Genomic DNA, 44,241 nt, shown 5'->3' on the forward strand with positions numbered 1-44,241 from the left:
TCTCCGAGGTCGGCGACGTCCTCGTCGCTGAGCTTGCAGATGCTGGCCGTCTCGAGCAGGGCGTCGACGCGGCGGCGCACGTCGGCCACGTCCGGCGTGATCGGCAGGCGCACGTTCGGGTCGAGGCTGACGGGGACGCCGGCCGCCGCGGCCTGCTGGGCCAGCGCGAGGACGCGGTCGGCACCGGGCGCGAGGGCCGCTCCGATGGACCCGACGTGCAGCAGATCCTGCCCCTCGAGGGTCGGCAGCTCGGTGGGGTCCCACGCGATGTCGAACTCGTAGGTGGCGCGACCCTCGTCGTCGATGCGCGCCAGGGCGGTGGCCGTGGTCTCGCGGTGCGGCGGCAGGTTGCGCAGGTCGACGTCGGAGGCGTCGACGTGGTCGCGCAGCAGCTCGCCGTTCTCGTCCTCGCCCACCTGGGCGGCGAGCACGGCGGTGACGTCGAGCCGGGCCAGCCCGACGGCGATGTTGAGCGGGGAGCCGCCGGGGCGGGCGACCTCCGGCTCGTCGCCGCGTCGGGTCAGGTCGACCAGGGCCTCGCCGACGACGAGGGCGCGGGGTGCGGTGCTCATGGCTCAGCCCTCGTAGTCGACCGACGCGTACGCGCGCAGCTTGGTCAGCCGGTGCTCGCTGGTGATCTTGCGGAGCGTGCCGCTGCGCGAGCGCATGACGAGCGACTCGGTGAACGCCCGCTCGGGCGCGTACCGGACGCCCGTCATCAGCTCGCCGTCGGTGATGCCGGTCGCGACGAAGAAGCAGTCGTCGCCGGTGACGAGGTCGTCGGTGGTGAGCACGCGCGACAGGTCGTGCCCGGCGTCCTCGGCGCGACCGCGCTCGGCGTCGTCGGTGGGCCACAGCCGGCCCTGGATGACGCCGCCGACGCACTTCATGGCGCACGCCGCGATGATCCCCTCGGGCGTGCCGCCGATGCCCACCAGGAGGTCGACGCCGGTGCCCGGGCGGGCCGCGGTGATCGCGCCGGCGACGTCGCCGTCGGAGATGAACTTGACGCGGGCACCGGTGGCGCGGATGTCGGCGACGAGCCTGTCGTGCCGCGGGCGGTCGAGCACGCAGACGGTGACGTCGGAGACCTTGAGGCCCTTGGCCTTGGCCACGAGGGAGATGTTCTTCTCGATCGGCAGACGGATGTCGACCGCGTCGGCGGCCTCGGGCCCGGTGACGAGCTTCTCCATGTAGAACACCGCGGACGGGTCGTACATCGAGCCACGCGGGGCCACGGCCATCACGGCCACCGCGTTGGGCATCGACTTGGCCGCGAGCGTGGTGCCGTCGATCGGGTCGACGGCGACGTCGCACTCGGGACCGGTGCCGTCGCCGACCTCCTCGCCGTTGAACAGCATGGGCGCGTTGTCCTTCTCGCCCTCGCCGATGACCACGACGCCGCGCATGCCGACGGTGTTGATCAGCGAGCGCATCGCGTTCACGGCCACGCCGTCCGCGCCGTTCTTGTCGCCGCGGCCGACCCAGCGTCCCGCCGCGAGCGCCGCGGCCTCGGTGACCCGCACCAGGTCGAGCGCGAGGTTGCGGTCGGGCGCCTGCGAGGCGGGCGCCAGCGAGTCGGGGATCCCCGAGGAGTGGGACGGGTCGGGGCTCTGCGTCATGCGGGGTCCTCTCGGCGGTGGCGTCGGTCCACCCTAGGGCTTGGCCACGGTGCGCGGCACCACGCGTCCGAGCCGATCGGCCACCACGGCCCACACGTCGGGGTCGAGAACCATGCCGAGGTGGGTCGAGCCGACCTCGACGTGCTCGACCGCGGACGACCGCCTGTCGACGCAGGCGCGCCAGTCGACGACGCCGTCGCGCCGGCTGACGATGGCGGTCACGGGCGTCCGGACGGCGTCGTGGCGACCCGCGAGGTGCGGCGCGATCGTCGGCCCGCCGAGCACGGGCGAGCCGTAGGTGACCACAGCGCGGACGTCCGCGGGTCTCAGGCGCGCGACCTCGCGGGCGATCACCCCGCCCAGGCTCCACCCGACCAGGGCGACGGGGCGTCCGGACTCCCGGGCCAGACGAGCCACGGTCACGGCCAGCGCGTCGACGTCGCCGCCCACCGACCCGTGGTTGGTGCCGAGGCCCCACGGCCGGGCGTCGTGCCCGAGCGAGCGCAGGTAGGCGCGGATCGGTGCGCCGGACGCCTCCGGGGCGCGCCACCCGGGCACGTCGACGACCACACCTCCGTCGCCGCGCGGGGCCAGCGCCAGGCGGGGGGCGGCGGCGAGCACGCGCGCCACCTGGACGGCGGCCCGCACCTCGCCCCACCGCAGCTGCGACGACGGAGGCGCGTCCGATACCGCCACGCCGGCGGCGTCCAGGGGGCGGGCGCCGGACGTCAGGCCGACGGCGGCGAGCAGGGAGGTCATGCTCCGAGCCTGACACCGGCACCCACGGGACGCCGATCCTCACGCGTCGTAGACGGTGGTCTCGGTGGCCTTGACGCTCGCCCACACCGGCAGCCCGTCGGTGAGGCCGAGGTCGGCGACGGCGGCGTGGGTGACGTCGGAGAGCAGCCGGACCTCGCCGTCCACCTGCACCCGCACGGCGTCGCCGTGGGGCACGAGCGCGGTGACCGTGCCCTCCCAGACGTGACGGGCGCTGCTCACCGGCTTGGCCGGGTGCAGCGTCACGGCGCTGGGCCGGAACGTGCGGAACGAGTCGCCGTCACGCACCAGGTTCATCCCCATGAGCGAGGCGACGTGCGCGCTCCGGGGACGCTCGGCCACCTCGCGGGGCGGGCCGGCCTGGCTCACGGTGCCCGCGTCCAGGACGACGACACGGTCGGCCAGCACCAGCGCGTCGAGCGGGTCGTGGGTGACGAGCACCGTGACGCCGTCGTACGAGGCGAGGTGGCGCCGCAGGAAGGTGCGCACCGCGGCGGTGACAGCGACGTCGAGCGCGGCGGTGGGCTCGTCGAGCAGCAACAGGTCGGGCTCCTGGGCGAGCGCCCGGACGATCGCGACGCGCTGGCGCTGGCCGCCCGAGAGCTGGTCCGGCCGACGGTGCGCGAACTCCTCGAGCCCGGTGCGCTCGAGCCACGCGGACGCGGTGGCGCGCGCGTCCCGCTTGGAGGCGCCAGACTCGCGGGGACCGAACGCGACGTTGTCGCGGACGTCGAGGTGCGGGAACAGGAGCGGGTCCTGGAACACGACCCCCACCCGACGCTGTGCGGTGGGGACGCGCACGCGCTGCGCAGGGTCCTCGAGCACGCGGTCGCCGAGCCGGACGTGGCCGCCGGTCAGCGGGGTGAGCCCGCCGAGCGCGCGCAGGACGCTGCTCTTGCCGGCGCCGTTGGGTCCGAGCAGCGCCACGACCTCGCCCGCCTCGGCGGCGACCTCGGCGTCGAGCGCGAAGCTCCCTCGCGACAGGACGGCGTGCACGTCGAGGCCGGTCATCGCAGGCCTCCGGCGACCCAGCGCTCGCGCAGCAGCACCAGGATGAGCACGCTGATGCCCAGCAGCACCAGGCTGAGGAGGATCGCGACGTCCGGGTCGGACGACTGCAGCCGGCCGTAGATCTCGAGCGTCGTGGTGCGGGTGGTGCCCTGGAAGTTGCCCGCGAACGTGATGGTGGCGCCGAACTCGCCGAGCGCGCGGGCCCAGGCGAGCGCCGCCCCACCGGCCAGCCCGGGGGCGGCGAGCGGCACCGTCACGCGCCGGAACGTGCGCCACCGGCTGGCGCCGAGGCTCGCGGCGACCTCGTCGAAGCGGCGGTCGGCGGTGCGCAGCGCGCCCTCCACGCTGATCACCAGGAACGGCAGCGACACGAAGGTCTGGGCCAGGACCACCGCGGCCGTCGTGAAGGTGATGCGGACGCCGAGCACGTCCAGCAGCGGCTGCCCGACGATGCCGCGCACGCCGAACGCCGTCAACAGCGCGACGCCGCCCACCACCGGCGGCAGGATCAGCGGCACGGTGACGAACGCACGCACCAGCTTCTTGCCGCGGAACTCCACCCGCGCCAGCACCCAGGCCAGCGGAAGCCCGAGGACCACCACGACGACCGTCGAGGCGGTGGACGTGATCGCGCTCAACCGGAGCGCGTCGACCACCACGGGGTCGTCCAGCGAGCCGAGCCGGCTCCACGGGGCGCGGACCACCAGCCCGACCACGGGCAGCAGCAGCAGCGCGAGGGCGACGACCGAGGGGATGACCAGCACCGCGGGCACGCGGCCGAGCGCGGGCCCGTCCGGCGCCCGTCTACGCACCGGGAGCCCGGGTCACCGGTCGGCCTCGACCTCGACCGAGACGTTGGTGGACTTGACCACCGCGACGGCGACGACGCCGACGTCGAGCCCGAGGTCGTCGGCGGCCTCGCGGCTGATCAGCGAGACGACGCGGTAGGGGCCGCAGCACATCTCGACCTGCGCCATCACGTGGTCGCGCTTGACGTGGGTGACGATGCCGCGAAGGCGGTTGCGCGCGCTCACCTGGTGCGACCCGCCGCCCTCGCGGGGCAGGTCGGCCACCTGGACGGCCAGCTCGGCCAGCACGACCCCGTCGATCCCGGCCGCACCCTGCGGCGTGCGGGCGAGCGTGAACCGGCGCTGCTCGGCCCACCGGCGCACGGTGTCGTCGCTGACCCCGAGCAGGGACGCGGCCTCGGAGATCCGGTACACGGTCACGCCTGAATCGTAGCGGCGAGCCGCGGACGCGCCGCTCAGGACAGCTGAGGGTCCTCAGGTGCGTCGTCCTCCTCCTGCTGGACGATGCGCCGCAACCGGCGCGCACCGGCCCGTCGGACGCGGCGGTCGACCGTCCCGAGCGGACCCACCAGGCGCGGCCCGGCCCAGCGGTTCTCCAGCCGGCGCGCCTCGCGGGCGAGCGGCTGGGCGATGTACTCGCCGAGGATGGCGCCCGAGGCCAGGGCCACGGCCACGCTGCCCGCGGTGAGCAGCGAGAACAGCCCCGACGTGTCGTCCTGCCCGAGGAGCAGGAACAGGCCCTGGTAGATCGCCAGGCCGGGGAGCAGCGCGACGATGGCCGTCGTCACGACCACCAGCGGTGGCACCCGGATGCGGGACGCGAGGGCGTAGGCGACCAGCCCGACGCCGAGGGCGGCGATCGTGGAGCCGGCGGTCGGGCCGAGGCGGGCCTGCAGGGCGACCTGGTAGAGCAGCTGCGCGGCCAGGCCGATCGCGCCGCAGGGCAGCAGGGCCCGGAGCGGCACCTGGCAGACGGTGGCGAACGCGATGCTGGCCACCGCCGCGCCCACGAGCTGCATCGGCAGGGCGCCGAGCCCGACCAGGTCGCTGCGCACCTCGAGGTCGACCCCGAAGTTGTCGGCGATCGACAGGCCCATCGACACCCCGGCGATGACGCCGCCCGTCAGCAGCACGGCCTCGAAGCTGCGGGCGGCACCGGTGACGTAGTACCCGCTGAGCGCGTCCTGGATGGCGCCCACGAGCGAGATGCCGGCCAGCAGGATGACGATGCCCGACGCGATGACCAGGGACGGGTTGACCGGTGCGTCCGAGAGGTGGAGGACGACGGCGGCCGCCGTCGCGATCAGCGCCCCGGCGACCTGCTGGTAGAACGCCGGGATCCGTCGCCGCCCGAGCCGCCGGTTGACGTCGTCGATGAGCAGGGCCACGACGAACGTGCTGAGGACGACCAGCGCCCGTCCGCCGAGGAGCAGGGAGATGCCGGCGGCCATGACGCCGGTGGCGAGGGTGGACACCCAGCGCGGGTACGGGTTGGCGGTCGACTGCAGCTGCCAGACCGCGGCGCTGGCCTCGGCCCGGTCCATCCGCCCCGAGGCGAGCTCGCGGACCACGTGGTCGACCGCGGTGAGCGCGCCGAAGTCGAGGCCGCGGCGCTGCACCTGGCGCAGGTGCGTCTCGGGCGCGCTCTCGGGCGTCTCCTGGTAGGCCACGGCGAGCGTCGTGAAGTTGATGTCGACGACGCAGCCGCGCATGCCGCAGGCCTCGGTGACGGCCCGCATCGTCACCGCGACGTCCGGGGCCCCGGCGCCCGAGCCGAGCAGGATCTCGCCGATCCGGAGCGCGAGGTCGACGGTGAGGTAGACCTCGCCGTGGGCGTCGGCCATCGGGTGCTCCTGGCGGTGTGTGGCGGGCGGTGCGGCCGGACCTGATGGGCCGGTTCGGGGTCCGGGCGGGACAATGGGCGGTGTGAGTCAACCAGAGAGCGGCCCCAGCCGACGACCCAGCGCCAGGCGTGGTCTGAGCGACTCCCTGGGCGACATGGTCCGCTCGGTCGTGGTGCTCCTCGGGCTGGTGCTGGTCATCGTGTTCGTCGGCAACGTCCTGTTCAGCCGCGACGGCGGCGACCGCCCCACCGTGGACTGGCAGCAGCCCCTCGCGCAGGCCCGGGAGGCCTCGACGTTCCCCGTCTGGGCGCCGCCGTCGCTGCCGCAGGGATGGCGCGCCACGACCGTCTCGTACGACTCCGGGCCCAACGGTCGCTGGCACCTCGGCGTGCAGACCGACGACGACGACTACGTCGGCCTCGAGGTCTCCCCGGTGGGCGAGCGACGACTGATCGAGCGCTACTCCGGCAGCACCGACGAGGACGGCCCCGTGCAGGTCGGTGGCCAGACCTGGACCCGCTGGACCGGTGACGGCGAGAACTCGCTGGTGCGCACCGTCGACGGCACCACGATCCTGGTCACCGGCACCGCGTCCGCGGACGTCATCTCCTCCTACGCCGCCACGCTGACCACCGGCTGACGGCTAGTCGTCCTCGTCGTCCGACCTGGCCTGCGCCGCGGCGAGGCGGGCTCGCGCGCCGTCGAGCCAGCGCTGGCACAGCGCCGCCAGCTCCTCCCCGCGCTCCCACAGCGCCAGGGACTCCTCGAGGGTGGTGCCGCCCGTCTCGAGCCGGCGGACGACGTCGACCAGCTCGTCCCGGGCCTGCTCGTAGGGCAGGTCGGGCTGCTCGGCGGGCGTGTCAGTCGTCTTCGGCATCGGGCTCTCCGGGGCTGGCGGTGGGGGCGGTGACGGTGGCGACGGTCGTCACCGTGAGGTGGCCGTCGGTGACGCGGACGTCGAGCTCGGTGCCGGCGGCGACCTGGTCCACGGACGTGACCACGGTGCCGTCGGGCAGCTGCGCGACGGCGTAGCCGCGGCGCAGGGTCGACAGCGGTGACAGCCCGCGAACACGGGCCAGGTGGTGGCCGACCTCGTCGTGCGCGCGGTCGAGCCGGTGAGCCAGCGACCTGCGGGCGCGGTCACGGGCCTCGACGACCGACGCGGCGCGCTCGTCGACCATGCTCTGCGGCGCTGCGAGAACGGGTCGTCCGCGGACCGAGTCGAGCAGGTGCTCCTCGCGCCGCACGTGGGCTCGCACGGCCTGGCGGGCGCGGTGCCGCATCTCGTCCAGGCCGGCGAGCTCGTCGGCGACGGCGGGAACGACGGTCTTGGCGGCGTCGGTGGGCGTGGCGGCGCGGTGGTCGGCCACGAGGTCGAGGATGGGGACGTCGGGCTCGTGGCCGATCGCGCTCACCAACGGCGTGGTGAGGCGCGAGACGGCCCGCACCAGCGCCTCGTCCGAGAACGGCAGCAGGTCCTCCACCGACCCGCCGCCGCGGGCGACGACGATGACGTCGACGGCGGGGTCGGCGTCGAGGGAGCGGACGGCCTCGATCACCTGTGCCGCCGAGCTGGAGCCCTGCATGAGGGCGTGCCGGACGTCGAACTCGACGCCGGGCCAGCGTCGGCGCGCCACCTCGAGCACGTCGCGCTCGGCGGCGGAGTCCCGGCCCGTGACCAGGCCGATGCGGTGGGGGAGGAACGGCAGCGGGCGCTTGAGCGCGGGGTCGAACAGGCCCTCGGCGGCGAGCAGCTGACGCCGCTGCTCCAGGCGGGCGAGCAGCTCGCCGACGCCGACGGGTCGGATCTCGCGCGCGTCCAGCGACAGCGACCCGGTGCGCTCGTAGAACGAGACGCGGGCGTGGACGACCACGCGCGCGCCCTCGGTGATCGGCGGGTTGGCGGAGTCCAGGACGCTGCGGTGGCAGGTGAGCGAGACCGACATCTCGACGACGGGGTCACGGAGGGTGAGGAAGCAGCGCCCGGCTCGACGGTTGAGCTGGGCCACCTGGCCCTCGACCCAGATGGGGCCGAGACGCCCGAGGTAACCCGACAGCAGCTGGGTGACCTGGCGCAGCGGGGCGGGGGACTCCGCACTCGTCTCCAGGGCCACGGCACCACCCTAGGGCGCGCCCTTACGATGGGGACATGACCTCCGTACCGCTGGGCATGCCCTCCGTGGCGACCGACGGCGACCGCGACGTGCTGCTGGCAGCCCCCCGTGGCTACTGCGCCGGCGTCGACCGCGCCGTGATCACCGTCGAGAAGGCGCTCGACCTGTACGGCTCGCCGGTCTACGTGCGCAAGCAGATCGTGCACAACAAGCACGTGGTGCAGACGCTCGAGCGTCGAGGCGCGATCTTCGTCGAGGAGCTCGACGAGGTGCCGGCCGGTCAGACGGTCGTGTTCTCCGCCCACGGGGTGTCGCCCGCGGTGCACGAGCAGGCCGCCGACCGCGACCTCAAGACCATCGACGCGACCTGCCCGCTGGTGACCAAGGTGCACCACGAGGCGCGCCGGTTCGCCAAGGAGGGCAAGCAGATCCTCCTGATCGGGCACGCGGGCCACGAGGAGGTCGAGGGCACCGCCGGCGAGGCCCCCGAGCACATCACGCTCGTGGAGCGCCCGTCCGACGTCGAGCACCTGGAGTTCCCCGAGGGCACCGAGCTGTCGTGGCTCTCGCAGACCACGCTCAGCGTCGACGAGACGATGGAGACGGTCGACCGCCTGCGCGAGAAGTTCCCGCAGCTGCAGGACCCGCCCAGCGACGACATCTGCTACGCCACCCAGAACCGTCAGCTCGCGGTCAAGGAGATCGCGCGCACGTCCGACCTGGTGATCGTGGTGGGCTCGTCGAACTCCTCGAACTCGGTGCGCCTCGTGGAGGTCGCGCTCGAGGCCGGCGCCAAGGCGTCGTACCGCATCGACGACGTCAGCGAGATCGACGAGGCGTGGCTCGAGGGCGTCGAGAACGTCGGCGTCACGTCGGGCGCCTCGGTGCCCGAGGAGCTCGTCGAGGGCGTGCTGTCGTACCTGCGCGAGCGCGGCTACCCGGCCGCGACCGCCGTGCACACCGCGGAGGAGTCGCTGATCTTCGCGCTGCCGCCCGAGCTGCGCCGCGACATGAAGGCCGCCGGCCAGGTCTGAGCCGCCTCAGGCCGCCTCGGCGCGTTGGTCGGCGCCGGCCTCGGCCTGGGCCGCCCGGTTGGCGGTGACGATGCGCATCGCGACGATCGCGAGCACCGACAGGTGCCCGACGACCAGCGCGGTGGCATGGTCGACGACGCCGGCGATGACGCGCTGGAGGTGCCCCGCGGTGCCCGCCAGGCCCTCGACGTCGATCGCCTCGGGCTGGTAGACCGCGACCACCCAGATGGCGCCGACCATGAGCAGCGGCGGCATCACGCCGGGCGCGAAGAGCGAGCGGACGTCGGCGGCCATCGCGGCGGTGACGGTGACCATCACGAAGCCGATGCCGAAGACGACGCCCAGCGAGCCGGTGGTGGCGACGGTGAGCCAGGTGACGAGCGCCTGCCCGGCGAGGGCGCACGCGACGACGGTCCCCGTGGACAGGTCTCGCTCGGCGAGACCGGCCAGCGGGGATCGCTGGGTGAGAGTCTCCCAGTGCTCCACAGGGCGAACGTAGGTCACGACGCGCCCCTAGACCGCGCGCCGCGCCGCGGACGCCGGGCCCGACGCGTCGGCCTCGGTGACCTCGTCGGACAGCGTGGGTGGCAGGACGTCGGCGAGCTCGGGGGCGGTGAGCGGCCGGACCGTGCGCTCCACGGGCGCGATCGGGGCCAGCGGCTCGTCGGAGACGTCCAGCTCGGCGAGCCTGCGGGCCGACACCATGACCCGGCTCTCGATCGAGGCGACGGCGCTGTTGTAGCTGGACACGGCGCTGCCCAGGGAGCGGCCGACCTTGTCGAGGTGGGTGCCTGCTGTGCCCAGACGCTCGTACAGGTCGCGGGCGAGGCGGTGGATCTCGCGGGCGTTGTCGGCCAGACGGGCCTGCGTCCAGGCGTGGGCGACGGTGCGCAGCAGGGCGATCAGCGTGGTGGGCGTGGCGAGCACGACCTTCTGCGCCGCGGCGTGCTCGAGCAGCGCCCCGTCGGCCTCGAGCGCGGCGGACAGGAACGACTCGCCGGGGACGAACAGGACGACGAACTCGGGCGTGTGGTCGAGCCGTCGCCAGTACCCCTTGGCGGCGAGCTGGTCGACGTGGGTGCGCAGCTGGCGGGCGTGGCGCGTGAGCTGCGCGGCGCGCTCGGCCTCGGACGTGGCCTCGCCCGCGTCGAGGAACGCGTCGAGCGGCACCTTGGAGTCGACGACCACCTTCCGGTCGCCGGCGAGGTGCACCACCATGTCGGGCCGCAGCAGCGCCCCGTCGTCGCCCTCGAGCGTGGCCTGCTCGGTGAAGTCGCACCGGTCGACCAGGCCGGCGAGCTCGACCGCGCGCCGCAGGTGCATCTCGCCCCAGCGTCCGCGGACCTGCGGACGCCGCAGGGCCGTGGCCAGGGACGCCGTCTCGCGTCGCAGCCCCTCGCCGGTGGCGCGGACGGCCTCGACCTGCTCGCGGAGCTGGGCGTGCCACTCGATGCGGCTCGACTCCAGCTGCCGCAACCTGGCGTCGAAGCGGTCGAGGCTCTCGCGCACGGGCGCGACGGCCTGGCTGGTGGCGGTGGCCGACAGGCTCATCTGGTCGGCGAACAGGCCGGCGTCGCCGGACGGCGCACGCAGCAGCCTGGCGCCGAGGATCGCGCCGATCGCGAGCCCGGCCGCGAGGGCGAGCAGGGCGACGAGGAGGAGGGGAAGGACGTCCATGGCCCGACGGTGGCAGCCGGGTCCGACAGATTCGTCACGCCGGCCGCGGGAGAGGCGCCTGCCGCAACGGGTCCCGGCCTGGTTGGGTGGGGACGTGGCCCCGTTCCCGGACGTCCCACCGACGTCGTCGACGCGCGTCCGGCTGCGTCAGTTCACCGAGGCGGACGCGCCGCGCGTCCTCGACCTGCACAGCCGGATCGAGGTGGTGCGGTGGCTCGACGACCCGCCGTTCGACCTGCAGGTCTCGCTCGGCGACGCCGTCGCGTGGATCGACCGCGCCCACACCCTGCAGATCACCGACCCCCGCTGCGGGGTCTGGGCGGTCGAGGTGGTCGCGACGGGCGTCGTCGCCGGCACCGCGCTCCTGGCGCCGGTGCCGAACGACCCCGAGGAGCACCGGCAGATCGGCTGGCACCTGCACCCGGACTCCGTGGGGCACGGGTACGCCACCGACGCGGCGCTCGCCGTCCGCGACCACGCGTTCGCCTGCGGTCTCGACGAGGTGCTCGTGATGATGTACCCGCACAACGCGCCCTCGGCGTCGGTCGCGCGCCGGATCGGCCTGACCGAACACGGCGTGCGCCCCGACCCCTACTACTCGGGCGAGTCCCTCATGTTCTCCATGACGCGAGGCGAGCACGAGGCGCTGGTCGGGGGAGCGGGCACCCACCCGTAGGCTTGCCTCTCGTGGCACTCTCCATCGGCATCGTCGGGCTCCCCAACGCGGGCAAGTCCACCCTGTTCAACGCGCTCACCCGCAACGACGTCCTCGCGGCGAACTACCCGTTCGCGACGATCGAGCCCAACGTCGGCGTGGTCGGCGTCCCCGACTCGCGGCTCGGGGTCCTCGCCGAGCTGTTCGGGTCGGCCAAGGAGCTGCCCGCCACGGTGCAGTTCGTCGACATCGCGGGCATCGTCAAGGGCGCGTCGGAGGGCGAGGGCCTGGGCAACAAGTTCCTCTCGCACATCCGCGACTCCGACGCGATCTGCCAGGTGACCCGCGTGTTCCGCGACGAGGACGTCACCCACGTCGACGGCAAGGTCTCGCCCAAGGACGACATCGAGACCATCTCCACCGAGATGATCCTCGCCGACCTGCAGACCATCGAGAACGCGCTGCCCCGGCTCGAGAAGGACTCGCGCAAGGACAAGTCGCTCGTCGCCACCGTCACCGCGGTGCAGCAGGCCAAGGAGGTGCTCGACGGCGGCACCGGCGTCTTCGCCGCCGGCCTCGACCGCGAGCCGCTGCGCGACCTGCACCTGCTCAGCGCCAAGCCGCTAATCTACGTCTTCAACTGCGACAACGACGAGCTGTCGGACGAGTCGCTCAAGCAGCAGATGCGCGACCTCGTCGCGCCGGCCGAGGCGATCTTCCTCGACGCCAAGCTCGAGTCCGAGCTCGTCGAGCTCGAGGACGACGAGGCCCGCGAGATGCTCACCGAGATGGGTGTCGACGAGCCCGGCCTCGACGTCCTCGCCCGCGTCGGCTTCGACACCCTCGGCCTGCAGACCTACCTCACCGCGGGCCCCAAGGAGTCGCGCGCGTGGACGGTGAAGAAGGGTGCGACGGCCCCGCAGGCCGCGGGCGTCATCCACACCGACTTCGAGCGCGGCTTCATCAAGGCTGAGATCGTCTCCTTCGACGACCTCGTCGCCGCCGGCTCCATGGCCAAGGCCAAGGAGGCGGGCAAGGTCCGCATGGAGGGCAAGGACTACGTCATGGCCGACGGCGACGTGGTGGAGTTCCGCTTCAACGTCTGACGGTCGGGCGTCGCAGGGCTGTCCACCTCCCGGTGGCCGTCCTACGCTGAGCCATGGGCACCGAGCCGCAGGAGTTCAGGGGCCGCGACCTGCGCGGCGCCCGCTTCGTCGACTCCGACCTGTCCGGCGTGACGATGCGCGGCGTGGCGGTGGCCGGCATGGAGGTCGAGTCCCCCTGGCTGTTCGAGGCCGGGGAGCTCACGGTCAACGGGGTCAACGTCGTGGCGTACGTTGACGCCGAGCTCGACCGCCGGTTCCCCGGGCGGGAGCTGCGCGGCGCGACCACGCCCGACGGCATGCGCGAGGCGTGGGCGGCACTTCAGCGCACCTGGGCGGCGACGCTGGACCGGGCCGCGGGCCTGCCGGACGGGACCGTCGACGCGTCCGTCGGCGGCGAGTGGTCGTTCGCGCAGACCCTGCGCCACCTGGTGATGGCCACCGACATGTGGCTGGGACGTGGCGTGCTGCGGCTCGAGCAGCCGTTCCACCCCTTCGGGCTGGCCGACCACAGCATGGCCGAGGACGGCGAGGACATGTCGGTGTTCTCGGCCGACGTCCCGACCTGGTCCGAGGTGCTCGCCGCCCGCGCCGACCGGGTCGCGATGGTCCACGAGTTCCTCGAGACCGTCACCGCCGACGTGCTGGCCGAGGAGCGGCCCAACCCGCACGACCCGGCCCACCCCGAGACCGTCCGGCAGTGCCTCGGGACGATCCTCGAGGAGGAGTGGGAGCACCATCGCTACGCCGTGCGCGACCTCGACGCCCTGGAGTCGCGGCGCTGAGAGGCAGCCCGGACAGGTCCGGGCAAATGCCCCGACGTGGGAGCGGGCATCCCGAAACCGCGGTGAGATGTCTCAGATCACACCGCGCTCGGTCGATCAGGTCCCTGACACCAGAGGGGTCTGGTGCGGTGCGGGGACTCGAGGGGAGAGCGCCATGGCTCGAGGTACCCGCGTGGGACGACGGGCAGGCCGACTGTTCGCGCTCTACACGCTGGCGAGCCTGGTGCCGGTGCTCGTGCTCGGCGGGGTGCTCGTGCACGGGTACGAGGGCGACGGCGAGCGTCACGCACTCGAGCAGGGACGCGCGCAGGCCGAGGTCATCGAGCAGATGGCCGTCGGTCCGGCCCTGAAGGGCGCCGATCCCGCCCTCGACCTCTCCGAGGTGCAGCGGACCGCCCTCTGGTCGGCCACGGACCTCGCGGTCTTCCACGGGTCGGTGGCCCGCCTACGCGTCATCGGGTTCGACGGTCGCATCGCCTTCTCCGACGACGGCACCGCCACGGGTCGCTACGACACCACCTCGCCCGCCTTCACCCGCGCGCTGGAGGGGAGCCCGGTCGCCGAGCTGGTCGCCGGCACCGACGGCAACCCCACCACCATCGGCGTCCTGCAGCCCATCGTCACCGAGGCCACCGGGCAGGCCGTGGGCATCCTCGAGGTCCAGCTGCCGTACCAGGACATCGCCGCGACCGTCGCCGAGAACGAGCGGGCCGCCTTCGTCCGGCTCGGCCTCGGGCTCCTGGCGCTCTACCTCGTGCTCGCGGCGATCTCGTGGTGGACCACCCGCGCCCTGGCCCGCCGGGCCGCCGACCACGAGCACCTGGCCATGCACGACTCCCTGACCGGGCTGCCCAACCGCGCCAAGTTCCAGAGGCTCGCCGCGCACGCGCTCGACGCCAGCTCGCCGACCCGCAAGGGCGGGCTCGTCCTGATCGACCTCAACCGGTTCAAGGAGGTCAACGACACGATGGGCCACCACGCCGGCGACGAGCTGCTGCAGATCATCGGGCGTCGTCTGGCCGGGGCCTTCCGGTCCGACGACGTCGTCGCGCGACTGGGCGGAGACGAGTTCGCCGTCCTGCTGCGCACCGTCCGCGACGAGGACCAGGCCATGACCCTGCTGGAGCGCGCGAGGGAGCGGGTCCGCGCCGACATCGTCCTCGACGGCGTCACGGTGCAGATCGACGCCAGCCTCGGGCTGTGCCTGTTCCCCGACGACGCGGTGACCGTCGAGGAGCTGCTCCAACACGCCGACGCCGCCATGTACGAGGGCAAGCGGGGGCCGTCCAACGTCGTCCGCTACCAGTCGACCACGGCCCGTCCCGACAGCTCGTCGCTGATCCTGCAGCGCGAGATCGCCCAGGCGATCGCCGAGGACCAGCTGTTCCTGGAGTACCAGCCCAAGATCGAGCTCGGGACCGGCGGCGTCGTCGGCGTCGAGGCACTGGTGCGCTGGCAGCACCCGGTGCGGGGACGCGTCGGTCCGGACGCGTTCGTGCCGGTCGCCGAGCGGTCGCAGCAGATCGACCAGCTCACCCGGTGGGTCGTCGACGCGGCGCTGCGCGACTGCGCGTCGTGGCGCGCGCTGGGCGCGGACTGGACGGTCGCGGTCAACGTCTCGGCCCGCAACCTCGGGTCGCCGTCGTTCGTCGAGCAGGTGCTCGGCGCGCTCGCGGCGCACGACGTCCCGCCCGACCAGCTCGTCCTCGAGATCACCGAGACCGCGGTCCCGTTCGACAGCGCCGTGCTCCGCAGCGTCGTGGTGGCGCTGGAGGAGGCTCGTGTCAGGGTCTCGCTGGACGACTTCGGGGCCGGCGTGACGAACCTCGCCCAGCTCCGCACCGTGCCGTTCTCCGAGCTCAAGATCGACCGCCAGTTCGTCGACCGGCTCGACCAGGTCCCCGCCAACGCCGCGATCGTCTCGTCGCTGATCGAGATGGGCCACCGGGTGGGCTGCACCGTCGTCGCGGAGGGCGTCGAGACCGCCGAGGTGGCGGCCTGGCTCGCCGACCGGGGCTGCGACCTCGGCCAGGGGTACCACTGGATGCGTCCGCGTCCGTGGCGCGACGTGCTGGACGACGCTCCCCGGCCGGCGGCCGGTGCCGGCCTCGTCACGAGCGAGTCGTCGTGAGGCGCCGGACGGGCGTGCTGCTCGCGACGGTCGCCCTGGCGGTGGCGGCAGGGGTGAGCGGGTGCGGCGGACGCGCGACGAGCGCGCCGGCCGAGGAGGCCGGCGCACCCTCCGTCGACCAGGCCCTGCGCGGCCGGCTCCCGAGCGCGACCCGCGACCGCGGCGTCCTCGTCGTCGGCACCGACCCGTCCTACGCGCCCATGTCGTCCTTCGGCCGGGACGGCCGCACGATCGTGGGCATGGAGCCCGACCTCGCCGACGACCTCGGCGCCGTCCTCGGCCTCAAGGTGGAGGTCAGGCAGGTGCCGTTCGGCGAGGTGCTGCAGCAGGTGGACGACGGGACCATCGACCTCGGCCTCACCGCCATGACCGACACGCCCGAGCGGGCCCAGCAGGTGGACTTCGTCGACTACTTCACCGCCGGCACCGCCATCCTCGTGCAGCGCGGCAACCCCGGGAGGATCGAGTCGCTCGACGACCTGTGCGGGGAGCCCGTCGCCATCGAGAAGGCCACCGTCCAGGCCGACCTGCTCGAGCGGCAGCAGGCCGGCTGCGGCAGCCGGCCGATCCGCGTCACCGAGTTCCCGACCAACTCCGACGCGCTCCTGCGTCTGCGCACGGGACGCACCACGGCGGTCCTCACCGACCTCCCGCCCGCGGCGCTGCTGGCCAAGGACCGACGCACCCGCGCCTTCTACGAGCTCGCCACCCCCGAGCAGTACGAGCCCGGCCTCTACGGCATCGCGATCGCCAAGGACGACGCCGCGCTGCGGTCGGTGGTCGCCGACGCGCTCGGGCAGCTGATCGACGACGGCCACTACGCCCGCACCCTGCGCCGCTGGGGCCTGACCGCCGGCGCCGTCAAAGAGGTGCAGGTCAACTCCGGCCGTTGACAGATTCCCAGGTATACCTGGGAATCCGCGCCTGCCGCGGAGAACTTCCCGGGTACCGGGACAGGTTCCCGTGCCGAGTGGTGCCAGAGGTGCGGCGGCGCGCGGCCTAGCATCGCCCCGTGCCTCCACGCTCCCCGCTGCCGCAGCGTCACGGCCTGGGGGCGGCCTGGCTGCGGACGCCCGATCGCGACCGTCCGCGTCCGGACCCCTGGCCGACGATGGGCGCGTGGCTGCGCGACCGGCTGCCCGAGCGCGTCGACGTCGCCGGGATGCTCGCCGACGGGCGGTTCGTCTACGCCGACCTCCGCGTGGTGCGCGAGGACGACCCGTACGGCCCGCACACGTTCGTCTGGTTCCACCGCGACCTGCGCGAGGAGGTGGAGGTGCCCGGTGAGCTGCGGGTGGTGCACCGCGACGAGCGGATCGTCGTGGTCGACAAGCCGGCGTTCCTGGCCACCATCCCGCGCGGCAACCACGTGCGGCAGAGCGTCGTGGTGCGTCTGCGCGACGAGCTGGGTCTGCCCGAGCTGTCGCCGCTGCACCGCCTCGACCGCGTGACGTCGGGCCTGCTGATGCTGGCCACCGAGCGACGGTGGCGCGGGCCGTACCAGTCGATGTTCGAGCACCGCGTCGTCCGCAAGACGTACCGCGCGCTGGCGCCGTGGCGCGACGACCTGACGACGCCCGTCACCGTCCGCAACCACGTCCACAAGCCACGTGGGGTCTGGCAGGCCGAGGTGGTGCCGGACGCACCGGTCAACGCGGTGACCGACGTGGAGGTCGAGTCTCGGGTCGGCGACCTCGCCGTCTACCGCCTCACCCCGCACACCGGACGCACCCACCAGCTGCGCCTGCACCTGCACGGACTGGGTGTCCCCATCGTCGACGACCCGCTCTACCCCGAGGTCCTCGACGTCTCGGTCGACGACTTCAGCCGCCCGCTGCAGCTGCTCGCGAGCGAGCTCGCGTTCGCCGACCCCGTCGACGGCGCCGCGCGCGCGTTCGTCAGCACCCGGTCGCTCCCGCTCCCGCCCGCCTGAGCAACCTGCGGACACGGCGTCCGGACCGGTGGGATGCTGCTCCCATGTCGACGACCGTCGTGGTGCGGCTCGCCCTGGGGGCCCTCGTCGTCGCCGGGTCGGTGGCGGCGTGGGAGGTGTTCGTCTTCCTGCTCCTGCCCCTGACGGGTGTGCCCCTGATGATCGGTGGCGCGATGACGATCTGGGCGATGACCAAGGACCGCCCCGGCACCGCCCAGCGGTGGGCCCGACGCACGTCCTACGGGATCGCGACGGTCGGGGCCGTGGCCGCAGCGGTGTACTTCTGGGCGTGGGGCGTGGGCTTCGACTACGCCGACTCGTTCCGTGACGAGCCCCCGCACGTGGCGCTCGCCCTGAGCTGGTCCTACGGCGTGGCCGCGGTCGCGTTCGTCCTGCTCGCGCTGGTCGTCGTCGCCGTGATGCCCCTGCCCGGGCGGCGTCGGCGCGCGCTCACGTCCGGCTGACGGCACCGCCGCGCGCCGCGTCGAGCCGGTTGCCGAGCGAGGCGAGGCCGACGGCCAGCAGCGCGCCGCCGAGCAGGAGCACGACGGAGGTGGCGAGCACCGGCCCGTAGCCGCGGGCGGCGGCGTCGACGAACGGGTAGGGGTAGAAGTCGTCGGCGAGGGGTCCGCGCACGAGCGTGTAGACGAGGTACACCAGCGGGAGGGCGAGCCAGGTCAGCGCTGCGCGGACGTCAATCGGTCGGGTGCGCCGCGACACCAGGAAGTCCGCGACCATCACCACCGGCATCACCTGGTGCACGACCGTGTTCACCCACGGCGCCAGCACGCCGACTCCGACGTCACGCAGCAGCACGGCGAACACCAGTCCCGTGACGGCCATGCAGAACGCGACGGCGCCGCGGAACGCGTCCATCCACGGCGCCCGGGGCGCGACCACGGCGCCGACGACCAGCACCACCACCGAGAGCAGGTTCGACAGGTTGGTGAAGTAGCTCCAGAAGTTGCCCAGGGTGAAGCCCGGGGCGTCCCGAGAGTCCAGGTAGCAGGTCACCAGTGCCGCGACGGCCAGCGCGGCGAACGCGAGGCGCGCCACCCGCAGGGCGACGTCGACAGGTCTCATGGCGCGATCCTCCCACCGAGCGGCGCAAATCGGGCGTCGACTTCCGCGTCAGTCGGCTTCGACGTCGCCCGGTGACGACTCAGCCGGAAGTCAACGGGGGAGGGGCGGCTGGGGGAGGAGGGAGGGGGTGCCGGTCATCAGGGCGAGCAGCTGGTCGGCGGGCAGGGGGCGGGCGTAGAGGAAGCCCTGCGCGGTGTCGCACTGGTACTCGTGGAGGAGGTCGTGCTGCTGCTGGGTCTCGACGCCCTCGGCGACGACGCTGAGCCCGAGCGCCTGGCTCATGCTGAGCACGCCGCGGACGATCGCGCTGCAGCGCGGGTCGGTGCCGAGCCCCGACACGAAGCTGCGGTCGATCTTGAGGATGTCGGTGGGCAGCTCGGTGATGCGCATCAGGCTCGAGTAGCCGGTGCCGAGGTCGTCCAGGGCGATGCGGGCGCCGTCGCGGCGCAGGTCGTTGACGTCGGCCAGCAGCGAGTCGGCGATCAGCGGCGCGTGGGTCTCGGTGAGCTCGAGGACGATCTGGCTCATCGGGACGCCGGCGGCCACCTGCGCCGTGCGCAGCGCCTCGCTGAGGTGGCCGCTCTGCAGCTGCTTGCCCGAGATGTTGATGTGGACGACGGGAGCCTCGGGCCCGAGGGCGTCGAGCCACTGGCGGGCCATCCGCAACGAGAGCGCGAGCACCCGGGTGCCGGCCTCGGTCATCAGCGAGCTCGCCTCGAGGACGTCGAGGAACTCGGCCGGCGACTGCAGCCCGCGCTGCGGGTGGTTCCAGCGCAGGAGGGTCTCGACGGCGACGGTGCGCCCGGTGGCGATGTCGACCACCGGCTGGCCGAACAGCTCGAACTGCTCCTCGGCGAGGGCCCGCTCGAGCTCGGGCAGCAGACGGGCGGTGCGCGCGGCCCGCGCCTGCTCGGGCCACACCAGCGACTCGACGCGGTCGCGGCCGCTGTTCTTGGCGTTCGACATCGCGTGGTCGGCCTGGCGCAGGACGGCCTCGGGGTGCGAGTCGGGCTCGGCCAGGGCGACGCCGATGCTGGCCTGCACGACGACGGGCGTCCCGGCGACGTGGACGGGCTCGGCGAGCGCGGCGCGGACGCGGTCGGCCACCGCCTCGAGGTCGGTGCTGCCGTCCACGCCCTCGCAGACGACGGCGAACTCGTCACCGCCGAGGCGGGCGACGGTGTCGCTCTGGGCGACGCAGCCGGCGATGCGGCCGCCGACGCGGATCAGGAGGTCGTCGCCACCGGACATGCCGAGGGTCTCGTTCAGGCCCTTGAAGCCGTCGATGTCGAGGTAGAGGACGCCGACGCGCGTGGTGCCGCCGGACCGGATCGCGCGGCCCAGGCGGTCGACGAGAAGGGTGCGGTTGGGCAGCCCGGTCAGCTGGTCGTGGAGCGCCTGGCGGGTGAGCGCCTCCTCGGCGGCCTTGCGGGCGGTGATGTCCTCCACCAGGCACAGCAGTGTCACGCCGGCGCCGGACGGATCGGGCACCGTCGACATGGAGACCGACCCCCAGACCGTGTCGCCGGCGGCGTCGACGAACCGCATCTCGGTGCGCGCCGCGGACGAGCGGTCCTCGAGCTGGCCGGCGAGCAGGTACCCGAACGTCGCGTGGTCGCGCTCGTCGACGAGCTCGAGCGGCGTGGTGCCCACGAGCCGGTGCAGCGGCATCCCGGTGAACGCGGCGAGGTCGGCGTTGGCGCGGATGATCGGGCCGGCCGTGCCGTCCTGCACGCGTGACATCAGCATCGAGACCGGCGCGGTCTCGAACGCCGAGCGGAACCGCTCCTCGCTCTCGACGAGCCCGACGGCGAGCCGTGCCTGGGTGTCGCGCTGGAGCGCGAGGACGAGGGTCACCAGGGTGAGCACCGCGATGAACCCCTGCGCGAGCAGGCCCCGGGCGATCACGCTGTCGGCGATGAAGGGTCCGCGTCCGGCCATCGTCGTCAGGACGACCGCCAGCCCCGACACGAGCGCCGACGCGGCGGCCACACCGGTGCTGAACCGCAGGCCGAACCAGACGCACAGGGCGAGCACCGCGAACGAGATGGGCAGCGTGTCGTTGAGCGCGAAGACGGCGCCGTAGCCGATGACGAGCACCGCGCAGGCCGCCACGAACTCCCACCGCAGGTTGCCCGTCGGGACGTCGTCGCAGTCGACCCGCACCAGGCGCAGGGTGGTGGCGACGAGCACGAAGATGCTCACCGCGTTGCGCACCACCCACAGCGGGTACGCCGCGGGCGACTCCTGCGCGAACACCATCAGCAGCGTCGGGCCGACGACGCCGCTGACGATCGAGCCCGCCACGCTGCCGAGCAGCAGCGCCCACAGGTGGCGCGGCGACTCGAGCCGGTGAGCGCCCGACCCGCCGAGCCACACGAACACCACGACCGCCGACAGCGCCAGCACCGCGTTGGCGAGGGCGAAGACGAGCGCGACGCGGACGGGCGCGCCGTCGAGCACCGGGATCACCGTGGTCAGCACGACGATGCCGGCCAGCGCGCCGGCCATCGCGTAGTAGGAGCCCGACCGGTGCTCCCACAGGACCCACAGGAAGCCGACGCCCGCGGCGGGCCACACGAGCGCCAGCTGCGAGCCGTCCAGCAGGGTCATGCGCCCGAGGACGGCCGCGACCGCGAAGGCCACGGCGAACGCCGGCCCCACGAGGATCGCGCGGCCGGGATGCAGCGCTCGCGCGAGTCCCGAGAGGGTCGTCTTCACTGGTGCTCCTCAGCGCCGAAGGGCCAAGGGCCCGGAGTCAACGCTTGTAGGGCAGCCTGATGCTCGCGAAGACGGGATTGTGGTCCGACGGGATCGTACCGACGAACTTGCCCTTGCGGAGGCGAATCGCCTGAGACCACCGCGAGACCGACGTGCCGCGCGACACCCAGACGTAGTCGGCGTGCAGGTACTTGCGGGGCGGCTTGCGGCGCAGCTGGTTGTTCGAGCTGTACGAGGACTTGACCCGCTTGGCGGCCACGTCGTAGCTGTTCACGAAGCCGGACTGCTTGAGCACCTTGGTCGGCGCGTCGCTCGCGTGGTCGCGGTGGGTGTTGAAGTCGCCGGCGACGACGAGCGGCAGCCCCGCGGTGTTGACGGTCCTGGTCTTGGCGACGAGCGTCCTGGTCTGCGCCCGGCGGACGCGGTCACGGGCCGCGGTGTTGCCGTTGACCAGGTGGGCGTTCACCATCATGAACCGGCTGCCGGTGGCTCGGTCGGTCATCTCGCTCCACACCGCGTACTGCTTGCCGCCCAGCGACATCTCGCCGCTGCGGCCCGGCGTCAGGCGGGCGGGCTTGTAGAAGATGTAGCGACCGGTGGTGGAGAGCTGGCGCGTGCCGCGGTCGATCCGGGTCTTGACGATCGTGTAGGGGCCGAGCAGGTTGTCGAGGTCGCGGGCCGGGAACTTGAGCGACGACCCCTTGTGCGGACCGTTGGCCTCCTGGATCGCGAACGCGTCGGCGTTGCCGGTGCGCAGCAGCGAGGCCACCTTCGCGCGCCGCGGCTTCCACGAGCGGAGCGAGTCCTTCTGGACGTTGTAGGTCGCGACCTTGAGGCTCGAGGACGCGGCGCGCTGCTGCGGGACGGGAGCGGCCTGCCCCTGCGACGCGGCGCCGGTGAGGGCGAGCAGGGAGGTCGAGAGCAGGGCGGCGCTGACGAGCGCCGTCGCGCGGACGACCCGGTGGGTTCCGAGAGAGGAATACGACATGGGACGAGAATCTACGCCAATTGGAGTAGTAGCGCCGGACAACCACCTCATCTGGTCGACAGGTGAGACCCGGGCGACCCGTCGCCGGTGACGGCCTCGAGGTCGTCCGTGCCCTCGTCGTGGGTGCCCCTGGGGGCCAGCAGGACGGCGAACGCGGTGGTGATCGGCACCGCGAGCACCAGTCCGATCGCCCCCACCATCGTGCGCGCGATCTCGGCGCCGATCTCCTCGGTGCCGGCCATCTCGAGCAGCGACCGCTGGTAGGCCACGATCAGCAGCAGCACCGTCATCGCCGAGCCCGCGTAGGCGAACACCAGCGTGTAGACGCTGGAGGCGATGTGGTCGCGGCCGATGCGCATCGCCGACGCGAACACGCGCGCCGGGCTGAGGTCGGGGCGCGACGAGCGCAGCTCCCAGACCGCGCTGGCCTGCGTGACCGTGACGTCGTTGAGCACGCCGAGCCCGGCGACGACCATGCTGGCCGCGACCACGCCCGACAGGTCGATCTGGCCGGCGACGGCGAGCAGCGTCTGGTCGTCCTCGCTGCCCAGACCGGTCAGGTGGGCCCAGTTGGTGGCCGCCACGCCGAGCACCGCGGTGATCGCCAGACCGACGACGGTGCCGAACAGCGCGCTGGTGGTGCGGATCGAGACGCCGTGCGCCAGGTACAGCACGACGATCATGATCGCGGTGGACCCGACCACCGCCACCAGGAGCGGGTTCTCGCCGGCCAGCAGCGCGGGCAGGATGAACCGGACGAGCGCGAACAGCGTCACCGCGACGCCGAGCAGGGCGAACAGCCCGCGCCACCGGGCCACCACCACCACGAGCACCGCGAACGCGACCGCGAGCGCCGTGAGCGGCACGCCGCGCTGGAAGTCCAGGAACTCATAGGTCGTCTCGTCCGTGCCGGGCGGGCGCAGCGAGATGATCCGGACGTCGTCGCCGACGGAGAAGCCCTGGCTGTAGACCGCCGGCGTGACCTGCATGCGGGCGGTGCCGCCGTCGTCGAGCGAGGCCGTGACGTCGCCGCAGGCACCCTGCACGGCGGGCAGGCCGTCGGGGCCGACGGACCCGTCGCCGCAGTCGAGGTCCTTGACCCCCGTGACCGTGCCGGTGACGATCCGCACGCCCTGGCCCGAGTACGGGTTGGCCGTGGTCGCGACGTCGTCCCGGTCGGGCCACAGCGTGAAGACGCCCCACGCGGTCGCGAGGCTCAGCACGCCGACGACGACCGCGAGCACCGCTGCGAGCGTGCGGCGCGGGGGACCGGGCTCCGCCACGTCTCCGTGGGCGTGGGAGTGGGGCACGCGCCAAGACTAGGAGAGGCACCCCGGTGCGAGACTGTCGGGCGTGGACGTCGCCCTCACCCTCGTCATGCTCGTCGGCGTGGTGGTCGCCTTCGGGTCGGTCGCGCGCCGCATCGGCGTCGCCGCACCCCTGGTGCTCATCGTCGCGGGCCTGGCGATCTCGTACGCCTCGTTCCTGCCCGACGTGACCCTGACGCCCGACCTGGTGCTCATCGGGCTGCTGCCGCCGCTGCTGTACGCCGCGGCCATCCGCACCCCGCTGATCGACGTCCGTCGCGAGGTGCGCCCGATCCTGGGCCTCTCGGTCGGGCTCGTGCTCCTGACCACCGTCGTCGTCGCGCTCGTCGCCTGGTGGGTGCTGCCGATCCCGCTGGCGGCGGCGTTCGCGATCGGCGCCGTCGTGGCCCCTCCCGACGCGGTCGCGGCCACGTCCATCGCCCGCAAGGTGGGCATGCCGCGGCGGATGGTGACGATCCTGGAGGGCGAGAGCCTGCTCAACGACGCGACCGCCATCGTCACCCTGCGCGCGTCCATCGCCGCGATCGGCGGCGGCCTCACCGTGGCGAGCCTGGGCTGGCAGTTCGTGGTGTCGGGCGTGGGCGGCGTGCTCATCGGCGTCGTCGTCTCGGTCGTGGTCGGCCGCGTCCGCCGCCGGATCGACGACGACCTCACCGACGTCGCCGTCTCGTTCCTCACCCCGTGGGTGGCCTACCTGCCGGCCGAGGAGATCGGCGCGTCCGGCGTCCTCGCGGTCGTGGTCGCCGGCCTGGTGCTCGGCCACCGCGCGCCGCTGATCCAGTCGGCGTCGTCGCGGGTGTTCGAGCGCACGAACTGGGCCACCATCTCGTTCCTGCTCGAGAACACCGTGTTCGTGCTCATCGGCATGCAGGTGCGCACGATCGTGAAGGGGGTCGAGACGAGTGACGTCCCCTACGGCCAGGTGACGCTCGCCGCCGTGCTCGTGCTGCTGACGGTCGTGCTCGTGAGGTTCGTCGGCGTGTTCGCGATGATCTTCGGTCCGCGACTGGTGCCGGCGGTGCGCCGACGTGAGGACCCACCGGACTGGCGCCCGTCGGTCGTCGTCGGCTGGGCCGGCATGCGGGGGGTCGTGACGCTGGCCGCCGCGTTCCTGCTGCCCCAGGACACGCCCGACCGCGAGGTGCTGGTGATGCTCGCGTTCGTGGTGACGGTCGGGACGCTGATGCTGCAGGGGCTGACGCTGCCCCTGCTCGTGCGCGTGCTCGGCATCGAGGGGCCCGACAGCGCCGTCGACCGTCGTGAGGCCGCGGGCGTGCTGGTGCGGGCCACGCAGGCCGGGCTGGACCGCCTCGACGAGCTGGTCACCGAGGACGACGCGCCGGAGGTCGTCGACCGGCTGCGGGCGCAGGCCGCGCAGCGCGCCGAGCGGGCGTCCACCCGTCACACCGCGGACGGTCCGCCGCCCGGGGCGCGCGAGTACGTCCGGCTGCGCGCCGCGATGATCGAGGCCGAGCGCGCCGAGGTGCTGGCCGTCCGGCGCTCGGGCACGGTCGACCAGGCCGTCGTCGCCCACGTGCTCGACATGATCGACGCCGAGGAGACCGTGATCACCAGGCGACGCGGGTGAGACGAACGGTCGTGGGCGTCGCGGTCGTGCACCGCGGCCGCCTGCTCGCCGCCGAGCGGGCGACGGGCGGCTGGGAGCTGCCCGGCGGCAAGGTCGAGCCCGGCGAGAGCGACGCCGACGCCGCACGCCGCGAGCTGCACGAGGAGCTCGAGATCGAGCCGGCGGTGCTCGGTCCGCTGCCGCTCGAGGTGCCGATCTCGGACCACCTGCTGCTGCGCGTCCACGTCGCACGGCTCGACGACGACCTCGACGTCGAGCCCGTGCTCACCGAGCACGCCGACGTCCGGTGGGTCGACGCCGACGGGCTCGACGACGTCGGCTGGCTGCCCGCCGACGAGCCCTTCGTGCCGCTCCTGCGCGCGCTGCTCGACGGGGACCTCGCCGACCGCGCCACCGCGACCTTCGACGACGGCGACGACGCGCAGGGAGTCCTCCACGCCCTCGAGGCCGACGGCGTCGCGGCGACGCTGGCGCGGGAGACGTTCGCCGGCGAGGACGACTCCGAGGACCGTGCGTGGCTGCTGACGGTGCAGGGGGTGGGCGAGGCGGCCGCGCTGCGCGCGCAGGTCGAGACGGTGGAGAACGCCTGGATCGAGCCCCCGCACGACGCACCCGTCGTGGCGGCACCGCCGTTGCCGACGGCGCCGCGACGCCTCAAGCGCCCCGCGGCTCCTGCAGGGCGCGACGCAGGAAGTCCACCTGCAGCAGGCTGAGGTTCTCCGCGACGGTCTCGTCGGACGCCATGTGCGTGACGCCCGTGAGCGGCAGGACGCTGTGCGGACGGCCCGCGGCGAGCAGCGCCGAGGAGAGCCGCAGGGCGTGCGCCACGACGACGTTGTCGTCGACCATGCCGTGCACGATCATCAGCGGACGGTGCACGCCGTCGCGGTCGGCGGCGTCGGTGAGCAGCGAGTTGCGGTCGTAGACGTCGGGCTGCTCGTCGGGGTGGCCGAGGTAGCGCTCGGTGTAGAAGGTGTCGTAGAGCCGCCAGTCGGTGACGGGGGCTCCCGCGACGGCCGCGTGGAACACGTCGGGCCGGCGCAGCACCGCCAGCGCCGAGAGGTAGCCGCCGTACGACCAGCCGGCGATGCCGACGCGCGAGGTGTCGACGTCGTCGGGGAACCGCTCGGCGACGGCGGCGAGCGCGTCGACCTGGTCCTGCAGGGTGACGCCGGCGAAGTCGTCGCGGATGGTGCGCTCCCACGCGCGGCCGCGGGCGGGCGTGCCGCGGCCGTCGGACACGACGACGCAGAAGCCCTGGTCGGCGAGCCACTGCGGCTCGAGGAACATGCGTCCCGACGCCAGCACGCGCTGGGCGTGCGGCCCGCCGTAGGGGTCCATCAGCACCGGGAGCCGGGTCGAGCCGCGGGCGTGGTCGCGGGGGAACAGCACGGCGGTGCGCAGGGCGTGCTCGCCGGCGTGCACCATCTCGACGCGGGGAGCGTCGCCGGCCTCGGCCTGGCGCGAGGAGATCTCGGCCACCTGGGCGCCGCCGCGCAGCACCAGGGTGCGCGTGCGGGTGGAGTCGAGCGGCGACCGCGAGACGACCGTCGTGCCGCCGGAGGACGAGCCGCCGTGGACGGCGGTGCCCTCGCTGAGGCGGGTGCTGGTGCCGTCCCAGGCGATGCGCACCAGGTGCACCTCGGTGGGCTCGACCGAGCCCGACACCAGGACGCCGTCGTCGTCGGCGCCGAGGACGTCGCGCACGTGCAGGTCGGCGGGCCCGACGGGCTCGCCGTCGACGTGGACGCGGCGGACGTCGTCGTGCGGCTCGGCGGTGAGCAGCCGTCCGCCGGCCGCGAGCGTGGGCACGCCGCCCACGAGGTCGACCCACACGTCGTCGTGCTGCTCGCGCAGCACGGTGGTCTCGCCGCTGGCGACGTCGACCGACAGGACGAGGGCCGTGCGCTGGTCGCGGCTCATCACCTGGACGACGGGGGCGCCGTGGCGCGTCCACGACACGCGGGTGAGGTAGGGGAAGCCCATCCAGTCCCAGGCCACCTGGACGCGGCTGCCGTCGAGGCCGATCACCCAGAGGCTGACCTCGGCGTCGGCCGTGCCGGCCGCGGGGTAGCGGTGCGGGACGGGCGCGGCCGCGGGGTCAGCCGGGTCGGCGACGTGCCAGACCCCGACGGGGGCCTCGTCGTAGCGCTCGACGAGCAGGGAGTCGCCGTCGGGCGCCCACCAGAACCCGCGGAAGCGGTTCATCTCCTCGGCGGCGACGAACTCGGCCTGGCCCCACACCACGGTGTCGGAGTCGGGCGTGACGAGTGGGCGCTCGAGGTCGCCGTCGACGCCGATGACGCGCAGCGCGCCCTCGGACGCGTAGGCGACGTTGGTGCCGGTGGGGTCGACGCGGGGGTCGATCACCGCGCCGACGGTGGGCAGCGCACGGGCCTGGCCCTCGCCGTCGAGCGGCGCGACCCAGACCTGGCCCGACAGGGCGAACGCGGCCACGCGCGACTGCGCGTCGGTGGACCACCCGACGATGCCGGCGCCGGCCTCGCGGCTGCGCTCGCGCCGGGCGCGCTCCTCGGGCGACAGCTGCTCGCCGTCGGTGCCCAGCAGCACGGCGGGGTCGGCGACCAGGCGCTCCTCGCCGGTCTCGACGTCGAGCTGCCAGAGCGCGCCGGTGCTCGACGTGCCCGACTCCGTGCGCAGGAACGCGACCCGCGTGCCGTCGGCGCTGATGCCCGCCTGGCGGGGGATCCCGAGGGTGAAGCGCTGGGTGCGCGCGCGCAGGCGAGGATAGGAGTCGGCCTGCTCCGCGGTGGTCTGCTCGGCGTCCGTGGTCATGGCAGCACTCTAGGGGCCCACCGCGACACCCCTGTCGGACGCCGCGCCTAGGCTGGAGGTCATGACCACGACCCCCGCCCGCCGGCTGCTCCTCGTCCACGCACACCCCGACGACGAGACCATCGGCAACGGCGCGACGATGGCGCGCTACGTCAGCGAGGGCGTGGGCGTCACGCTCGTCACCTGCACCCTCGGCGAGATGGGCGAGGTGCTCGTCCCCGAGCTGGAGCACCTGCTGTTCGAGCGCGACGGCGGGCTCGGTCAGCACCGCATCGGCGAGCTGGCCGACGCGATGAAGGTCCTCGGGGTCACCGACCACCGCTTCCTCGGCGGCGCCGGCCGCTTCCACGACTCCGGCATGTCGTGGGCCGAGGACGGCTCGGCCACCGTCGCCGCCGACGTGCAGCCCAACGCGTTCTGGCTCGCCGACCTGCAGGTCGCCGCCGACGAGCTGGTGCCCGTCATCCGCGAGGTGCGCCCGCAGGTGCTCGTCACCTACGACGACTTCGGCGGCTACGGCCACCCCGACCACGTCCAGGCGCACCGCGTCGCCACCTACGCCGCCGCTCTCGCGGCCGTCCCGTCGTACCGCCCCGACCTCGGCGAGGCGTGGGACGTCGCCAAGCACTACTGGACGGCGATGTCGGCCACCTGGATGCGCGAGGGCCTGCGGGCGCTGCGCGCCGCCGGCGACACCACGACGTTCGAGGGCATGGACCCCGACGGCCCGATGCCCCGGATGGTCGCCGAGGACGACGCGCTCGACGCGATGGTCGACGGCACCGCGTTCGTCGACGCCAAGCTCGACGCGATGCGCGCCCACCCCACCCAGATCGCCGTCGACGGCCCGTTCTTCGCGCTGAGCAACAACGTCGGCAGCCGGGCCTGGGGGCGTGAGTTCTACCGCCTCGCCAAGGGCGAGCGCGGGCCCGTCGACCCCGAGACCGGCTTCGAGAGCGACCTGTTCGCCGGTCTCGACGTCGCCGCCGACTGAGCCGCGTGCGTCGCCTGCTCGTCCCCGTCGCGCTCGTCGCCGCCGGGCTCCTCACCGGCCTGATGGCGGTGGTCGCCCACCGTCACGCCGTGGTGGTCGCCTCGCTCGTCGTGCCTTGGGGCCTGGTCCTCGTGCTGGTCACGCTCTACGCGTGCACGCGCGCGGCCGCGGAGCTCGGCGGGCCGCGCACGGGTGCGTTCTCGTTCGGGGCGGGCTTCGTCGTCGCGCTGCTGCTGGCCTACCGGCCGCGCGCCGCGGGCGACTACCTCGTCGCCGGCGACCTGCGCGGGTACGGCCTGCTGGTGGGCGGCGTCCTGGTGGTCGGGGCCGGGGTCCTGCGGGGCCTGTCGGCACCCGCCCGCGGGGCGCCGCCTAGCGTGGCACCGTGACCGCCCCCCTCGACGACGCCGCCTTCCGGGCCGCCCTCGGACGCTTCGCGAGCGGCGTCACCGTGGTGTCCACCGTGCACGAGGGCGTCGACCACGCCATGACGGCGAGCGCGTTCTGCTCGGTCTCGATGGACCCGCCGCTGGTGCTCGTCTGCGTCGACCGCACCAACCGTCTGCACGACGCCCTGCTCGCCTCGGGCACCTGGGGCGTGTCGATCCTGTCCGACACGGCGCAGGACTCCGCCACCTGGTTCGCGCGCCGGGGACGTCCGCTCGAGGGCCAGTTCGACGTCGCACCGCACCACCGGGGAGAGGCCACCGGCACCTGCCTGCTCGACGAGGCGCAGGCCTGGCTCGAGTGCCGCACCTGGCGCACCCACGACGCCGGAGACCACACCGTCGTCATCGGCGAGGTGCTGCGAGCGGCGTCACGCGAGCCCGATCCGTCACCGCTGCTGTACTACCGTTCGCACTACGGATCGCTCGTGCGGTCCACCGCGAGCGAGAAGAACCGACGCCCGATGGGTAGCGCATGACGACGAAGACCACCACCGCCGATCCGCACGCCAGGAAGGACCGACGGGGCACGCTGCTGGCCTCGGCCGGGGTGCTGGTGCTCGTCGGGGGGCTCTACGTCGGCGCGCACTACCTGATCGGCGACCGGCTGCCGGTGGGCACGAAGGTCGCGGGCGTCGCCGTCGGCGGCAAGTCGCCGGCCGAGGCCCGCAGCATCCTCACCGAGCGGCTCGACGAGCGCTCCCAGGCCCCGGTCGAGCTCGTCAGCGGCGACCAGGAGTTCTCGGTGGAGCCCGCGGACGCCGGGCTGAGCCTCGACCTCGACGCCACGATCGCGCGGGCCGGCGGCGGCTCGTCGTGGAACCCCGTGCGCATGGTCCGCGCCGTCGTGGGCAGCGCCGAGGTCGACGCCGTCGTCGAGACCGACGACGCCAAGCTCGAGGGCAGCGTGGCGACCATCGCCGACGCCGTCGACACCGCGGCCGTCGAGCCGCAGATCACCTTCAAGGACCGCGAGCCCGAGGTGCGCGACCCCGCCGACGGCGTCTCGGTCGAGCGTGAGGAGGCGGCCCGCCTGATCCAGGAGCGGTACCTGTCCGAGGGGGCGGCGGACGCCCAGCCCCTCGAGGTCCCCACCCGCACCCTGTCGCCGACCGTCGACAGCGAGGCCGTCGATGCCGAGCTCGAGAGCTACGCCACGCCCGCGATGGAGGGTCCGGTCACCGTCGTCGTCGGCGCCGACCAGGTGCCGCTGCCCGTGCGCGCGTACGCGTCCGCGCTGACGATCGCCGTCCAGGACGGCGAGCTGGTGCCCACCGTCGATCCCGAGAAGCTGGCCGACGGCCTCGAGGCGGCCACCGAGTCGATCGGGCAGAAGGCCCGCGACGCCACCGTCGAGCTGCGCGGCGGCACGCCCACCGTCGTGCCGGCCCAGGACGGCATCGGCGTCGACCCCCAGGCCGTCGCCACCGCGCTCGTGCCCGTGCTCGACAAGACCGGCGACGCCCGCCGGATCAGCCTGTCGACCACCGTCACCAAGCCGTCGTTCACCACCGCGCAGGCGCAGGCCCTCGGCGTCAAGGAGCAGGTCAGCACCTTCAGCACCCGCTTCCCGTACGCCGAGTACCGCAACGTCAACCAGAGCCGCGCCGCGGCGCTCATCGACGGCACCCTGATCAAGCCCGGCGAGACCTTCAGCTTCAACGACACCGTCGGCGAGCGCACCGCCGCCAACGGCTTCACCACCGGCTCGATCATCGCCGACGGCGTGTTCCGCGAGGAGCTCGGCGGCGGCGTCTCCCAGGTGGTCACCACCACCTACAACGCGGGCTTCTTCGCCGGCCTCGAGGACGTCGAGCACAAGCCGCACAGCTTCTACATCAGCCGTTACCCGGTGGGCCGCGAGGCCACCGTCGCGTGGCCGTCGGTCGACCTGAAGATCAAGAACGACACCAAGTACGGCGTGCTCATCTCGGCGAACGTCAAGAAGAGCAGCCCGGGCAGCCAGGGCGTCACCACGGTCTCGATGTACAGCACCAAGACGTGGGACGTCACCGCCGGCGTGAGCGGGCGCACCAACCTACGTCAGGGCGGCACCCGCGCCGACTCCAGCGACCGCTGCGTGCCGCAGCAGGGCGTCACCGGCTTCGACGTGACAGTGTACCGGTACTTCGCGCAGAACGGCAAGCGGGTCAAGACCGAGTCGATCCCGGCTCGCTACAACGCGGCCGACACCGTCATCTGCAAGTAGCCCCTCACGCCCGGGGCGGCGAGAGATAGCGGTAGTCGTGGTGGTCCACGAACCCGTACCCGGCGTACAGCGCGATCGCGGCGGTGTTGGGTCGCATGGTCTGCAGGTAGGCCTTGTCGGCGCCGCGGTCCGACGCCCACCGCAGCGACGCCTCGACGACGGCGCGTCCGAGCCCGCCGCGACGCAGTGCGGGGGAGACCTCCACGGCCGACAGCCCCGCCCACTCGCCCGTCACGACGACGCGCCCCACCGCCTGCAGCGCGCCGGCGTCGTCACGCACGGAGACGAAGCCCGTGGTGGGCGGGCCAGTCAGCACGGCGCGGACGACGTCGCCGTCGGCGCCCGCGGCGCGGTGGTAGGCCGCGGCCCAGTCGTCGGTGAGGTGCTCGTCGACGACGACACCCCGACGCGCCTCGCCGCAGGCGGCGAGCGCCTCGGCGAGCACCGCCACCTGCACGACCGCGCCCGGGTTGGCGTCGGGCAGCGGAGCCCAGCCGGCCGCCTCGAACGTGCGCTCCCACCCCGACCCGACGACGACCTGCGCGCGTGCCGGCAGGTCGCGGGCGGCGTAGTAGGCCTGGACGCGGGCGAGCGCGTCGCTCGCTCCGGTGCCGGGGTCGCCGTGCACGGCGACCGAGTTCGCCCGGCCGGTGAACCCGCCGGCCGCGCGCAGGAGCCAGTCGCCCAGGGGCTCGGACTCCAGCGGCGGCCACCCGCGCGTCGCGACGCGGGTGAGGTCGTCGGCGCTCGTCGTCAGCGGGTCGCGCGTGCGGCGTGGGGCGTCGGGCACGACGCGGACGCCGACGACGTCGCCCAGCACCACCGCGACCACCTGCCCGTCGCGCCGCTCGACGTCCGCGGACGTCTGCGTGACGCGGAGCACGCGGCCCACCACGTCGGTGAGCGCGGGACCGCCGCTCGGGCCGCGCTCGCCCGGCACGACGGCGCGCACGGTCACGCGTCGGCCCACGTCGTCAGGACCCAGACGGGGCGGGTGCGGCGCGGCGGCGACCATTAGGCGGACCTCAGTTCGGCGGTGTCGTGCTGGACCCCGATACTAGGGACGTCGGGTGCGATGGAGCCCGACTGCCGTTTCGCTGAGGAGGAGAGCTCGTGACCTACGTCATCGCGCAGCCCTGTGTGGACCTGAAGGACCGGGCGTGTGTCGACGAATGTCCGGTCGACTGCATCTACGAGGGGAAGCGGATGCTCTACATCCACCCCGACGAGTGCGTCGACTGCGGCGCGTGCGAGCCGGTGTGCCCCGTCGAGGCGATCTTCTACGAGGACGACACGCCCGAGGAGTGGAAGGAGTACTACACGGCCAACGTGGACTTCTTCGACGACCTCGGCTCGCCCGGTGGTGCCGCCAAGCTCGGCGAGATCGACAAGGACCACCCGATGATCGCGGCGCTGCCGCCGCAGAACACCGAGGAGTGAGCCGGCGGCTCGTCTCGACGCGGCTGCCGGACTTCCCCTGGGACTCCCTGGCGGCCGCGCGCGAGCGTGCCGCCGCCCACGAGGGCGGGCTCGTCGACCTGTCGGTGGGCACGCCCGTCGACCCGACGCCGGCGCTCGTCCGCGACGCGCTGACGGCCGCCTCCGACGCGCCGGGCTACCCCACGACGATCGGCACACCGGCCCTCCGCCGGGCCTTCCTGGGCTGGCTGGAGCGGCGCTTCGACGTCACCGGCCTCGACGTCGGCCAGGTGCTGCCGTCGATCGGCTCCAAGGAGCTGATCGGCAGCCTCGCGCTGCACCTGGGCCTGGGGCCCGGTGACACGATCGTCGTCCCCGAGCTGGCCTACCCGACGTACGCGGTGGGTGCGGCGCTGGTCGGGGCCGACGTCGTCGTCGACGACGCGCCCGACCGTCGCGACGGCCCGGCGCCCGCGCTGGTCTGGGTCAACTCCCCGGCCAACCCGCACGGCGCCGTGCTGCCCCCCGAGCGTCTGCGCGAGCTGGTGCGGTGGGCGCGCGAGCACGACGTGCTGCTCGTCAGCGACGAGTGCTACCTGGAGTTCGGGTGGACCGGGGAGCGCCCCGCCTCGGTGCTGCAGCCGGACGTCAACGGCGGCTCGGTCGAGGGGCTGCTCGCGGTGCACTCGCTGTCGAAGCGGTCGAACCTGGCCGGCTACCGCGGCGCGTTCGTCGTCGGCGACGCCGCCGTCGTCGCCGAGCTGCTCGAGGTGCGCAAGAACCTCGGCCTGCAGATGCCCGCGCCCCAGCAGGCCGCGTGCGTCGCGGCCCTGGACGACGACGCCCACGTCGACGAGCAGCGCGCCCGCTACCGGTCGCGACGCGAACGGCTGCGCCCGGCGCTGGAGTCGGCCGGCTTCACCATCGACCACTCCGAGGGCTCGCTGTACCTGTGGGCCACCCGCGACGAGCCCTGCCGCGACACCGTCGCCTGGCTCGCCGAGCGCGGCGTCCTCGTCGCCCCCGGCGACTTCTACGGCGAGGCCGGCGCCCGCCACGTCCGCGTCGCCCTCACCGCCACCGACGAGCGCATCGACGCCGCCGTCTCCCGCCTCACCTGAGGCCCCCGACGCTCGTCCCACCCGACGCTCGTTTACCAGGAGACCGTGGTGAACGGTCGCGGACCACGGCAACTTCGCCATGGTCCGCGACCGTCTACCAGGAGAACCTGGTAAACGACCCGTGCGTCAGGAGGCGAGCTTGCTGGCGAGGATCGGGGGGACGGACTCGAGGGCGGCGCCGATGGACAGCACGGTGTTGGTGGAGAAGGCGAGCGAGGTCGCGTCGTCGAAGGTCACCAGGTGGCCGTCGCGGACCGAGGGCACCTGGGCCAGCAGCTCGTCGGAGGTGACGGCGGAGTTCTCGACGCCGATGGTGGTGATGACGGTGAGGTCGGCGTCGAGCAGGTCGAGCTGCTCGCGCGAGACGTCGATGGAGAACGAGTCGCCGGCGAGCTCGGCGATCTCGGGCTTGTCGATGAAGCCGAGGGCCGTCAGAAACTGCACACGGCTGTCGCGGGCGACGTAGGCGCCGTAGCCCTCGCTCGTCAGGGCACCCACCACGGCGGTCTTGCCCTTGAACTGCGGGTACTCCGCGGCGGTGGCGGTGAACTCGTCCTTGGTGTCCGCGACGAGCTGCTCGCCCTTCTCGGAGACGCCGAGCGCCGCGGACACGAGGTCGACCTGGTCCTCCCACGAGGTGTTGTACTGCTCGCCGCCCTCCTTGATCGACACGGTCGGGGCGATCTTGGCCAGCGCGTCGTAGCGCTCCTTGGTGCCGGCCGACTTGGTGTCGAGGATGAGGTCGGGCTTCAGGGCGGCGACCTTCTCGAGCTCGGGCTCGAGGGTGCCGATCAGCTCGGGCGCCTCGTCGTACATGCCCTCGGCCCACGGGCCGACGCCCTCGCCGCCGAACGCGAGCCAATCGCTCGCGCCGACGGGCTGGACGCCCAGCGCCAGCGCCGTCTCGGCGTCGCCCCAGCCGAGGGCGACGACGCGCGTCGGCTTCTCGTCCAGGGTCACCTCGCCGAAGGCGGTGTCGACCGAGATCGCCGCCGAGCCGTCAACGGACGACGACTCCTCGGCGGACGAGCCGCCGCAGCCGGCGGTGACGAGGACGCCGGCGAGGGCGAGGGCGATGAGGGCGAGGGGGCGGCGCAGGCGCACGGACGTCTCCTGGGAGCGGGGGAATGCAGGCGAGGCTAGCCTAAGTTACCCGTGTCGGGCGTCGTGGACCGGGTGTCTCAGGCGACGTCGACGTGGACGTGGTCGCGGTGCGCGAGCACGTCGGGATCGCCGGCGCGGTCGGGCACGCGGTAGTCGCGCCAGCCCTCGTCGGAGCGACGGGCGGTCCAGATCCGGGCGTCGTAGATGACGGTCCTGACGCCCAGCTGGCGGGCGTTGGCGACGACGTACTGCGCCAGCGCCCAGCCCGAGCGAAGGCTGTCGGCGTCGACGGGGCGGAAGAAGAAGTCGACGGCGCGGCCCTCGTAGTGGGCCGATCCCTCGATGTGGCCGGTGTCGACGCCGCCCGGGGCGTACCCGCCGGTGCTCTGCTCGCCGAACGCCTTCTCGACGAACGCGAGCACCTCGGCGGCGCGGGGCGTCAGGCCGTCTGCTCCCTCGGGCGCCCCGTCGGACTCAGGTGAGCGCACCTGGCAGCTGAAGGCGGCCGGGCTGTTGCCCGAGAGCGCCGACGCGAGGACGCGCGCGTCCTCCTCGTGGTCGGCGTAGGCGGTGGCGAAGGCTGAGCGCTGGACGGCCTGCGCCGCCTCGGTGACCTCCAGCTCGGTGTAGCCGTCGACCTTCTGCAGGCCGTCGAAGAACTTCCCGATCGAGTAGCGCGGGTTCATGATCTGCGCGGCGGTGCCCCAGCCCTGGCTCGGTCGCTGCTGGAACAGGCCGACGGAGTCGCGGTCGCCGTAGTCGATGTTGCGGATCTTCGACTCCTGGTACGCCGTCGCGATGCCGATCGTCGTGGCCCGCGCGGGCATCCCGCGGCGGGTGGCCGTGGCCGCGATCAGCGACGCGAACTTGGCCTGCTCGGGGTCCAGCTCGACGAACGTGCCGTCGACGGTCGCCCCGCAGGTCTCCGAGCGCGCGAACGGGATCTTGTCCGTGCTGCGGACGGCCAGCACCACCGCGCCGACGGTGACCGCGGTGGCCAGCCCGGCGACCAGCCACCGGGGGCGCATCAGTTGGCGTGCAGGACGCTGTTGAGCTCGACGCCGGTCGCGCCGCCGCGGGGGCGTGCCTCGACGGCCCCGGTCTGGCTGTTGGTGAGGAACAGCAGGTCGTCCCGGCCGGACAGCTCGAGCGCCTTGACCACGGCGCCGTCGGGCAGCAGCACCTTGGTGCCGGCGGTGACGTAGGTGCCGGCCGCGACCACGCAGCCGTCGCCGAGGGAGATGCCGATGCCGGCGTTGGCGCCGATCAGGCAGTTCTCGCCGACGCTGACCACCTGCTTGCCGCCACCGGACAGGGTGCCCATGATCGACGCGCCGCCGCCGACGTCGGAGCCGACGCCCACCACCACGCCGGCCGAGATGCGGCCCTCGACCATCGCGTTGCCGAGCGTGCCGGCGTTGAAGTTGACGAAGCCCTCGTGCATGACGGTGGTGCCCTCGGCCAGGTGGGCGCCGAGGCGGACGCGGTCGGCGTCACCGATGCGCACACCGGTGGGGAGCACGTAGTCGGTCATGCGGGGGAACTTGTCGATGCTGGTGACCGCGACGTGGTGCCCGGCGGCACGGGCGCGGGCGCGCGTGGCCTCGAAGCCCTCGACGGCGCACGGCCCGATCGACGTCCAGACGACGTTGGTGAGCAGGCCGAACAGGCCGTCGAGATTCAGCCCGTGGGGCTTGACCAGCCGGTGCGACAGCAGGTGCAGGCGCAGGTACGCGTCGTACGCGTCGGCCGGGGGAGCGGCGAGGTCGTCGATCACGGTGCGGACGACCGCGCGGCGCACCTGGCGCACCGGGTCGTCGCCCTCGATGCCGGTCAGGACCTCGGGCTCGGAGGCACCGTCGTCGGCGCCGAGGGCGGGGTAGGGGTACCAGACGTCGAGGACGGCGCCGTCGAGCGTGACGGTCGCGACGCCGTAGGCCCAGGCGGAGGTCGGTGCGCTCATGGGCGCAACGGTATCGAGGGAGGACAACACCGTCGTGGTCGCGTCCGCGCTCGGCGTGCGGTCGTGCGAGGTCGTGCCTACGTTCGTGGTTGAAACGCGAACGACCCATCTCGAGGATTGGAAGCGCACATGCCCTTCGTCAACGTCGGCACCGACGGCAGCACCCCGGTCGAGATCCACTACGAGGACTTCGGCAGCGGATCGCCCGTCGTCCTGATCCACGGCTGGCCCCTCAGCGGTCGCTCGTGGGAGAACCAGGTCCCCGCGCTGATCGAGGCGGGCCACCGCGTCATCACCATCGACCGCCGCGGCTTCGGCAAGTCCTCGCAGCCCTGGAACGGCTACGACTACGACACGTTCACCGCCGACCTCGACGTCGTGCTCAAGCAGCTCGACGTCACCGGAGCCACCCTGGTCGGCTTCTCGATGGGCGGCGGCGAGGTGGCGCGGTACGTCGCCACGTTCGGCACCGAGCGCGTCGCCAAGGCCGTCTTCGCCGCGGCCGTCCCGCCCTACCTGTACAAGTCCGACGACAACCCGGACGGCGGCCTCGACGACGAGACCATCGCGGGCTTCAAGGGTGGCGTCACCGGCGACCGGATCGCGTTCCTCGAGGACTTCACCAAGAACTTCTTCGACGCCGGCAACGGCTCGGAGGCGCTCGTCCCGGAGCCGACGCGCCTGTACAACCGGGCGATCGCCGAGTTCGCCTCGCCCAAGGGCACGCTCGACTGCATCACCGCCTTCGGCACCACGGACTTCCGTCCCGACGTGCAGAAGGTCGCGGACACGGGCATCCCCGTCCTGGTCATCCACGGTGACTCCGACGCCGTCGTGCCCTTCGAGGTCTCCGGCAAGCGCACCCACGAGTCCATCCCGGGCAGCGAGCTCAAGGTGATCGCCGGCGGCCCGCACGGCATCAACGCCACGCACCCGCAGGAGTTCAACGACGCGCTGATCACCTTCCTCGCGAAGTGATCCTCCGCTAGCGTCGAACGATGGCGCTCGCCCGGTACAAGGACCTCTGCATCGACGTCGTCGACGCGGACGCAGGTTCGAGGTTCTGGGCGGGCGCCATCGGTCTGTCCGCACGTCCCCACGACGCGGGCGACACGGTGGTCCGGCTCGACGGACCCACCCCGCAGCACGGCGTCTGGGTCAACGTCGTGCCCGAGCCGGTCACCGTCAAGCAGCGGGTGCACCTCGACCTCCACACCGGGTCGGTTGGCGAGCTCGAGGCGCTCGGCGCGCGGGTGCTGCCCGGCTGGGACACGCCGTGGACGGTGATGGCCGACCCTGACGGCGGCGAGCTGTGCGCGTTCGTCCGCGACGAGCCGCCGGCCGGGTACCGCCACTACGAGCTGGGGGTCGACGCGGCGGACGCTCGCGTGATCGCGCGCTGGTGGGCGGACGTGTGGGGTGGCACCGTCACCGACGAGGAGGAGTTCTCCTGGGTCGACGGGGTCGCGGGAATGCCGTTCGACGGCATCGCGTTCGCGCCCGTCCCCGAGCCCAGGACCGTGAAGAACCGGATCCACTGGGACGTCGACGTGGACGACGCCGCGGGCGTCCGGGCGCTCGTCGACGCGGGCGCGACCGTGCTGCGCGAGCCCGACGACGACGTGTCGTGGACGGTCATGGCCGACCCGGAGGGCAACGAGTTCTGCGTCTTCGTCGCGTCGTGATGGGATGGCGGTCATGGCCTCCCTCGACCTCGATCGGGACGTCGTCGCGCTGACCGCCGACCTCGTCGACATCTTCTCCGTCAGCCACGCCGAGGTCGAGATCGCCGACGCGGTCGAGGCCGCGCTGTCGACGCTGCCGCACCTGACGGTCGTGCGCGACGGCAACAGCGTGATCGCCCGCACCGACCTCGGCCGCCCCGACCGCGTCGTCGTCGCCGGACACCTCGACACGGTGCCGCTCAACGACAACCTGCCCTCGCGTCTCGACGGAGACACCCTCTGGGGCCTGGGCACCTGCGACATGAAGGGCGGCGTCGCGGTCGCGCTCAAGCTGGCCGCGTCCGTCCCCGAGCCCACCCGCGACGTCACCTACGTCTTCTACGAGGCCGAGGAGGTCGAGGCGGTGCACAACGGCCTCGGCCGCATCGCCCGCGAGCGTCCCGAGCTCATCGAGGCCGACTTCGCGATCCTGATGGAGCCGTCGAACGGGGTGGTCGAGGCCGGCTGCCAGGGCACGCTGCGCGTCGACGTGATCGCCCGAGGCGAGCGGGCCCACAGCGCCCGCTCGTGGCGCGGCTCCAACGCCATCCACGCCGCCGCGCCGGTGCTCGCCCGCCTGGTGGCCTACGAGCCCCGACAGCCCGTCATCGACGGCCTGACCTACCGCGAGGGTCTCAACGCCGTCGGCGTGACGGGCGGCGTCGCCGGCAACGTCGTGCCCGACGAGATGCGCGTCGCGGTGAACTACCGGTTCGCGCCCGACCGCAGCGAGGACGAGGCGTTCGCGCACGTCCGCGACCTGTTCCACGACTACGAGGTCGTCCTCACCGACACCAGCCCCGGCGCCCTCCCCGGGCTCGACCGCCCGGCCGCGGCGGCGTTCGTCGAGGCCGTCGGGGGAGAGGTCAACCCCAAGTTCGGGTGGACCGACGTCGCCCTGTTCAGCTCGCTCGGCGTCCCCGCCGTCAACTACGGCCCGGGCGACCCGATGTTCGCCCACAAGCAGGACGAGCACGTCCCGGTCGAGCACCTCACCCGCCTCGAGACCGACCTGCGGGCCTGGCTGACGCAGGGGTGAACACCCGGGGCCGTCCGCGCGCCACGACGGCGCCCGGCGGGCGTCCGCGTTAGTTTCGGGCCCATGACCACACCCCGCCCCGACCGTCCGCGCGAGCACCAGGGCGGACCGGTCCGCCTGCGTCGCGCGCAGGTCAAGTCCAGCACCACCGACCAGCGCCTGCTCGACTCGCGCGGCCCGTCGGACTGGGTGCACACCGATCCGTGGCGCGTCCTGCGCATCCAGTCCGAGTTCGTGGAGGGCTTCGGCGCCCTGGCCGAGCTCGGCGCCGCCGTCAGTGTCTTCGGCTCGGCACGGACCAAGGCCGACGACCCGATGTACCTCGTCGCCGAGCGCGTCGGGCACGGCCTCGTCGAGGCCGGGTACGCGGTGATCACCGGCGGCGGGCCGGGCGTCATGGAGGCGGCCAACAAGGGCGCGAGCGAGGCCGGCGGGGTCTCGGTGGGCCTCGGCATCGAGCTGCCCTTCGAGCAGGGCCTGAACGAGTGGGTCGACATCGGCATCAACTTCCGGTACTTCTTCGCCCGCAAGACGATGTTCGTCAAGTACAGCCAGGGCTACATCGTGATGCCCGGCGGGTTCGGCACGCTGGACGAGCTGTTCGAGGCCATCACGCTCGCGCAGACCCAGAAGGTGACGTCGTTCCCGATCGTGCTGATGGGCGTGGACTACTGGCAGGGCCTGATCGACTGGATCCGCGGCACCGTCCTCACCGACGGCAAGATCGCCGAGCGCGACGTCGACCGCATCCGCCTCACCGACGACGTCGACGAGGCGATCTCGTACTTCCAGCCCGGCCACCAGTCGTGAGCGCGCAGAGCTTCACCGCCACGGTGCTGGTGGCGGGCAAGTCGGCCACGGGCATCCCCGTTCCCGACGACGTCGTCGAGGCGCTCGGCGCAGGCAGGCGCGCCGCGGTCGTCGTCACGGTGCAGGGCTACACGTACCGCACCACGTTCGGCACCATGGACGGCCGCACGATGCTCTCGCTCAGCGCCGAGCACCGCGCGGCGTCCGGCATCTCCGGCGGCGACGAGGTGGAGGTGCGGCTCGAGGTCGACACCGCACCGCGCGAGGTCGAGGTGCCCGACGACCTGCGCGCGGCGCTGGACGCCGACCCGCAGGCCGCCGCGTTCTTCGCCTCGCTGACGCCGTCGGGCCAGAAGGTCTTCACCGTCTCGGTGACGTCGGCCAAGAAGCCCGAGACCCGCCAGAAGCGCGTCGAGACGGCCGTCGCCAAGCTGCACGACCACCAGAAGCGCTGAGCGTCGGGCGGGTGGGGGACCAATTACCACGTGAACGTGGTGTTTGCGCCCGAGCACGGGAGATCGACCGTGCTTCGCCCCATCTGCCGTGGTCGACATGACGGCGGGGACGGACGGTGCGCGGCCGGCCGCCTTCAGGCACCCTTCAGGTCCGGTCGGCACACTGGGCGCCCCCCCGTCGTCCACACCCAGGGAGCCCCCGTGCCCGACCTCTCCACGTTCTCGCTCGTCGACCTGATCGTCCTCGTCCTGGTGGTGCTCGCGGCCGTCGGTGCCCTGCGCCGCCGCTCCGGCATCCTCGGCGCGGCCGGAGCCGCCGTGGGCACCCTCGTCGTCGCCTGGCTCGCGGTCGTCGCCCTGGGCGCATGGGGACCCGAGCCCGTCGCGCAGGCGGCAGGCGAGAGCCGGCTGGTGCAGACCGTCCCCGCCCCCCAGCAGGCCATCGACGAGATCGACGGCCTGTTCGGCGGCTCCGACGCGGACCAGCCCACCGCGCCCGCCGCCTGAGACGCGCAGGGCGAGTCCCACGCGTCCCACGTCCCCCGGTTCTCCGACGAGACCACGGGAAGTTCTCCGTGGTGCCGTCGGACTCCCAGGTTGACCTGGGAAACCGACGAGCGGTCAGGCCAGGCCGCGCCGCGCGACCGCGGGCGGGCGGTCGCCACGGATGCTGGCGACCATGTCGAGGCACTGGCGGGTCTCGGCGACGTCGTGGGCGCGGAACAGACGCGCACCCGACCAGGCCGAGACGGCGGTGGCGGCGAGCGTGCCGACGAGCCGGTTCTCCTTGGGCAGGTCGAGGGTCTCGCCGACGAAGTCCTTGCGCGACAGCGCCACCAGCACCGGCCAGCCCGTCGCGACCAGCGCGTCCAGGCGCCGGGTGAGCTCGAGGCTGTGGCGGGTGTTCTTGCCGAAGTCGTGCGTCGGGTCGACCACGATCGCGTCGCGCCGCACGCCGAGGGACACCGCCCGGTCGGCCAGCGCCGTCACCGACGTGACCACCTCGCCCACCACGTCGTCGTAGGCGGGCCGGTACGGGTCGGTGCGCGGCGCGAGGCCGCCGGCGTGGGTGCACACCAGCCCCACGCCGTGCGCGGCGGCCACCTCGGCCACGCGCGGGTCGTGACCGCCCCAGGTGTCGTTGACGAGGTCCGCGCCGCGCTTGCACAGCTCGTCGGCCACCTCGCTGCGCCACGTGTCGACGCTGAGGACGACGTCGGGGTGCCGGCTGCGCGCCTCCTCGACGAAGTCGGCGGTGCGACGCAGCTCCTCGTGGACGTCGACCGGATCGCCGTACCCGGCCTTGACGCCGCCGACGTCCACGACGGCGGCCCCGGCCTCGACCACCGCGTCCAGCCGGTCGAGCGCGGCGGCCGTCTCGTAGGTGGACCCCGCGTCGAAGAACGAGTCGGGCGTGCGGTTCACGATCGCCATCACGACCAGGTCGGTGGGTCCGAACGTCCGCGTCCCGAGGCGCAGCGCCGTCTGCTCCATGGCACGATCGTAGGCGTGACCTGGTTGTTCCTCGCCCTCGCCGTGGTGGTGGTCGGCGTCGCCGTCGTCATCGCCGTCGGCCCCTTCGACGCCCCCGGGCAGATGGCCGGGGTCGACGACGAGCGCCCCGACGTCCTGCCGCCTCCCGACCGGCACCTCACGCCCCAGGACCTCGACGAGGTGCGCTTCACGACCGCCGTCCGGGGCTACCGGATGGACGAGGTGGACGCCGTCCTCGCGCGGCTGCGCGCCGAGTGGACCGAGCGCGAGTCCGGCGCCGCCCGGGAGCAGCGATGAGCGGCACCGGCCACCTCGACGTCTCGGTCGACGTCGCCGCGCCCGCGCAGGTGGTGTGGGACTACGTCACCCACTGGGAGCGCCAGTCCGAGTGGATCCCGCTCACCTCGGTGCGCGTGGACGGCGAGATCGTCGTCGCCCGCACGGCGCTCGGGCCCGTCGGGTTCGACGACGTCATGGAGGTGACCACCTGGGACCCGCCGTACCTGTGCGAGACGCTGCACACCGGCACGGTCGTCAAGGGCATCGGCATCTTCCGCGTCACGCCCAAGGGCTCGGGCTGCACCTTCACGTGGGGAGAGCGCGCCGAGGTGCCCGGCGGGCCGCTGGCGCCCTACCTGTGGCCGCTGGCCAAGCCCTTCCTGCACCTGGCCTTCGCGTACTCCCTGCGCCGGCTGCGCGCCCGCGTCGAGTCCGGCACCTGAGGGACGAATCGTCGCAAACCTCGTCAAGACTGACGATCTTCTGCGACCATCGCGTCATGCGTCTGCGCACCCTCCCCGCCCTCGTCGTGACGGCCGCCCTGCTGGCCTCGTCCGCCCTGACCCTCACGGCGGCCGAGGCCGCCCCGAAGGGTCCGCGCAAGCTGACGATCGGCCACAGCGTCAAGGACCGGCCGATCAAGGCCTGGCGCCTCGGCGACCCGTCGGCGAAGACCAAGGTGCTGGTGTTCTCGGCCATGCACGGCGACGAGGTCGCGCCCCGCACGATCCTGCGCAACCTGCGCGACGGCTCCGACATCGCGAACGTCGACCTGTGGGTGGTGCCCGTCGTCAACCCCGACGCCGTCGCCCGCGACTCGCGGTACAACGCCCGCGGCGTGGACGTGAACCGCAACTTCCCGGTGGCCTGGAAGAAGCGCAAGCACGCCGGCAGCCGACCGGCCTCGCAGCCCGAGACGCGCGCGCTGATGAAGCTCACGAACCGGGTCGACCCCGACTACGTGATCAACTTCCACCAGCCGCTGTACGGCATCGACACCACCGACTCGCGCTCGCCGGCCTTCGCCGACTCGCTGCGGCGCAACCTCAAGCTGCCCGCCAAGGCGTTCCGCTGCGGCAGCGGCTGCCACGGCACGTTCACGCAGTGGTTCGACGAGACCCACGACGGCACCACCATCACCGTCGAGCTGGGGCGCAAGCCGACGCGGGCCTACCTCACCCGGAC

The 44,241-nt window shown here is 73.3% G+C and carries 47 protein-coding genes; 26 read left to right on the forward strand and 21 right to left on the reverse strand.

The annotated features are described in order from the left end of the window. From ACI6PP_RS12560 to ACI6PP_RS12590, 7 genes are all read right to left on the reverse strand, one after another. Positions 1-572 (reverse strand): PfkB family carbohydrate kinase (locus tag ACI6PP_RS12560; RefSeq protein WP_421111932.1); only part of this gene is annotated, 572 nt, incomplete at its 3' end. Between the two features lie 3 nt (positions 573-575). Beyond that, entirely contained in the window at positions 576-1,622 is a 1,047-nt protein-coding gene (glpX, locus tag ACI6PP_RS12565; RefSeq protein ID WP_421111933.1) for a class II fructose-bisphosphatase, read from the reverse strand. Between the two features lie 33 nt (positions 1,623-1,655). Next, a complete protein-coding gene (locus ACI6PP_RS12570; protein ID WP_421111934.1) occupies positions 1,656-2,381 on the reverse strand; it encodes an esterase/lipase family protein in 726 nt (241 codons plus the stop codon). Between the two features lie 39 nt (positions 2,382-2,420). Next, the gene (locus ACI6PP_RS12575) at positions 2,421-3,410 is read right to left on the reverse strand and encodes a sulfate/molybdate ABC transporter ATP-binding protein (RefSeq protein ID WP_421111935.1); all 990 of its coding nucleotides are present in this window, start codon (positions 3,408-3,410) and stop codon (positions 2,421-2,423) included. Then, positions 3,407-4,183, reverse strand: a complete 777-nt coding sequence (locus ACI6PP_RS12580) for an ABC transporter permease (RefSeq protein ID WP_421111936.1) — start codon at positions 4,181-4,183, stop codon at positions 3,407-3,409. Before ACI6PP_RS12580 ends, ACI6PP_RS12575 begins: the two co-directional genes overlap by 4 nt. Positions 4,184-4,234: 51 nt before the next feature. Next, positions 4,235-4,639, reverse strand: coding sequence for a TOBE domain-containing protein (locus ACI6PP_RS12585; protein ID WP_421111937.1), 405 nt, complete (start codon positions 4,637-4,639; stop codon positions 4,235-4,237). A 35-nt stretch (positions 4,640-4,674) separates the two neighbouring features. Then, the gene (locus tag ACI6PP_RS12590; RefSeq protein ID WP_421111938.1) at positions 4,675-6,063 is read right to left on the reverse strand and encodes a threonine/serine exporter family protein; all 1,389 of its coding nucleotides are present in this window, start codon (positions 6,061-6,063) and stop codon (positions 4,675-4,677) included. Positions 6,064-6,136: 73 nt separating this feature from the next. Between ACI6PP_RS12590 and ACI6PP_RS12595 the strand changes: the two genes are divergently transcribed. After that, the gene (locus tag ACI6PP_RS12595) at positions 6,137-6,703 is read left to right on the forward strand and encodes a DUF4245 domain-containing protein (RefSeq protein ID WP_421111939.1); all 567 of its coding nucleotides are present in this window, start codon (positions 6,137-6,139) and stop codon (positions 6,701-6,703) included. 3 nt (positions 6,704-6,706) lie between these two features. Here ACI6PP_RS12595 and ACI6PP_RS12600 read toward each other — a convergent pair whose 3' ends face one another. Further along, on the reverse strand, positions 6,707-6,940 hold the full coding sequence (locus ACI6PP_RS12600) for an exodeoxyribonuclease VII small subunit (protein ID WP_421111940.1): 234 nt from the start codon (positions 6,938-6,940) through the stop codon (positions 6,707-6,709). Next, a complete protein-coding gene (xseA, locus tag ACI6PP_RS12605; RefSeq protein ID WP_421111941.1) occupies positions 6,924-8,177 on the reverse strand; it encodes an exodeoxyribonuclease VII large subunit in 1,254 nt (417 codons plus the stop codon). The genes ACI6PP_RS12600 and xseA overlap by 17 nt, the downstream gene beginning before the upstream one ends. Positions 8,178-8,212: 35 nt before the next feature. Here xseA and ACI6PP_RS12610 point away from each other — a divergent pair, with 35 nt between their 5' ends. Then, positions 8,213-9,211, forward strand: a complete 999-nt coding sequence (locus ACI6PP_RS12610; RefSeq protein ID WP_421111942.1) for a 4-hydroxy-3-methylbut-2-enyl diphosphate reductase — start codon at positions 8,213-8,215, stop codon at positions 9,209-9,211. A gap of 6 nt (positions 9,212-9,217) precedes the next feature. On the opposite strand, the gene ACI6PP_RS12615 is transcribed toward ACI6PP_RS12610, so the two are convergent. Continuing rightward, positions 9,218-9,715 carry a DUF6542 domain-containing protein gene (locus tag ACI6PP_RS12615; RefSeq protein WP_421111943.1) on the reverse strand — a complete coding sequence of 166 codons (498 nt, stop codon included), beginning with the start codon at positions 9,713-9,715 and terminating at the stop codon, positions 9,218-9,220. Between the two features lie 9 nt (positions 9,716-9,724). Then, the gene (locus ACI6PP_RS12620; protein ID WP_421111944.1) at positions 9,725-10,888 is read right to left on the reverse strand and encodes a DNA recombination protein RmuC; all 1,164 of its coding nucleotides are present in this window, start codon (positions 10,886-10,888) and stop codon (positions 9,725-9,727) included. Between the two features lie 94 nt (positions 10,889-10,982). Between ACI6PP_RS12620 and ACI6PP_RS12625 the strand changes: the two genes are divergently transcribed. From ACI6PP_RS12625 to ACI6PP_RS12655, 7 genes are all read left to right on the forward strand, one after another. After that, positions 10,983-11,564, forward strand: coding sequence for a GNAT family N-acetyltransferase (locus tag ACI6PP_RS12625; protein WP_421111945.1), 582 nt, complete (start codon positions 10,983-10,985; stop codon positions 11,562-11,564). 11 nt (positions 11,565-11,575) lie between these two features. After that, a complete protein-coding gene (gene ychF, locus ACI6PP_RS12630) occupies positions 11,576-12,649 on the forward strand; it encodes a redox-regulated ATPase YchF (protein WP_421111946.1) in 1,074 nt (357 codons plus the stop codon). 53 nt (positions 12,650-12,702) lie between these two features. Beyond that, positions 12,703-13,431 (forward strand): DinB family protein, encoded by a 729-nt coding sequence (locus ACI6PP_RS12635; RefSeq protein ID WP_421111947.1) that lies wholly within the window; start codon positions 12,703-12,705, stop codon positions 13,429-13,431. 172 nt (positions 13,432-13,603) lie between these two features. Then, a complete protein-coding gene (locus ACI6PP_RS12640) occupies positions 13,604-15,562 on the forward strand; it encodes a putative bifunctional diguanylate cyclase/phosphodiesterase (protein WP_421111948.1) in 1,959 nt (652 codons plus the stop codon). After that, positions 15,559-16,455 (forward strand): ABC transporter substrate-binding protein, encoded by an 897-nt coding sequence (locus tag ACI6PP_RS12645; protein ID WP_421111949.1) that lies wholly within the window; start codon positions 15,559-15,561, stop codon positions 16,453-16,455. The genes ACI6PP_RS12640 and ACI6PP_RS12645 overlap by 4 nt, the downstream gene beginning before the upstream one ends. Positions 16,456-16,673: 218 nt before the next feature. Next, entirely contained in the window at positions 16,674-17,495 is an 822-nt protein-coding gene (locus ACI6PP_RS12650) for a pseudouridine synthase (protein ID WP_421111978.1), read from the forward strand. Positions 17,496-17,539: 44 nt separating this feature from the next. Further along, on the forward strand, positions 17,540-17,959 hold the full coding sequence (locus tag ACI6PP_RS12655; protein ID WP_421111950.1) for a hypothetical protein: 420 nt from the start codon (positions 17,540-17,542) through the stop codon (positions 17,957-17,959). On the opposite strand, the gene ACI6PP_RS12660 is transcribed toward ACI6PP_RS12655, so the two are convergent. From ACI6PP_RS12660 to ACI6PP_RS12675, 4 genes are all read right to left on the reverse strand, one after another. Further along, positions 17,946-18,578 (reverse strand): Pr6Pr family membrane protein, encoded by a 633-nt coding sequence (locus tag ACI6PP_RS12660; protein WP_421111951.1) that lies wholly within the window; start codon positions 18,576-18,578, stop codon positions 17,946-17,948. The genes ACI6PP_RS12655 and ACI6PP_RS12660 overlap by 14 nt on opposite strands. A 90-nt stretch (positions 18,579-18,668) precedes the next feature. Further along, positions 18,669-21,299 (reverse strand): bifunctional diguanylate cyclase/phosphodiesterase, encoded by a 2,631-nt coding sequence (locus tag ACI6PP_RS12665; RefSeq protein WP_421111952.1) that lies wholly within the window; start codon positions 21,297-21,299, stop codon positions 18,669-18,671. A gap of 37 nt (positions 21,300-21,336) precedes the next feature. Further along, positions 21,337-22,287 (reverse strand): endonuclease/exonuclease/phosphatase family protein, encoded by a 951-nt coding sequence (locus tag ACI6PP_RS12670; RefSeq protein ID WP_421111953.1) that lies wholly within the window; start codon positions 22,285-22,287, stop codon positions 21,337-21,339. Between the two features lie 47 nt (positions 22,288-22,334). Continuing rightward, entirely contained in the window at positions 22,335-23,597 is a 1,263-nt protein-coding gene (locus ACI6PP_RS12675; RefSeq protein ID WP_421111954.1) for a YibE/F family protein, read from the reverse strand. Between the two features lie 43 nt (positions 23,598-23,640). Between ACI6PP_RS12675 and ACI6PP_RS12680 the strand changes: the two genes are divergently transcribed. Then, the gene (locus ACI6PP_RS12680; protein WP_421111955.1) at positions 23,641-25,203 is read left to right on the forward strand and encodes a Na+/H+ antiporter; all 1,563 of its coding nucleotides are present in this window, start codon (positions 23,641-23,643) and stop codon (positions 25,201-25,203) included. Beyond that, entirely contained in the window at positions 25,200-25,916 is a 717-nt protein-coding gene (locus ACI6PP_RS12685) for a (deoxy)nucleoside triphosphate pyrophosphohydrolase (RefSeq protein ID WP_421111956.1), read from the forward strand. Before ACI6PP_RS12680 ends, ACI6PP_RS12685 begins: the two co-directional genes overlap by 4 nt. Here ACI6PP_RS12685 and ACI6PP_RS12690 read toward each other — a convergent pair. Continuing rightward, positions 25,858-27,999, reverse strand: coding sequence for a S9 family peptidase (locus tag ACI6PP_RS12690; RefSeq protein WP_421111957.1), 2,142 nt, complete (start codon positions 27,997-27,999; stop codon positions 25,858-25,860). The genes ACI6PP_RS12685 and ACI6PP_RS12690 overlap by 59 nt on opposite strands. Before the next feature lie 61 nt (positions 28,000-28,060). Here ACI6PP_RS12690 and mshB point away from each other — a divergent pair, with 61 nt between their 5' ends. Genes mshB through ACI6PP_RS12710 form a run of 4 tightly spaced genes read left to right on the forward strand, consistent with a single transcriptional unit; the run spans position 28,061 to position 31,648 of the window. Continuing rightward, positions 28,061-28,993, forward strand: coding sequence for an N-acetyl-1-D-myo-inositol-2-amino-2-deoxy-alpha-D-glucopyranoside deacetylase (mshB, locus tag ACI6PP_RS12695; RefSeq protein WP_421111958.1), 933 nt, complete (start codon positions 28,061-28,063; stop codon positions 28,991-28,993). A gap of 5 nt (positions 28,994-28,998) precedes the next feature. Then, positions 28,999-29,382, forward strand: a complete 384-nt coding sequence (locus ACI6PP_RS12700) for a hypothetical protein (protein WP_421111959.1) — start codon at positions 28,999-29,001, stop codon at positions 29,380-29,382. Then, entirely contained in the window at positions 29,379-29,918 is a 540-nt protein-coding gene (locus tag ACI6PP_RS12705; RefSeq protein WP_421111960.1) for a flavin reductase family protein, read from the forward strand. The genes ACI6PP_RS12700 and ACI6PP_RS12705 overlap by 4 nt, the downstream gene beginning before the upstream one ends. Next, on the forward strand, positions 29,915-31,648 hold the full coding sequence (locus tag ACI6PP_RS12710) for a VanW family protein (protein WP_421111961.1): 1,734 nt from the start codon (positions 29,915-29,917) through the stop codon (positions 31,646-31,648). Before ACI6PP_RS12705 ends, ACI6PP_RS12710 begins: the two co-directional genes overlap by 4 nt. Before the next feature lie 4 nt (positions 31,649-31,652). On the opposite strand, the gene ACI6PP_RS12715 is transcribed toward ACI6PP_RS12710, so the two are convergent. After that, entirely contained in the window at positions 31,653-32,606 is a 954-nt protein-coding gene (locus ACI6PP_RS12715) for a GNAT family N-acetyltransferase (RefSeq protein ID WP_421111962.1), read from the reverse strand. Between the two features lie 155 nt (positions 32,607-32,761). Between ACI6PP_RS12715 and fdxA the strand changes: the two genes are divergently transcribed. Then, positions 32,762-33,088: a ferredoxin gene (fdxA, locus tag ACI6PP_RS12720; protein ID WP_421111963.1), complete on the forward strand. Its 327-nt coding sequence runs from the start codon at positions 32,762-32,764 to the stop codon at positions 33,086-33,088. Continuing rightward, positions 33,085-34,188, forward strand: a complete 1,104-nt coding sequence (dapC, locus tag ACI6PP_RS12725; protein WP_421111964.1) for a succinyldiaminopimelate transaminase — start codon at positions 33,085-33,087, stop codon at positions 34,186-34,188. Before fdxA ends, dapC begins: the two co-directional genes overlap by 4 nt. A 126-nt stretch (positions 34,189-34,314) precedes the next feature. Here dapC and ACI6PP_RS12730 read toward each other — a convergent pair whose 3' ends face one another. The 3 genes from ACI6PP_RS12730 to dapD form a co-directional block, all read right to left on the reverse strand. Further along, positions 34,315-35,292 carry an iron-siderophore ABC transporter substrate-binding protein gene (locus tag ACI6PP_RS12730; RefSeq protein WP_421111965.1) on the reverse strand — a complete coding sequence of 326 codons (978 nt, stop codon included), beginning with the start codon at positions 35,290-35,292 and terminating at the stop codon, positions 34,315-34,317. A 77-nt stretch (positions 35,293-35,369) separates the two neighbouring features. Then, entirely contained in the window at positions 35,370-36,320 is a 951-nt protein-coding gene (locus ACI6PP_RS12735; protein ID WP_421111966.1) for a VldE C-terminal domain-containing protein, read from the reverse strand. Next, complete coding sequence (dapD, locus tag ACI6PP_RS12740) at positions 36,320-37,255, reverse strand: 2,3,4,5-tetrahydropyridine-2,6-dicarboxylate N-succinyltransferase (RefSeq protein WP_421111967.1); 936 nt, start codon at positions 37,253-37,255, stop codon at positions 36,320-36,322. Before dapD ends, ACI6PP_RS12735 begins: the two co-directional genes overlap by 1 nt. A 129-nt stretch (positions 37,256-37,384) precedes the next feature. On the opposite strand from dapD, the gene ACI6PP_RS12745 reads away from it, so the two are divergent. The 6 genes from ACI6PP_RS12745 to ACI6PP_RS12770 all read left to right on the forward strand — a co-directional run bounded on the left by ACI6PP_RS12745 (position 37,385) and on the right by ACI6PP_RS12770 (position 41,790). Next, complete coding sequence (locus ACI6PP_RS12745; protein WP_421111968.1) at positions 37,385-38,233, forward strand: alpha/beta fold hydrolase; 849 nt, start codon at positions 37,385-37,387, stop codon at positions 38,231-38,233. Between the two features lie 20 nt (positions 38,234-38,253). After that, complete coding sequence (locus tag ACI6PP_RS12750; RefSeq protein WP_421111969.1) at positions 38,254-38,940, forward strand: VOC family protein; 687 nt, start codon at positions 38,254-38,256, stop codon at positions 38,938-38,940. Between the two features lie 13 nt (positions 38,941-38,953). After that, a complete protein-coding gene (gene dapE, locus ACI6PP_RS12755; RefSeq protein ID WP_421111970.1) occupies positions 38,954-40,018 on the forward strand; it encodes a succinyl-diaminopimelate desuccinylase in 1,065 nt (354 codons plus the stop codon). 63 nt (positions 40,019-40,081) lie between these two features. Further along, a complete protein-coding gene (locus tag ACI6PP_RS12760; RefSeq protein WP_421111971.1) occupies positions 40,082-40,828 on the forward strand; it encodes an LOG family protein in 747 nt (248 codons plus the stop codon). After that, complete coding sequence (locus ACI6PP_RS12765; protein ID WP_421111972.1) at positions 40,825-41,283, forward strand: YdeI/OmpD-associated family protein; 459 nt, start codon at positions 40,825-40,827, stop codon at positions 41,281-41,283. Before ACI6PP_RS12760 ends, ACI6PP_RS12765 begins: the two co-directional genes overlap by 4 nt. 201 nt (positions 41,284-41,484) lie before the next feature. Continuing rightward, positions 41,485-41,790, forward strand: a complete 306-nt coding sequence (locus ACI6PP_RS12770; protein ID WP_421111973.1) for a hypothetical protein — start codon at positions 41,485-41,487, stop codon at positions 41,788-41,790. Between the two features lie 114 nt (positions 41,791-41,904). Here ACI6PP_RS12770 and folP read toward each other — a convergent pair whose 3' ends face one another. After that, entirely contained in the window at positions 41,905-42,777 is an 873-nt protein-coding gene (gene folP, locus ACI6PP_RS12775) for a dihydropteroate synthase (protein ID WP_421111974.1), read from the reverse strand. Between the two features lie 15 nt (positions 42,778-42,792). Between folP and ACI6PP_RS12780 the strand changes: the two genes are divergently transcribed. The 3 genes from ACI6PP_RS12780 to ACI6PP_RS12790 all read left to right on the forward strand — a co-directional run. Beyond that, positions 42,793-43,074, forward strand: a complete 282-nt coding sequence (locus ACI6PP_RS12780) for a DivIVA domain-containing protein (protein ID WP_421111975.1) — start codon at positions 42,793-42,795, stop codon at positions 43,072-43,074. Further along, positions 43,071-43,499 carry an SRPBCC family protein gene (locus ACI6PP_RS12785; protein WP_421111976.1) on the forward strand — a complete coding sequence of 143 codons (429 nt, stop codon included), beginning with the start codon at positions 43,071-43,073 and terminating at the stop codon, positions 43,497-43,499. Before ACI6PP_RS12780 ends, ACI6PP_RS12785 begins: the two co-directional genes overlap by 4 nt. Before the next feature lie 56 nt (positions 43,500-43,555). After that, positions 43,556-44,241: M14 family zinc carboxypeptidase (locus tag ACI6PP_RS12790; RefSeq protein WP_421111977.1), on the forward strand; the 686-nt coding region annotated here is incomplete at its 3' end.

It is taken from the genome of Solicola agrisoli (assembly GCF_049059935.1).
GTDB lineage: Bacteria > Actinomycetota > Actinomycetes > Propionibacteriales > Nocardioidaceae > JAURVT01.

Bases quoted from the DNA above. Each gene is read 5' to 3' on its own strand.
- mshB (WP_421111958.1), top strand. From the start codon at position 28,061: ATGACCACGACCCCCGCCCGCCGGCTGCTCCTCGTCCACGCACACCCC.
- ACI6PP_RS12570 (WP_421111934.1), bottom strand. From the start codon at position 2,381: ATGACCTCCCTGCTCGCCGCCGTCGGCCTGACGTCCGGCGCCCGCCCC.
- ACI6PP_RS12575 (WP_421111935.1), bottom strand. From the start codon at position 3,410: ATGACCGGCCTCGACGTGCACGCCGTCCTGTCGCGAGGGAGCTTCGCG.
- ACI6PP_RS12595 (WP_421111939.1), top strand. From the start codon at position 6,137: ATGGGCGGTGTGAGTCAACCAGAGAGCGGCCCCAGCCGACGACCCAGC.
- ACI6PP_RS12710 (WP_421111961.1), top strand. From the start codon at position 29,915: ATGACGACGAAGACCACCACCGCCGATCCGCACGCCAGGAAGGACCGA.
- ACI6PP_RS12660 (WP_421111951.1), bottom strand. From the start codon at position 18,578: ATGAGACCTGTCGACGTCGCCCTGCGGGTGGCGCGCCTCGCGTTCGCC.
- dapD (WP_421111967.1), bottom strand. From the start codon at position 37,255: ATGAGCGCACCGACCTCCGCCTGGGCCTACGGCGTCGCGACCGTCACG.
- ACI6PP_RS12620 (WP_421111944.1), bottom strand. From the start codon at position 10,888: ATGGACGTCCTTCCCCTCCTCCTCGTCGCCCTGCTCGCCCTCGCGGCC.
- ACI6PP_RS12690 (WP_421111957.1), bottom strand. From the start codon at position 27,999: ATGACCACGGACGCCGAGCAGACCACCGCGGAGCAGGCCGACTCCTAT.
- ACI6PP_RS12785 (WP_421111976.1), top strand. From the start codon at position 43,071: ATGAGCGGCACCGGCCACCTCGACGTCTCGGTCGACGTCGCCGCGCCC.
- dapE (WP_421111970.1), top strand. From the start codon at position 38,954: ATGGCCTCCCTCGACCTCGATCGGGACGTCGTCGCGCTGACCGCCGAC.
- ACI6PP_RS12670 (WP_421111953.1), bottom strand. From the start codon at position 22,287: ATGTCGTATTCCTCTCTCGGAACCCACCGGGTCGTCCGCGCGACGGCG.
- ACI6PP_RS12655 (WP_421111950.1), top strand. From the start codon at position 17,540: ATGTCGACGACCGTCGTGGTGCGGCTCGCCCTGGGGGCCCTCGTCGTC.
- ACI6PP_RS12590 (WP_421111938.1), bottom strand. From the start codon at position 6,063: ATGGCCGACGCCCACGGCGAGGTCTACCTCACCGTCGACCTCGCGCTC.
- ACI6PP_RS12750 (WP_421111969.1), top strand. From the start codon at position 38,254: ATGGCGCTCGCCCGGTACAAGGACCTCTGCATCGACGTCGTCGACGCG.
- ACI6PP_RS12650 (WP_421111978.1), top strand. From the start codon at position 16,674: ATGGGCGCGTGGCTGCGCGACCGGCTGCCCGAGCGCGTCGACGTCGCC.
- ACI6PP_RS12745 (WP_421111968.1), top strand. From the start codon at position 37,385: ATGCCCTTCGTCAACGTCGGCACCGACGGCAGCACCCCGGTCGAGATC.
- glpX (WP_421111933.1), bottom strand. From the start codon at position 1,622: ATGACGCAGAGCCCCGACCCGTCCCACTCCTCGGGGATCCCCGACTCG.
- folP (WP_421111974.1), bottom strand. From the start codon at position 42,777: ATGGAGCAGACGGCGCTGCGCCTCGGGACGCGGACGTTCGGACCCACC.
- ACI6PP_RS12635 (WP_421111947.1), top strand. From the start codon at position 12,703: ATGGGCACCGAGCCGCAGGAGTTCAGGGGCCGCGACCTGCGCGGCGCC.
- ACI6PP_RS12760 (WP_421111971.1), top strand. From the start codon at position 40,082: ATGACCACACCCCGCCCCGACCGTCCGCGCGAGCACCAGGGCGGACCG.
- ACI6PP_RS12735 (WP_421111966.1), bottom strand. From the start codon at position 36,320: ATGCGCCCCCGGTGGCTGGTCGCCGGGCTGGCCACCGCGGTCACCGTC.
- ACI6PP_RS12600 (WP_421111940.1), bottom strand. From the start codon at position 6,940: ATGCCGAAGACGACTGACACGCCCGCCGAGCAGCCCGACCTGCCCTAC.
- ACI6PP_RS12610 (WP_421111942.1), top strand. From the start codon at position 8,213: ATGACCTCCGTACCGCTGGGCATGCCCTCCGTGGCGACCGACGGCGAC.